The organism is Lacibacterium aquatile, from assembly GCF_042683105.1.
GTDB lineage: Bacteria > Pseudomonadota > Alphaproteobacteria > Elsterales > Elsteraceae > Lacibacterium > Lacibacterium aquatile.
Genome location: NZ_JBHUIP010000013.1, coordinates 57,672 through 113,327, shown reverse-complemented (window position 1 = coordinate 113,327; position 55,656 = coordinate 57,672). Strand labels below are relative to the sequence as shown.

General features: G+C 61.0%; 56 protein-coding genes (2 of these 56 running past the window's edge). 23 read left to right on the top strand and 33 right to left on the bottom strand.

The window, feature by feature from the left end:
- The 16 genes from ACFSM5_RS15645 to ACFSM5_RS15570 form a co-directional block, all read right to left on the bottom strand.
- A protein-coding gene (locus ACFSM5_RS15645) for a phage major capsid protein (protein WP_379877420.1) crosses the window boundary here: on the bottom strand, positions 1-1,312 show its 5' portion. 332 nt of this gene lie to the left of the window's left edge; the window shows 1,312 of its 1,644 coding nt (coding positions 1-1,312); it begins with the start codon at positions 1,310-1,312; the stop codon falls past the left edge of the window.
- 43 nt (positions 1,313-1,355) lie between these two features.
- A complete protein-coding gene (locus ACFSM5_RS15640; protein WP_379877419.1) occupies positions 1,356-2,456 on the bottom strand; it encodes a phage portal protein in 1,101 nt (366 codons plus the stop codon).
- Positions 2,457-2,828: 372 nt separating this feature from the next.
- Positions 2,829-3,122: a hypothetical protein gene (locus ACFSM5_RS15635; protein ID WP_379877418.1), complete on the bottom strand. Its 294-nt coding sequence runs from the start codon at positions 3,120-3,122 to the stop codon at positions 2,829-2,831.
- Between the two features lie 197 nt (positions 3,123-3,319).
- Complete coding sequence (locus ACFSM5_RS15630; RefSeq protein WP_379877417.1) at positions 3,320-3,874, bottom strand: hypothetical protein; 555 nt, start codon at positions 3,872-3,874, stop codon at positions 3,320-3,322.
- Positions 3,871-4,380 carry an alpha/beta hydrolase gene (locus ACFSM5_RS15625; protein ID WP_379877416.1) on the bottom strand — a complete coding sequence of 170 codons (510 nt, stop codon included), beginning with the start codon at positions 4,378-4,380 and terminating at the stop codon, positions 3,871-3,873. The genes ACFSM5_RS15630 and ACFSM5_RS15625 overlap by 4 nt, the downstream gene beginning before the upstream one ends.
- Complete coding sequence (locus tag ACFSM5_RS15620; RefSeq protein ID WP_379877415.1) at positions 4,374-4,886, bottom strand: hypothetical protein; 513 nt, start codon at positions 4,884-4,886, stop codon at positions 4,374-4,376. The genes ACFSM5_RS15625 and ACFSM5_RS15620 overlap by 7 nt, the downstream gene beginning before the upstream one ends.
- Complete coding sequence (locus ACFSM5_RS15615) at positions 4,883-5,635, bottom strand: lipase family alpha/beta hydrolase (RefSeq protein ID WP_379877414.1); 753 nt, start codon at positions 5,633-5,635, stop codon at positions 4,883-4,885. Before ACFSM5_RS15615 ends, ACFSM5_RS15620 begins: the two co-directional genes overlap by 4 nt.
- On the bottom strand, positions 5,635-6,771 hold the full coding sequence (locus ACFSM5_RS15610) for a DUF4123 domain-containing protein (protein ID WP_379877413.1): 1,137 nt from the start codon (positions 6,769-6,771) through the stop codon (positions 5,635-5,637). The genes ACFSM5_RS15615 and ACFSM5_RS15610 overlap by 1 nt, the downstream gene beginning before the upstream one ends.
- A complete protein-coding gene (locus ACFSM5_RS15605) occupies positions 6,768-7,133 on the bottom strand; it encodes a PAAR domain-containing protein (RefSeq protein ID WP_379877412.1) in 366 nt (121 codons plus the stop codon). Before ACFSM5_RS15605 ends, ACFSM5_RS15610 begins: the two co-directional genes overlap by 4 nt.
- An 11-nt stretch (positions 7,134-7,144) precedes the next feature.
- Positions 7,145-7,651 (bottom strand): phage baseplate assembly protein domain-containing protein, encoded by a 507-nt coding sequence (locus ACFSM5_RS15600; protein WP_379877410.1) that lies wholly within the window; start codon positions 7,649-7,651, stop codon positions 7,145-7,147.
- Between the two features lie 22 nt (positions 7,652-7,673).
- Positions 7,674-9,089: a hypothetical protein gene (locus tag ACFSM5_RS15595; RefSeq protein WP_379877408.1), complete on the bottom strand. Its 1,416-nt coding sequence runs from the start codon at positions 9,087-9,089 to the stop codon at positions 7,674-7,676.
- Positions 9,090-9,260: 171 nt separating this feature from the next.
- Positions 9,261-10,013, bottom strand: coding sequence for a hypothetical protein (locus ACFSM5_RS15590; protein WP_379877407.1), 753 nt, complete (start codon positions 10,011-10,013; stop codon positions 9,261-9,263).
- A gap of 34 nt (positions 10,014-10,047) precedes the next feature.
- Positions 10,048-10,797 (bottom strand): hypothetical protein, encoded by a 750-nt coding sequence (locus ACFSM5_RS15585; RefSeq protein ID WP_379877405.1) that lies wholly within the window; start codon positions 10,795-10,797, stop codon positions 10,048-10,050.
- Entirely contained in the window at positions 10,797-12,065 is a 1,269-nt protein-coding gene (locus tag ACFSM5_RS15580; protein WP_379877403.1) for a PAAR domain-containing protein, read from the bottom strand. Before ACFSM5_RS15580 ends, ACFSM5_RS15585 begins: the two co-directional genes overlap by 1 nt.
- A gap of 72 nt (positions 12,066-12,137) precedes the next feature.
- Positions 12,138-12,647, bottom strand: coding sequence for a phage baseplate assembly protein V (locus tag ACFSM5_RS15575; protein WP_379877402.1), 510 nt, complete (start codon positions 12,645-12,647; stop codon positions 12,138-12,140).
- A gap of 143 nt (positions 12,648-12,790) precedes the next feature.
- On the bottom strand, positions 12,791-13,300 hold the full coding sequence (locus tag ACFSM5_RS15570; RefSeq protein WP_379877400.1) for a DUF6456 domain-containing protein: 510 nt from the start codon (positions 13,298-13,300) through the stop codon (positions 12,791-12,793).
- A 235-nt stretch (positions 13,301-13,535) separates the two neighbouring features.
- Here ACFSM5_RS15570 and ACFSM5_RS15565 point away from each other — a divergent pair, with 235 nt between their 5' ends.
- On the top strand, positions 13,536-14,474 hold the full coding sequence (locus tag ACFSM5_RS15565) for a diguanylate cyclase domain-containing protein (RefSeq protein WP_379877398.1): 939 nt from the start codon (positions 13,536-13,538) through the stop codon (positions 14,472-14,474).
- On the opposite strand, the gene ACFSM5_RS15560 is transcribed toward ACFSM5_RS15565, so the two are convergent.
- Positions 14,471-15,319, bottom strand: coding sequence for a VOC family protein (locus tag ACFSM5_RS15560; protein WP_379877397.1), 849 nt, complete (start codon positions 15,317-15,319; stop codon positions 14,471-14,473). The genes ACFSM5_RS15565 and ACFSM5_RS15560 overlap by 4 nt on opposite strands.
- 190 nt (positions 15,320-15,509) lie before the next feature.
- Between ACFSM5_RS15560 and ACFSM5_RS15555 the strand changes: the two genes are divergently transcribed.
- The 4 genes from ACFSM5_RS15555 (at position 15,510) to ACFSM5_RS15540 (ending at position 19,725) form a co-directional block, all read left to right on the top strand.
- Positions 15,510-16,097 carry a hypothetical protein gene (locus tag ACFSM5_RS15555; RefSeq protein ID WP_379877396.1) on the top strand — a complete coding sequence of 196 codons (588 nt, stop codon included), beginning with the start codon at positions 15,510-15,512 and terminating at the stop codon, positions 16,095-16,097.
- A 93-nt stretch (positions 16,098-16,190) separates the two neighbouring features.
- Positions 16,191-17,459: a diguanylate cyclase gene (locus ACFSM5_RS15550; RefSeq protein ID WP_379877395.1), complete on the top strand. Its 1,269-nt coding sequence runs from the start codon at positions 16,191-16,193 to the stop codon at positions 17,457-17,459.
- 13 nt (positions 17,460-17,472) lie between these two features.
- On the top strand, positions 17,473-17,919 hold the full coding sequence (locus tag ACFSM5_RS15545) for a YqaA family protein (protein ID WP_379877393.1): 447 nt from the start codon (positions 17,473-17,475) through the stop codon (positions 17,917-17,919).
- A 105-nt stretch (positions 17,920-18,024) separates the two neighbouring features.
- On the top strand, positions 18,025-19,725 hold the full coding sequence (locus ACFSM5_RS15540; RefSeq protein ID WP_379877392.1) for an EAL domain-containing protein: 1,701 nt from the start codon (positions 18,025-18,027) through the stop codon (positions 19,723-19,725).
- Positions 19,726-20,137: 412 nt separating this feature from the next.
- Here the strand turns inward: ACFSM5_RS15540 and ACFSM5_RS15535 are convergent, their stop codons facing one another.
- A complete protein-coding gene (locus tag ACFSM5_RS15535) occupies positions 20,138-20,692 on the bottom strand; it encodes an SEL1-like repeat protein (protein ID WP_379877390.1) in 555 nt (184 codons plus the stop codon).
- A gap of 96 nt (positions 20,693-20,788) precedes the next feature.
- Between ACFSM5_RS15535 and ACFSM5_RS15530 the strand changes: the two genes are divergently transcribed.
- Genes ACFSM5_RS15530 through ACFSM5_RS15520 form a run of 3 tightly spaced genes read left to right on the top strand, consistent with a single transcriptional unit; the run spans position 20,789 to position 23,002 of the window.
- Positions 20,789-21,094, top strand: coding sequence for a Dabb family protein (locus tag ACFSM5_RS15530; RefSeq protein ID WP_379877388.1), 306 nt, complete (start codon positions 20,789-20,791; stop codon positions 21,092-21,094).
- Between the two features lie 10 nt (positions 21,095-21,104).
- On the top strand, positions 21,105-21,875 hold the full coding sequence (locus ACFSM5_RS15525) for an N-formylglutamate amidohydrolase (RefSeq protein WP_379877387.1): 771 nt from the start codon (positions 21,105-21,107) through the stop codon (positions 21,873-21,875).
- Positions 21,872-23,002 carry a carboxylate-amine ligase gene (locus ACFSM5_RS15520; protein ID WP_379877386.1) on the top strand — a complete coding sequence of 377 codons (1,131 nt, stop codon included), beginning with the start codon at positions 21,872-21,874 and terminating at the stop codon, positions 23,000-23,002. The genes ACFSM5_RS15525 and ACFSM5_RS15520 overlap by 4 nt, the downstream gene beginning before the upstream one ends.
- Before the next feature lie 142 nt (positions 23,003-23,144).
- Here ACFSM5_RS15520 and ACFSM5_RS15515 read toward each other — a convergent pair whose 3' ends face one another.
- The 4 genes from ACFSM5_RS15515 to ACFSM5_RS15500 form a co-directional block, all read right to left on the bottom strand.
- On the bottom strand, positions 23,145-24,503 hold the full coding sequence (locus tag ACFSM5_RS15515; protein WP_379877385.1) for an esterase-like activity of phytase family protein: 1,359 nt from the start codon (positions 24,501-24,503) through the stop codon (positions 23,145-23,147).
- A gap of 117 nt (positions 24,504-24,620) precedes the next feature.
- A complete protein-coding gene (locus tag ACFSM5_RS15510; protein WP_379877384.1) occupies positions 24,621-25,529 on the bottom strand; it encodes a DMT family transporter in 909 nt (302 codons plus the stop codon).
- Positions 25,530-25,636: 107 nt separating this feature from the next.
- Entirely contained in the window at positions 25,637-26,044 is a 408-nt protein-coding gene (locus ACFSM5_RS15505) for a VOC family protein (RefSeq protein ID WP_379877383.1), read from the bottom strand.
- Positions 26,020-26,853, bottom strand: a complete 834-nt coding sequence (locus ACFSM5_RS15500) for a TolB family protein (protein WP_379877382.1) — start codon at positions 26,851-26,853, stop codon at positions 26,020-26,022. Before ACFSM5_RS15500 ends, ACFSM5_RS15505 begins: the two co-directional genes overlap by 25 nt.
- Positions 26,854-27,079: 226 nt before the next feature.
- Between ACFSM5_RS15500 and clpB the strand changes: the two genes are divergently transcribed.
- Positions 27,080-29,650: an ATP-dependent chaperone ClpB gene (clpB, locus tag ACFSM5_RS15495; RefSeq protein WP_379877381.1), complete on the top strand. Its 2,571-nt coding sequence runs from the start codon at positions 27,080-27,082 to the stop codon at positions 29,648-29,650.
- Between the two features lie 40 nt (positions 29,651-29,690).
- Here clpB and ACFSM5_RS15490 read toward each other — a convergent pair whose 3' ends face one another.
- From ACFSM5_RS15490 to ACFSM5_RS15475, 4 genes are all read right to left on the bottom strand, one after another.
- Complete coding sequence (locus ACFSM5_RS15490; protein ID WP_379877380.1) at positions 29,691-29,963, bottom strand: hypothetical protein; 273 nt, start codon at positions 29,961-29,963, stop codon at positions 29,691-29,693.
- A 2-nt stretch (positions 29,964-29,965) separates the two neighbouring features.
- Complete coding sequence (gene chrA / locus ACFSM5_RS15485; protein WP_379877379.1) at positions 29,966-31,255, bottom strand: chromate efflux transporter; 1,290 nt, start codon at positions 31,253-31,255, stop codon at positions 29,966-29,968.
- Positions 31,252-32,076 (bottom strand): chromate resistance protein ChrB domain-containing protein, encoded by an 825-nt coding sequence (locus tag ACFSM5_RS15480; RefSeq protein ID WP_379877378.1) that lies wholly within the window; start codon positions 32,074-32,076, stop codon positions 31,252-31,254. Before ACFSM5_RS15480 ends, chrA begins: the two co-directional genes overlap by 4 nt.
- A 96-nt stretch (positions 32,077-32,172) precedes the next feature.
- Positions 32,173-32,937 (bottom strand): ArsR/SmtB family transcription factor, encoded by a 765-nt coding sequence (locus ACFSM5_RS15475; RefSeq protein ID WP_379877377.1) that lies wholly within the window; start codon positions 32,935-32,937, stop codon positions 32,173-32,175.
- A 54-nt stretch (positions 32,938-32,991) separates the two neighbouring features.
- Between ACFSM5_RS15475 and ACFSM5_RS15470 the strand changes: the two genes are divergently transcribed.
- From ACFSM5_RS15470 to ACFSM5_RS15460, 3 genes are all read left to right on the top strand, one after another.
- A complete protein-coding gene (locus ACFSM5_RS15470; RefSeq protein ID WP_379877376.1) occupies positions 32,992-33,891 on the top strand; it encodes a DMT family transporter in 900 nt (299 codons plus the stop codon).
- A gap of 95 nt (positions 33,892-33,986) precedes the next feature.
- Entirely contained in the window at positions 33,987-34,997 is a 1,011-nt protein-coding gene (locus ACFSM5_RS15465) for a YeiH family protein (protein WP_379877375.1), read from the top strand.
- A gap of 88 nt (positions 34,998-35,085) precedes the next feature.
- Positions 35,086-35,304 carry a hypothetical protein gene (locus ACFSM5_RS15460; RefSeq protein WP_379877374.1) on the top strand — a complete coding sequence of 73 codons (219 nt, stop codon included), beginning with the start codon at positions 35,086-35,088 and terminating at the stop codon, positions 35,302-35,304.
- 161 nt (positions 35,305-35,465) lie between these two features.
- On the opposite strand, the gene ACFSM5_RS15455 is transcribed toward ACFSM5_RS15460, so the two are convergent.
- Complete coding sequence (locus tag ACFSM5_RS15455; RefSeq protein ID WP_379877373.1) at positions 35,466-36,668, bottom strand: pyridoxal phosphate-dependent aminotransferase; 1,203 nt, start codon at positions 36,666-36,668, stop codon at positions 35,466-35,468.
- A gap of 116 nt (positions 36,669-36,784) precedes the next feature.
- Between ACFSM5_RS15455 and ACFSM5_RS15450 the strand changes: the two genes are divergently transcribed.
- Positions 36,785-37,264: a PAS domain-containing protein gene (locus tag ACFSM5_RS15450; protein WP_379877372.1), complete on the top strand. Its 480-nt coding sequence runs from the start codon at positions 36,785-36,787 to the stop codon at positions 37,262-37,264.
- Here the strand turns inward: ACFSM5_RS15450 and ACFSM5_RS15445 are convergent, their stop codons facing one another.
- The gene (locus tag ACFSM5_RS15445) at positions 37,265-39,298 is read right to left on the bottom strand and encodes a ComEC/Rec2 family competence protein (RefSeq protein ID WP_379877371.1); all 2,034 of its coding nucleotides are present in this window, start codon (positions 39,296-39,298) and stop codon (positions 37,265-37,267) included.
- Between the two features lie 301 nt (positions 39,299-39,599).
- Between ACFSM5_RS15445 and gltX the strand changes: the two genes are divergently transcribed.
- The 3 genes from gltX to ACFSM5_RS15430 all read left to right on the top strand — a co-directional run bounded on the left by gltX (position 39,600) and on the right by ACFSM5_RS15430 (position 42,666).
- Positions 39,600-41,003, top strand: coding sequence for a glutamate--tRNA ligase (gene gltX, locus ACFSM5_RS15440; RefSeq protein WP_379877370.1), 1,404 nt, complete (start codon positions 39,600-39,602; stop codon positions 41,001-41,003).
- 132 nt (positions 41,004-41,135) lie between these two features.
- Positions 41,136-42,449, top strand: a complete 1,314-nt coding sequence (gene gltA, locus ACFSM5_RS15435) for a citrate synthase (protein WP_379877369.1) — start codon at positions 41,136-41,138, stop codon at positions 42,447-42,449.
- Entirely contained in the window at positions 42,442-42,666 is a 225-nt protein-coding gene (locus ACFSM5_RS15430) for a hypothetical protein (RefSeq protein ID WP_379877368.1), read from the top strand. The genes gltA and ACFSM5_RS15430 overlap by 8 nt, the downstream gene beginning before the upstream one ends.
- Positions 42,667-42,905: 239 nt before the next feature.
- Here ACFSM5_RS15430 and ACFSM5_RS15425 read toward each other — a convergent pair whose 3' ends face one another.
- Positions 42,906-45,107 carry a methyl-accepting chemotaxis protein gene (locus tag ACFSM5_RS15425; RefSeq protein WP_379877367.1) on the bottom strand — a complete coding sequence of 734 codons (2,202 nt, stop codon included), beginning with the start codon at positions 45,105-45,107 and terminating at the stop codon, positions 42,906-42,908.
- Between the two features lie 258 nt (positions 45,108-45,365).
- On the opposite strand from ACFSM5_RS15425, the gene ACFSM5_RS15420 reads away from it, so the two are divergent.
- From ACFSM5_RS15420 to ACFSM5_RS15390, 7 genes are all read left to right on the top strand, one after another.
- Entirely contained in the window at positions 45,366-46,526 is a 1,161-nt protein-coding gene (locus ACFSM5_RS15420; RefSeq protein WP_379877366.1) for a phosphoserine transaminase, read from the top strand.
- A gap of 83 nt (positions 46,527-46,609) precedes the next feature.
- Positions 46,610-48,187 (top strand): phosphoglycerate dehydrogenase, encoded by a 1,578-nt coding sequence (gene serA / locus ACFSM5_RS15415; RefSeq protein ID WP_379877365.1) that lies wholly within the window; start codon positions 46,610-46,612, stop codon positions 48,185-48,187.
- Between the two features lie 312 nt (positions 48,188-48,499).
- Positions 48,500-48,664, top strand: a complete 165-nt coding sequence (locus ACFSM5_RS15410) for a DUF1328 domain-containing protein (protein WP_379877364.1) — start codon at positions 48,500-48,502, stop codon at positions 48,662-48,664.
- A gap of 58 nt (positions 48,665-48,722) precedes the next feature.
- Positions 48,723-49,970 carry an ATP phosphoribosyltransferase regulatory subunit gene (locus ACFSM5_RS15405; protein ID WP_379877363.1) on the top strand — a complete coding sequence of 416 codons (1,248 nt, stop codon included), beginning with the start codon at positions 48,723-48,725 and terminating at the stop codon, positions 49,968-49,970.
- Positions 49,971-49,988: 18 nt separating this feature from the next.
- The gene (locus tag ACFSM5_RS15400; RefSeq protein ID WP_379877361.1) at positions 49,989-51,281 is read left to right on the top strand and encodes an adenylosuccinate synthase; all 1,293 of its coding nucleotides are present in this window, start codon (positions 49,989-49,991) and stop codon (positions 51,279-51,281) included.
- Between the two features lie 12 nt (positions 51,282-51,293).
- The gene (locus ACFSM5_RS15395) at positions 51,294-51,569 is read left to right on the top strand and encodes an acylphosphatase (protein WP_379877360.1); all 276 of its coding nucleotides are present in this window, start codon (positions 51,294-51,296) and stop codon (positions 51,567-51,569) included.
- 112 nt (positions 51,570-51,681) lie between these two features.
- Complete coding sequence (locus tag ACFSM5_RS15390; RefSeq protein ID WP_379877359.1) at positions 51,682-52,944, top strand: polyhydroxyalkanoate depolymerase; 1,263 nt, start codon at positions 51,682-51,684, stop codon at positions 52,942-52,944.
- A gap of 49 nt (positions 52,945-52,993) precedes the next feature.
- On the opposite strand, the gene ACFSM5_RS15385 is transcribed toward ACFSM5_RS15390, so the two are convergent.
- The 4 genes in view from ACFSM5_RS15385 to ligA are tightly spaced (at most 20 nt apart) and all read right to left on the bottom strand, a layout consistent with a single transcriptional unit that may run on beyond the window.
- Positions 52,994-53,305, bottom strand: a complete 312-nt coding sequence (locus ACFSM5_RS15385) for a DUF6883 domain-containing protein (RefSeq protein WP_379877358.1) — start codon at positions 53,303-53,305, stop codon at positions 52,994-52,996.
- Entirely contained in the window at positions 53,305-53,562 is a 258-nt protein-coding gene (locus ACFSM5_RS15380) for a DUF4926 domain-containing protein (protein ID WP_379877357.1), read from the bottom strand. Before ACFSM5_RS15380 ends, ACFSM5_RS15385 begins: the two co-directional genes overlap by 1 nt.
- Positions 53,563-53,582: 20 nt before the next feature.
- Positions 53,583-53,915: a hypothetical protein gene (locus tag ACFSM5_RS15375; RefSeq protein WP_379877356.1), complete on the bottom strand. Its 333-nt coding sequence runs from the start codon at positions 53,913-53,915 to the stop codon at positions 53,583-53,585.
- A gap of 4 nt (positions 53,916-53,919) precedes the next feature.
- Positions 53,920-55,656, bottom strand: partial view of an NAD-dependent DNA ligase LigA gene (gene ligA / locus ACFSM5_RS15370; protein ID WP_379877355.1) — the 3' portion only. Its footprint extends 453 nt past the window's final position; 1,737 of the gene's 2,190 nt are visible here — the last part of the coding sequence; its start codon lies off the right edge, out of view; its stop codon occupies positions 53,920-53,922.

Below are 55,656 nucleotides of genomic sequence, written 5' to 3'. Positions count from 1 at the left end.
CGCGAACGTTCATCAGCGCCTGTTCGGTCTTGGGCGCCATGATCCAGGCCGGACGCAGCATTCGTGCGCCCGAGGTGCGCAAGGCCAGCACCATCTCGCCCAGATCCGAAACGATGGCATCCAGCGTGCCGCTCGGGTTGGCCGCGAATACCTGGCTGGCCCAATGGCGCAGGCCCTTGGGGCTATTGCCCGTGCCGTCGCCATAGAGGAACGCCAGATCCTGGCGCTGCGCCAGCGCGGCCACCAGATCGTCGCGCACCACCTGATCCGCCGTCGGACCGGCATAGCGGATGAGATCGTTCGACACCGGCACCAGGGCAGCCAGCTTACGGGCCGTCAGGCGCACCTGAGTAAAGTTGGGCTGGCTGGCCGAAATGGGGCTGTTCTCGCCGATATAATCGGCCTGGCTACCGCCTGCGAGCTTGGCCAGCAGCAGCGTACCATTCGGCATCGGCACCACTGTGGCGCCGAGGCGACGTACAACCGACGCCGGGCGCAGCAATTCGGCGATTTCCGCGATCTGCGGTTCGGGAACGATAAAACCACCCGCCGAGCCGGTGCCAGCTTCCAGTGCCTTGGCGGTGTAACCGTCTCCCCAGCTCTTGGTGGCGAAGGCGGCGGCGCGCTCCGGGTCACCCCGACCGGCGGCCAGCGCCCGGATCAGGCGGCCAAGACCAGGAGTATTGCCGGGTTCAAGATTGGGGCGGTTCAGCGCCGCGACGGCGCTTTTGACAGTGGCGATTTCGGTGGTGAGGGTGTTTAGGGTATCGGTCAGCGACTGGTCCATCGCGGTATCTCCGGCTCTGTCAGGGGAAAATGTCGCCGACTTCACCGCTTGGACGCGGGCCGCCGGCTGGCAGGGGAAGGTGACGGGGCTGCATTCGTGGAGTTCGGCGCAGGTGATGCGGCGGCGGCCTTCGCTATCGCGCTCGGCCTGCAGGATGGTGAAACCCAGCGACAGCCCGTCGAGGGCACCGAGCTTCAGCAGCGCAAAGGCCTCTGCCCCGCGTTGAGTGTCGAGTGCCAGGCGCCCTGTCATTTTCAGGCCACGCGCGTCTTCGACCACCTCGGTCCAGACGCCGATGGGCTGAGTTGGATCATGCTGCCATAGCAGCCTTGGCCCGCCTTGGGTCGCCAGCCGTTTAAGGCTGTCGCGGAAGGCTCCCGGCGCGATCACATCGCCGTCGAGGTCGGGGATATCGAACACGGTGCCATAGCCCGTGAATATGCCTTCCGTTTCGGCGTCGGCAGGGACAAGCCCCTCCGCCGCCACGGCGCTCAGCCGTGTCGTAGCCCGTTTCAGGGTAGTCATGCAGGTCTCCTGTTTAAAGTGCCCGCCCGGTGGCGTGGGCTAGCTAAAGCACGTCACCATTTGGCAAGGGCGGATAACCCGCCGCGGCGCGTCGCTCGTTTGTGGTCAGAAAGCTCGCCCCGCTCAGTTTCGCGAACAGCGCATGCCGCCGCTCGACCAGGGCCGGAATGGCATCCTCGTCCGGCGCGAATCGCAATCCGCGCTCGAACTGCGGCAGCAGCCAATCGCCGATGCCATCCTGGATCAGGCGCAACAGGGGCAGGATCGTGTCCTCCCAGAAGGCCAGCCGCGCCTGCTCCATATTCGCGTAGGTCTGGGCATCAGGAATGCCGATCAATTGCGCCGGTACACCGAAGGCCGTCGCGATATCCAGCGCCGCCTGTTTGCGTCCCGCCAGCCAGTCCATATCCTTGGGGTTCAGCGACAGCTCCTGCACTGTTAACCCATCATCGAGTAACATAAGCGATCCGGCTTGCTCCGCTCCACCAACCTGTGCCTTCAATTCAGCCTTCAGACGCATGAATTGTTCATCGGAAAGATGGGCAGGGCCGTCCTTGGGATCATAGACAAGCGCAAGGCTGGGGCGGGCTCCGCTCTCCAGCAGAGCCTCATTCCAGCGCAAGGCTGCATCATGGGAATCGATAGCCCGCGCCGCCGCCTGCAGGTCGCCCCGACCGCGCGGACCCTGCATCGGATCTGCACGTTTCAGGTGGCAGATTTCGCTCGACGCGAAGCTCCTGCCCCCGATCTCAATTGCCTCGCCTCGTTTCGTTACCTTGAAACCAGCTATCGACAGCAACTCAACGGGAGCACCACCTCCCACACCGTTCGGCAAAACAAAGGCTTCGCCCTCGATCACCAGCAGGCTGGCAAGGCTTTCCACCAGCCGTGCCCCTGCCCCACCGGACAGCAGCGAGAGGGCGGAATGGCGCGTAACTTCCACCTGGTCGCGATAGAGCAGCCAGGGCACAGAGGCCACAGACCGCGCGATCAGCGTCAGACAGCGATGGGCGATGGGATTCTCCAGCCGCCTGCCCCCGCCCCTGTGGGGCGCGAGCGCCGCCGTCAGCGGCAAGGCAAGCGGCATCGGCGCCGGTGCGGCCTTCTTAAGGCGCGCACCCAGCCAACGGGGCAGCAACGACATGGAAAAGGCCTCCTTCCGGCCAATAAAAAACCCGCCATAAAGGCGGGTTTTGTTAAATAGAGCGAGCTAATCTCAGGCGTTTCTGCGAGAACGACTTATTGCTCTAAAGAGAGATAGCTTCGAGCCTGATACCGAGCAGTTGAACTCCTGGCCATTCAAACGTTAAGAGGTTTCAAGACATCGCTTTAAGGGAATTTCCACGTCCATGAGTATATTAAAGCTAAGGCCACTCAACCACACCGGCTTCACTTGATCGGGATTGGTTAGATACTTATATAGTAATCCGTAGGGATAACCCCCAGAAATTACCTGCGGAATGGCATAAGAATCCAAGCACTACACAATAAAACTGCAACCCATCCTCTCTAGAGATTATTTTGTTTTATCAGAAGCCCATTCATTCATAGAAATTTCATGACCATTAACGATACTATCATCCAGTTCAATTAGTGAGCGGACCTTAATGCCGCGCCAATTTTGAATATAACATAATCTTGAAAATGATTTCCTGAGTGTACCGACATCCACATCAGACATTAACAATGGATCAGTTTTTATAGGACCATAAAATGCCTCATTGTACTCATCTTCATAAAATTCTATGTAATACAAGCGGCAACTAGATAATAAAAATCCCACGACCATTAATGACACGAAGTTCTTCATCGGATTTCTTTTATGTGAGAAATTACAATCGGTAGCATCTCGCCTACCCTGGCATGGCCATTATCTTCGTGCGATTCGGGATTGTTTGCATCGGGATGCAATGTCCTGGTGATGGCCCATTCATCATTAACGAGGTCTTAGGTTTTAAATTCACCCAAGAACTATCCCGTTTTCGCGCCACACCAATAGACGAGCAATCATTTCAGCGGCAGCCCATCCGGAAATCGTTTGCGCAGATGTTCACTATGCACCGGCTCATCTTGAGAAAGTCGAGGCTGCAGACAATCCGAAAGTTCAGTAGAGATACTAAACTCGAGCGTTCTTCCTAAGTTGGATATCTTTGACCAGTCCCAATCCACATCCACCGTCAAATAATGATAAAGCGCAGCAAAGGGATACTCTCCCCTCAAGCTGTAGGCGACCGTCGCATCAATAAGACAGCGCTCCGCAAGGTCACAAAATTTCTGCTGTCCATAGAGAGACGTTAAATAATCTATATTCCCGCCGTGGAAATGAACAAACAATCCGTCCTTGACATCCGGCAACCCCAGAGAACGGTAAGTGAATGTATCGCCCCCGCCCATTTTCGTAATACAAATCGGCCGATACAGGGCACTCAGACGCGCTTCATCGATTTCAACGCGCGTCAAAGGAGCAACCTTGAACGGCGGTTCATAGGCCATCCACGTTAAAATCGGCATGCAACCCGGCAGCAATACAATAAATGATAATAAGATTATCGATCGCCTCATTTTATCTCCTCTACCGCCGAGTACACATGGTCGAAAATTTTATTCGTCAATGCATGCCCATCATCGAAGTGGTATTCTGGCGTCGCTGAATTTTCAGGATGCGTCGTACTCGCGATCGTCCATTCACCGTCCAGGATCCCACTGGGTGTCAATTTCCTCCAAGGCTGACCGCCCATCGCGACAGTATTCGGGGATCGCCAAGACACAGGGCGAGCAGGTAGGCCTGGTGGATCCTGGACATAGACATTCAACCACGTCTTTGTGTTTGTCGGCCGCATCTGAGGCTTAGGGGGATTTCCCGGCTCCGAGCTTCCAGGAGGCCAAAAAAAGCCACTCGTTCCCACTGCATCAAGTGTAACCAACAGGTCTACGACGATCTTCTTGAGGCCCACGCGGTCCGCCACATGATAGGCTGTGTGCCCGCCCCAACTGTGACCGACAAGTGCGATCTGGTGCCCAGGATAGCGCTTCGTCCATCGAATTTCAGAAAAGCGACAATTCAACACTTAATAAAATCAGGTACAATATTTAAAGTAACGTTGCTCTCCAAACCATCAATTTGAGTTTGCCTCACCTCATCGGGACGCGTCATTAATTTATACAACAAGCCATAGGGGTATTCTCCTCTTTCGATGTATTCGATCGAGGTGTTGGTCACACATTTTTCCAGAGCGCACCCCCATCCTGGCTCGGTTTTTTTGGCCAGGCGGAGATAATTATTCTCAAACTTGCTATCCGCCCTAAACGGACCAAGCTTAATCGACATTTGACGATCTCGTGACCAGGCGCCGAGTGGAAGTTCCGCTTTGTCCGGACTTTGGAAGATTGGCGCACACATCGGGCCAAACAACTTATGCAATACCGCAACATCGATATCTTCGCGCGCCACTGGTTTCACGATGATCGGACCATACATCATTTCGTTAAACCCCTCCGGGTCGAACAAATAATCCGAGTAAAAACAAGAACTCAAAAAAAATCCAAATCCAATAATTAAGAAATTTGCCCTCATCTTATCATCGACTCGACTTCTGATTTAACTGGTGCGAACAAAATATCCATTCTCGTGTGCCCGTTATCTAAATGATGTTGTGGCTGCCCGTCCGCCGGGACCATTGTGCTGGTAATAGTCCACTCATCATCAGCCAAACCACGCGCCTTTAATTTTCCCCAAGGCCCACCACGTAAGCGGGTAACCCTATTACTGCCAGAGTTTGGATAAGGTATATCGGGGGGATCTGAAACATAAACATTCAACCATCGCTCTGTTGTGACCGGCCGCTCGAATGGTTCCGTCGGCGAGTAAAATGGGAAACCCGATTTTTGCTCAAAATTAATATTAGTTACAGGATCCAAAGTTACCAAAAGATCTAGTTTTACATTTTTCTCTGCAACTTTCAATGCAGCGCGATAACTACCGAACCCTCCAAAGCTATGGCCTACCAGCGTTATTTGATGCCCTGGATATTGCACCCGCCATTTTTCGATATAATCCGCAATATCCGAATAGCTATCGTGTGTGAAATAAGCCTTCGCCTGAGCGGAATGACCAGCAGCGCAATAACGTTCGAACAGCCTGAACATGTGCTTGTTAGCCGTATCACCGAAGCCACCAACGAATATTACCAGAGCTTTATTGCAACGTAGTATCGGATCACACCCAAGATTTGGCCTCCCTAATTTGGGAGAAAGATCGTCGACATCCGGTATGGGTGCGCCTGCCTCTACAGGGAAAACTCCCTCTCCGCTGAAAAATCCCATTAAACAGCTCCTTGACCATTATCCAAGACACTCGCCGCTAACCCTGCCATCCCGCCAGAGGCGTAAGCCTGCGCTGGCTCCTGACGTAGGGGGTCGTCGCGAAAGCCACTGCCCAGTACCAGCCGGATGAACCAGAAGCGGAGGCGGTCGATGGCAGAAGCTCCCGGATAATCGGCAAGCAGCGCGGCATCACTGGCAGTCCGCGCTGCAGCAATGGCGTCCGCTGGAAAAGCTGCGGATCTCTCACCATAGACCTGCCGCACCAACAGCTCGGCTGGCCGGGCTTCGTAGTGTGCCGCCAGGTGGTCATGAAGAAATATGGATCGCAGCAACGAGAGGCTATTGCCCCCGCTCGCGATCCGCGCATTCCCCAAAGCCAGCAACTCTCCCTCATTCCGCACCAGACGTCGGCGATCTGCCGTCAGGAACAGTTCCTCCGTCAGCGGCGCCAGCAGCGGGTCATCCAGAAAACCGCTGCCCAGCAGCGCCAGCAGTTGCGCCAGTGCCTGCCAGTCGCGGCGATCTTCCAGCCCCAGGCGTCGCGCCAGGGAGACCGTGGCTATCGCCAGCCCAGCACGCTCTTCAACCGAGAGTTTCGGCCATTTCTGCCCGATCCAGGCAGTCATCGGAGCGACGCGCTGGGCTGCCATATCGTCGCTCAGCGCTGTCAAAAGCACGTTATCGAGACTGAGTAAGGCCGCTGGCGTTACTGACGGCGCCTCCAGCCACAAGGCTCCCCCCGGTTGCGGAATTCCAAGGCGTTTCATCCCCCATAAAAGCCAGGCCTTTTGCGCGGGCATCAAGGCAGGCCAGAAAGGCAACAGCACTCGACGATCCCACCAGCGCAGCAAGACCAAAGCTCCGTCGGCATCCTGCATCATGCGCCGATCCGCCAGCAGCCCCGGCAGGGACGCCAGCGGCGTATCGCTATCGATCCACAGGCCCCAGCTCTGGTCGGTTAGGGCCTCCAGTTCAGCCGTGGCTGGGGGATTTGGGGCTGTCAGCCATGGCGTGATCCGTCCCATCTGCGGCGCCCCGTCAATCGGCAGCAGCGGCACCGCCGTCAGGCCGTGTGACATCGCCCAGCCGAGGGGTCGCTCAAACAGCGCCGAATCGATCAGAGCATATCGCGTCATGGCTGATCCTCTGTCGACACACACGATGGCACGATGGCCTGCCCTGAAGCCGCCGCATCGACCAGGCTATTGGCGGGGCCGTAAGCCTCGCTATCTCCCCCTTCATTCAGGATCACCAGCGGATCTTCCACGATGATGGTGCCGCCATGGCTGGTCGTATCGCCCTCACGTGCGGCCAGCCCCTTGCTCATCAAGCACCAGGCCGCGCCGGTTGTAATGATGGCGCCGCAACTCGTGGCGTCACCAACCCGCGCGACGCGATTGCCATTACGGCGGATCGTCGGTGCCCCTTGCGTTATGACGGTCATTCCATGTTCCGGACATAGAACCAGATCGCCAACAGCAGCCAATCGTCGTCCCATGGCACGCCTCCCTAGCCGCTCAATTTGTCGAAATCGATTTGCGACGCCGTGACCCGCACACCGCTCTCGTCCATGACAAGGCTCTGCCCACCGACCAGGATCTTCAGCGTCTTTGCCGTCAGCACCACCGTCCGGTCCTCCGTGAACTGCATCCGGTGCAAGGAGGCTTCGGCCCCGGCATTGCGGTCATCCTGGCTGGTATAGAGGCACACGTCCCCCACCGGCAGGCCCAGCGGCCGGTGGCGCTGATCCGGCGTCGCGCAGATGATCGCGCTGTCCTTCTCGCCCCCGATGCACAGCACCACGCCCCGCGCGCCGGGCAACGGCGCCGCGCTCATGCCATAGCTTTCCGCGTGAAAGACACCGTCCGATATCTCGTCCTTGATCATCTCGATCTGGACCGAGTTCGCATTGGTCGAGGTATCAACCCGTCGGATCACACCCCAGTTCACAATCTGATAAATCCGACGCCGAAACGGCGCCATCGCCTTCTCCCACGTCTCCAGGGAAAGTCCCATCTCTCATCTCCATCCGTCTAAGTTAAAGCCGCCGCACCCGCGGGCCGTTTGACGGCGGCGGCGAGACGGCAAAGGCCAGCATCACCGCGTCCGCTCGGTCCGGGCTGTCCTGGCCCCGGCGGCGCAGGCTGTCCTTGCTTTCGACCTTGATGCGGCCCCGACTGTCATAGGCGTAGCGCAGCATGGCAAGCTGGCTCAGCAGCCGTTCGTCATTCGGCAGGCAAAGCTCCCCCGTCTCCATCCGCTCGCGCAGGTTCCAGAACAGCTCGGCCCGCAGGTTGGCGAAGCGCTCGCGTTCGATGGGCGCCGTGCCGACATTGACCGGCATCACCGCTATTCCCTGCTCCCGCAGCCGATCCGTCACCCCGCCGCCCACACCCGCATCATCCACCTTGGCGATGGTGGCTCCGGTCTCGCGCATCGCCGCCACGATCCGCCCGCAGGTCGCCATCGTGTCCTCCTTGCGCCCGGCATAGAGGATTTCGACCCCATCGCCCCGGCGCAGCGCGACCACCGTTTCGTCCCGCCCAAACCGCGCCACATCGATGCCCAGTTCCAGCACGCCCGTGGTCTCCACCTCCGCCGCCACCGCTTTTTTCAGCAGGCGCGGCGGGAACAGCCCATCCGTCCCCTCTTCAGGAAACTCACCGCCGATCTTGGCGCGATAGATCGGGCTGTCCTCGCCCCAGCGCCCCTTCATCTCCTCGACCCACAGCGCGCCGACCAGCAGCGGGCGCAGCTCGTCCGGCACTTCTTCTCCGGTCAGGTTTGGCGTCTTCAACGCATCGATATGGATCTTCACGAAGCCCGACCCCGGCGTGCAGACCTTGGCGAATTCCGAGGCCGGATCGTCGGGATTACCGATGGCAAACAACCGGCTGTCGTCGTTCGTCACCAAGGTTTCCGCCGCATCCCACAGGGGCTTGGGAATGCCGCAGGCCTCGTCGAACACCACCAGCACCCGCCTGGCGTGGATGCCCTGAAAGCCGGTCATATCCATATCGGCGGGTTTGCGGCCAAAGCCGACCATTTCCTGGCCGATCCGCCATTCGGTCATGGTCACCTTGCCAGGCAGCTTGCCAGCCCGGTGCGCCCGGCCGATCTCCCGCCACAGGATCGCCCGTACCTGGGCGAAGGTGGGGGCGGAGGTCACGACGAACGCCTCCCCCGGCGGCCGCGTCGCGATCCACCAGGCGCAGAGGCGCGCAGCCAGGAAGCTCTTGCCCGCGCCATGGCAGGACGGCACCGCCACCCGGCGATTATCGCGCACCGCCGCGGCGATCTCCGCCTGTCGGCTCCAGAGATGATCGCCGAGCACCTCCCGGCAGAAGCCCACCGGATCGTCGGCATAGGCGGCAAGGTCGATGGTCCGCTTAGACGGACTCGCAGACTTCCCCCCGCCCTTGCGGCGAGGCGCGCGGGCAGAGGCTTCGGTCATCGTCACTCACAGAGGTGCGGGAAAAAGAAAGCCGCCTCACGGCGGCCTATTCATCACCAGATCATACGTTCGGCATGGCGGCACAGGCTCCCATGAAAAGCAGGAGCCAAAGAACGGCAAAGCTACGTGTCATCGCTGATTTCCTGGGAGTTCTATCCAGCCCACCTGTCGTTAGGGCGCCACAACGGCAGGCGGAGCTGGCGAACGCTGCCACTTCACCAGCGGCTTGCCGGTGTAAGGGTCAGAGATTGCGCCAGGGAACTTCGGATGGTGATCATAAAGAAGATTTTGACCCCAATAGAACATCTTCTTATTGAGCGCGAGGGTGATCAAGGAAGTGTCGTTCTGGCGCCAATATGCAAAGGCGAATGCGATATCTTCACTGGACGGTTGCGCCGGGACAGCATCGAAGAATGCCGGATTTGACAAAACGGCCGAGTCTTTGAGCAGTCGATTGAAACCGGCTTTCCAAACAGGTTCATCGATAGGTTTGAATAGGGGTTTTTCAACGCTCCCCTGAACCGCCATCCCCTCATACTTCCGGCCCAGGAAAACGCCCGTGGTTGGATCATCCGGAAAATACGGCCTATCCGGGTAATCAGACAGAATGATCTCGCCTGTGAAGGGATCTATGTAATTGACCCACATCGGTTCGGACGGATGGTAACCTACAGGCCTCTTGAAGGTAACATGGTAGGTGTAGGCAATTAGCGGATATTTCGCGTACTCAGGTTTACGAAGAAAGGTCGGCATCGACTGCCAGATCTCCAACGGAACCCTCTGACGGCTACGAACATCGCTCTCAGCCATCTGACCGATCTGCTCGATACTCAAAGGATTGGGGTTCATCGGAACGGATTTCGGCATGGCGGCACAGGCTCCCAGGAAAAGCAGGAGCCAGAGGGCGGTAAGGCTTCGTGTCATCGCTATTTCCTGGGAGGAGCGCTGGGCCAAATACTTAAGGCGTTGCAACCGGTAGCTGGCCGGGGTCGCGCTGCCACTTCACCAGCGGCTTGCCGGTAAGCGGATCGGACTTGGCGCCGGGGTATTGCGGATGATTGTCGAACAGAAGATCTATCACCCAGCGCATCATCTTTTCGTTGAGCGCAAAACTCACCAGGGCGGTATCGTTCTGCCGCCAATACGCAAAGATGAAACCCACCAACTCCGGGGAGGGATTAACAGGAAGCGCATTAAAGAACGCTGGATTGGAGAGAAACGCCGGATCTTTAAGCCAACGATCAAAACCCGCCTTCCAAAGCGGCTCATCAATCGGTTTGAAGAGCGGCTTTTCAACAGAGCCTTTCAACGACATCCCTTCGTATTTTCGCCCCAAGAAGACACCCACCGCGACATTGTCAGGGAAATACGGCCGGTCAGGGTAGCTCGACACCACGAGTTCACCCGTAAAGGGATCGATATAGTTGACCCACATCGGCTCTGACGGATGGTAACCCACCGGGCGCCTGAAGGTGACGTGATAGGTGTAGGCGATCAGCGGATAATCGGCATATTCGGGCTTGCGGATGAAGGTAGGCACCGACTGCCAGATCTCCATCGGTACTTCGTGCGATGAGGCATCGGCATAGGCAATCTGGCCCAGCCGCTCGATGCTCAAGGGCGCAGGGTTAGTCGGGACAGGTTTCGGCATAGCGGCACAGGCTCCCAGCAGGAACAAAAGCGATAGGGCAGCGAAGATTTGTTTCATTAGGGACTTCCTGATAGCTTTGCTTTGCAGGGGCCTGATTCCGTCGAGAAATAGGCCTCTTGAGCAGCGTATATTTGATTTCCGAGTGATTTTTGCTTCTTTAGAAGATCGATTTGTTCTTGAGCCAGCAGTTTTTGCCCTTCAGAAGCCGAGTCGGGATCAAATATCTTATCAATCTCCGCCAACCGCGCTTTATTCTCGACCAATTGCGCCTGCATTCCGGCAAACGGGTTGCCCTGGCGGGTTTTGATATCGCCGAACGGCGGCTTTTTCTCGGGGTCCAGGCAGCACTTGATAGCCTCCTCCCGCCCCGGCAGTTTGCCGGTGATCCAAGCCATTAGCGGTTTCGTGAACCCCGGTTCCTGCGGCCGCAGGCTCGCCTCATATTTATCGGCGGAAACCCAGGCCGGGCAGCCGGTGCCCGTATCATGAATCAGATAGGCCAGAGGTTGGTCGGGATTACCGGGGGCAGCGACGTAACCCAGGGTAGCGACAGCATGCCCCCCAGATATTTGGTCCGTCCAAAGATGTTCCGACAGATGATCGGTCTGCAGAATTTTGCCTTCTCTTAGACGCTGACGAATAGCGGCGGGGGATTGATCTTGAGTCGTCGCGCTATAACCATAGTTGGCATAAAGCCCCTTCAATACAGAGGACGACATGATCGTACCATTCTCTGGGTTGTATTTGATAGGCTCTGGACACTGCGTCAGCCGCTCGGCATTCGCCTGATGCAGCGGGAAAGGCCGATCGGCAGTACCGCCGTCGCGGATGCGCTGGAGTTGCGTCACCTGGGCCGCAGACATCACGACACAGGCATTATTGCTCTGATGCGGCAAATCGAGGCCACTCTGCTCTGGAATACTCAGCCCCCAATATTGGCCTGCTGGCGGGGCGTTTAAGCCGCCCTTATATTTGACGGAGCAGGCCGTCAATTTGGTCAGATCTTCCGGCGGCGCCTCGTCCGGTGATGGCCGGGCCGAAATACTACCTGACGGAAACAGCCCCTCCCCCTCCGCCCACTGGTCCGGGCAGCCGTCGACGATGTAGCCTCCATGGCTGATCTTGTCGCCGCGCCGGGCGATCAGGGCGCCGTCGATGAACTGATTGGGCACGCCGGTGATGATGGTGGCGCCGCAGCCGGTGCGGTCGCCAACTGTCGCGACCGGCTTGTTGTTGGAAAAGACGAAACTCGATCCAGTGACGATCTGGGTCATCCCATGCTCGCTGCACCAGACCGGATCGCCGACACGCGCGATACGGGGCATCTTCTTATTCCTTGGGCATGAAAAAGCCCGGCTCTAAGGCCGGGCTGCGGGTCGTGTATCTTTGGTCGAAGCTTATCCGCCCGAGGCACTCTTCAGATGGATCTGCGTCCCCTTCACCTCGATGCCATTTTCATCGATTGTGAAGCTCTGGCCGTTGAACAGTACCTTGAGGGTCTTGCCCGTCAGCACTACCGTCCGGTCCGCCGTGAACTGCATCCGGTGCTGCGACGCCTCCGCCCCGGCCATGCGGTCATCCTGGCTGGTATAGAGGCACACATCCCCCACCGGCAGGCCCAGCGGACGGTGGCGCTGATCGGGCGTCGCGCAGATGATCGCGCTGTCCTTCTCGCCCCCGATGCACAGGACCACGCCCCGCGCGCCGGGTAGCGGCGCCGCGCTCATGCCATAGCTTTCCGCGTGAAAGACACCGTCCGATATCTCGTCCTTGATCATCTCGATCTGGACCGAGTTTGCATTGGTCGAGGTATCAACCCGTCGGATCACACCCCAGTTCACAATCTGATAGATCCGACGCCGAAACGGCGCCATCGCCTTCTCCCACGTCTCCAGGGAAAGTCCCATAATCGTTTCCTTCAAAGGATTGAGCGGCCCAAAACGGCAGCAGCCGCCCCTGATCCAGGTGGCGGCCGCAATTCTTCAGTCTTGCCAAAAGCTTAACCTCAGCGATTCGCTGGGTCAAGAGCTAATTTTCACGTTTTGTTCTCTCACATACCCCAGTGATCGGCCAGCAGATCGAGAGCTAGGCGCAACATCTCGATGCCGCTGGCGGGATGGCGACCGGTAGCAACCGCCCAGTCACGCGCCGACATGCCTTCGCAGACCACACGGCACAGGGCATCGGACAGGCGGATGCCGACCGCCTGCACCGCCTTGGCATAGTTCCGGCGGGCCGCGACCAGCCCATCCGACATGCTTTCTGCTTCCGATCCCCGGCTACCGTTCACCCGCTCGTCCCAGCGCATGGTCAGGCCAGCTTCAAAGTGGCACCGGTACCAGAGCGCGCGCAGCCGCTTGGCCGCCTCCGCCTGCCGTCCCTTCAACTCGCCGCGCGCGAGATACCGGTCCAGAGGCTCGCCATTGACCCGTACATGGCGTACCGGCACACCCGCCGGATCTTCCTCTTCGACAATCTGTCCGGCTGCGCGCAGGCGCGGGGTGCCATAGTCGGGCTTTTCCTCGAATGACTGTAGACGAACGACAGCAGCTTTTGGCATCGGCAGCACCTTTTCTTGAAAAACAAGCCCCTCTTAATAGGGACCGGTGCGCCGGAATCGAAAAAGCGGACCTTTGCCCGCCTTGTTCTTGATATGTACTTTTTCTTTTAGTGTGTGGCAAGCAAAATCGCAAATAACTCGGCAAGCTTGTTCTGCGCCCTGTCAGGATTCCAGAGGGACATTGTCTAAATTTTGTGATAAATCCGCAAACCATGACAAATGGGGGCATTTGGAAATGGTGATCGAGTCTACGCCGGGCCGGGTACTGGTGATCGACGATCAGCCGATTACGTCGAAATTAATGGCAAGTATTCTGTCCGAAGAATTTGCCGTGACGATCGCCAATTCGGTCGAAAATATTATCGGTCAGTGCCATGCACTGAACCCCGATGCCATTCTTCTTGATGTGATGATGCCGGGACATGATGGCTATCAGATCTGCGGGATGCTGAAGGCCGATCCGATCCTGTGCGATATCCCCGTGCTGTTCGTGACCGCCCGCTCCTCCTGGGAAGACGAAGCCCAGGGTTTGCAGATGGGCGCGGCCGACTTCGTGACGAAGCCCTATAATCCTGCCTCGCTGCGCGCCCGCGTCCGCAACGTCGTGGCCTTGAAGCGTCAGCGCGATTATCTGGCCCGCCTCTCCTCGATCGACGGCCTGACCGGGATTGCCAATCGTCGCCAGTTCGACGATCTCTTCGCCCGCGAATGGCGCCGCCATCTCCGTGGCACCCAGCCGCTCGGCGTGATCCTGCTCGATATCGATCATTTCAAGCGCTACAATGACAGCTGTGGCCATGTGGCGGGCGACACATGTCTACGCGCCGTCGCCCAGGCCATTGAGGCCAGCCTGAACCGCTCGTGCGATCTCGCCGCTCGCTATGGCGGTGAGGAATTCATCTGCCTGCTGCCGGAAACCGATACGGACGGCACCAAGAAGATGGCGGAGCGGATCGGCGAAGCCATTCTCGCCCTCGCCATTCCCCACCCTGCGTCTGAAACCTCGCCCTATGTCACCATCAGCCGGGGCGCACTATCGCTAATCCCGAGCGGTAACAGCACGCCGGAAAGTATGCTGATATCCGTCGACGCCTATCTTTACGAAGCCAAGCGATCCGGCCGCAACCGCACCGCTGGCCCCGACGTCACGAGCGATCAACCTCTCGCCAGCTAAGCCCGGACGAAATCCATAACGGCGCCGACCGCATCCTCGCGGTCGACCCGGATCACCCCGCCGGGCAACCGTTCGGCGGGTATTTTATTGGCTTTCAGGGCGGCATAAGTCTGATCGAGGTCGCTGGACTTCAGCGTGATGCCGCAGATCGTCGGCAGGCCCCGCGCAGTACCATCGTCCGAATAAAGCCCCGCAGCATCGTCGGCTGTCACAAACAGGATCACCTGTTTGCCCACATGCACCGCCCAAGTGTCGTCGGTCGGTGTGACGGCGCTTATCCCCACCAGCTTTTCATAGGCGCGGGCGGTTTCTTCGGGATTTTCGACCGCGACCGTGACGCTCTGAATACCGACAGCAGCGTTGGGGTGCCTGACCCAGGTCGGGCGGCGCAACAGCTCCGGCGTCAGATGCTCGACCAGAAAGCCATTGATCGCGGGCATTTCCTCGGGTGGCAAGCGCGTCAGGGCAAAGCGCGGCTCGATGTCTCCTTCCGGCAGTTCCAGAAGGCGCGATAAGGCGTGCGGCCCATGTGGGTTCAGTCCACGGCCACGCAACTGCTCCGCCACCAAAGCGGAATCCGTGATTCCAAAAGTGATCGCCAGCAGCCCGTCGCCGCCACTTGCCAGGAATTTATCGAGCCCGTTCGATTCACCCGCCGGGTCCACCATGCCCAGAAACTCCAGGTAGTCCTGCTCGAACATCACGCAATAATTGCCAGTTCCCCAGCCTTTATGGCGCCCGCGCGGAGTAACGACAAAGCCGAGTTTCTGGGCTGCCTTGCGGGTCGCCTCCAGATCGCCTGTCCCATAGATCGCATGATCAAAATTCAAAGCTGGCAACGCCATCTTCATATCCTCGTGGATAAGATCCTCTGACATCGGTGTCGCACAGGAGACGGCCTGAAAACCAGCGTAAATACGACGGTCCTTTTAGGGGCTTGCACACCCAGAAGAAGGCCGTTAACCATGCAGGATAGGCCTCCGCCATATCAGCACTCGGGTGATGGGACAATTGTTCTAGGAAAGCGAAACGGGCATGCGGGTAGCGGCAGGCGGTGGTTCCTTTTTTTGGGATGAAGAGCTTTCTTTGACGACCCTTGACTCGGTCGTCGATCGTTCGCTCGTGGATACTTTGGCGGCTTGGCAAAACCTGCAAAAAGCCACGGGCCGCGCTGTCCCCTCGCGCAAGCAGTTTTTTCCTGAGACCGTCCCCGGCGCCCGCGGGCGGCTTTCGCTCTGGATGGTCATCGCCCCCGAGGATGGCAAGGGGTTGGATTTCGAGATGATCGTCCAATCCAGCCGGACCATGATGCTCTATCGCCTGCAGCCTGGGCGGATCACGGTCGGCAACCTGTCGAACGATGGCTATCGCGAATTGATGATGGCGCATTTTGGTCATGTCTGCGAACAGCGGGTGCCGCTGGCCACCCGTATTCACCTGGAGCGCGAGGGGCATCCAACGGTTTTTTACGACCGGTTGGCCGTTCCCTTTTCCGAAGATGGCGCGAGCATAAATTATTTGCTTACATGCGCTGATTTCTCGGTAGAGACTGCAAACGCCATCCGAGACACCGTCCCCGACTTCAACCAACAAAGTCCTGGCTGGAGTCAAAAAGGCTCCTAACGTCTACATACGAACAAATTCTTGCAAATTTCATTGAAGTGTTCTTCCTAAAACAGCCGCAAGCGAATTGGAGGACGCCCCAAAGGGGGACAGATGTCGGAAGCGTCTCGTATACTCGTCGTCGAAGATTCCCGTTTCTTCAGCCAGTTGGTTTCGAAGGGCATAACCGACCGTATGCCGCAGGCCGAGGTAACCGTGGCTGCTTCGCTTGCTGAAACTCAGGCGATTGTGGCAGCGGCAGCCCAGCCGTTCCATCTGGCCCTGGTCGATCTTGTTCTTCCAGACAGCAAGGAAGGTGAGGCGCTGGACTTCGTTCAATCTCACTCCATCCCCTGCATCGTCTTTACCTCAGTCTTTTCGGCCGACCTGCGCGAGCGCCTGTTCGCCGATCAGGTCATCGATTATGTGCTGAAAGACACCCCGTCGAGTCTCGACCATCTCCTGAGCCTTGTGGAACAGCTCCACCGGAATCGGACCACCAAGATCATGGTGGTCGATGACTCGCGGACGGCCCGCCATTACCTGCGCGATCTGCTGCGCTCATATCATTTCCAGGTCGTGGAAGCCGCTAATGGGAACGAGGCGCTCGACCGTCTCAAGACCGACACGTCGATCCGGCTCGTTCTCATGGACTATCATATGCCGGATATGGATGGGATCGAGATGACCCGCCGCATCCGCGCCCAGCATCCGCCTGATCGGCTTGCGCTCATCGGGGTTTCCTCGGTCGGCAGCCACACGCTCTCCGCCCAGTTCATCAAACACGGCGCCAATGACTTCCTGAACAAGCCCTTCCTGCGCGAGGAGTTTTTCTGCCGTGTCGTGCAGAACCTCCGCATGCTCGACCTGCTCGACCACCTACGCGAAAGCGCGAGCCGCGACTTCCTGACCGGGCTTCACAACCGCCGCTTCTTCTATGAGAGCGGGGCTTCGCTGATGGCCACGGCCAAGCGGGGCCAGATCTCCCTGACCGCTGCCATTGTCGATGTCGATTTCTTCAAACAGACCAACGACACCTACGGACATGAGGCAGGCGACCTTATTCTGCGCAAGGTCGCGGAATGCTTGACCCGGCACCTACGCGAAAGCGACATGGTCGCCCGGATCGGGGGCGAGGAATTTGCCCTGCTGACCGTCAATATGGCCCCTGACAGCGCCTCGGATTATTTCGAGGAACTGCGCCAAGCCATTTCCGAAATCCGCATTGTCCATGGCGGTAAGAGCATCGGCGCGACGGTCAGCATCGGGGTTCATATCGGCAGCGCCGATAATCTGCCCGCTCTGATCGACCTCGCCGATCAGTCGCTCTACAAAGCCAAAGCGGCGGGCCGCAATACCGTCCATCTGACCCGCGCCGACTGACCGGAGGGGCTGGATGTTCGACAGCTTCATGACGCCGGAAGTCGGCGGCATCGCGCTGTTTTTCGGCACGATGCTGGCGGCGACAATCTTCCCCGTTTCTTCCGAAGCGATGTTGGCCGCCGCCATCCACCAGAAGCTCGGCGGCACAGTCGAACTGGTTTTGATCGCAACGATCGGTAATACAGTTGGGTGCTGGCTTAATTGGCTGACCGGCCGTTTCCTGTATCAATATCGCGATCGTCGCTGGTTTCCGGTATCCGATGCTGCACTGCAGCGTGCAAGAACATGGTTTAATCGATGGGGATTAACATCGTTATTATTCTCATGGATACCAATCGTGGGCGATCCATTAACCGTAATAGCAGGAATACTAAAAGTTAACTTATATGCTTTCTTGTTTTTAACAGCGACAGGTAGAGCCCTGAGATACTGTGTTATTGCCGGTCTCCTTGCAGAATAAAGAACAGCATTGCGAGCAAAGCTATATGCAAGAGGCGTTTTTTTGCTTATTCTAGAAGTCGACAGAATGTTGCGACACCCTAGTATGCGGACCGTTCCCTAGCTCATGCCCCGTTCCCCTGCCTTGGCCGAAGCCGGCATTTCGCATGAGCATCTGATCGCCCTTGCTATGACCCGTGCGGCCGTTCTCCTTGTGATCGATGCGACCGGCACCACCATCTTTGCTTATGGCGAAACCGAACGTTTGCTCAATCAGTCGCCCCAGGGCCTGATCGGCGCGTCGCTGCCTGCCCTTTTGAACGCGCCTGCGCGCCGGGGCTTGATGCAGCTGCTGGAAGAACTGCGATCCTCTGCCGTAACGCCACCCAAGGAAATTCAGGTCGGCACCGCGTCCGACCCTATTCCTGTTCTGATTGGCGGCCGGATCGTACGGGCGGGTGGTTACGAGACCCTGTGCCTGACGCTTGAAGTGATCGTCCGCGCGCCGGTCCAGGCGGCGCCCTCGCGCGCCATTGCGCCGATCATGGAAGAGAAGCCGCAAGCCGGTTCGCCCCCCGATGCGCTCAGCCATCGGGATGCGGAGACCGCACTTCTGAACGAACATGATTTCGCCGACCGTTCGACCGCGATGATGCGGGCCGATATCAATGGCGATCTATCGCTGACGCTGGTGACGCTTCCTCAGCTTGAAGCGACTCTGGCCCCTCTGGATGCCAAGCGTCGCAGCGCCGTCATGCTGCGCCTGGGGCAGATTCTCACCGCCTCGGCCAAGAACGACAATGCTGCGCGCCTCGCGGGCAACATGTTCGCCCTGGTCCATGATTCGGCCACCACACCCGAAGCCGTGACCGAACTTATCCGCGTCCTGCTGTCCAAGGTCACGCCGCCTGGCCAGTCCCCCGCTGCCATCAACAGTGCCGAAGTGGCCCTCGACGCGGTCACCATTCCGCCCGAACAGCTGGCTCGGGCCTTTGCCTATACCATTAACCGCTATGTCTCGAACGGCGGGCGACTGACCCATACCAGCCTGTCCGGCAGCTTCCAGGAAATGCTGCAGTCCACCGTCTCGCGCATGTCGGGGATCCAGGATTTCCTGCGCTCGAACGATCTGATCCTGGCGTTCCAGCCCATTGTCTGGATGCTTGATCAGAACACTCACCATCAGGAAGCGCTGACCCGCCTCAAGAGCGGCGAATCGCCCTTCTCCATGGTGACCTTTGCCGAAGAAACCGGCTTTATCGCCGAACTGGACATTTCGGTCTGCAAGCGTGTCATCGATGTGCTGGAGAGCAATCCGGCGGCCCATGACATCGCAGTCAATCTTTCGGCGCGTTCGCTCGAAAGCGACGCCTTCCTGGCCAGCCTCGACAATCTGCTCACCAACATGCAAACCAAGCGCCAGCGTCTGTTATTTGAGCTGACGGAAAGCGCCCGTGTCGACAATGTGGAGCGGGTAGCAAACGCCCTATCGCGCCTCAAGGCCCACGGCCATCAGATCTGCATCGACGATTTCGGCGCCGGGGCCGCTGGCCTGCATTATGTGCGTCAGATGCCGGTCGATATCGTGAAGATTGACGGTGGCTATGTCCGGAATATCACCAGCGACACTCGCGACCGCGCGCTGGTGAAATCCATGGTCGACCTCTGCCGCACCATCGGCGTCGGCCTGATCGCCGAAATGGTCGAAACCCACGAGCAGGCGCAGATCCTGAACCGTCTGGGCATCACCTACGGCCAAGGCTTCCTCTACGGCCGCCCGCAGGCGACGCCGCTGAACCGCAAGTCCGGCCCCTCCTGGCGGGGGTGACGCTCGCCCAAAGTTACGGCCTGCGTCGTTGCTTACGGTGCTCGGATGCTCGCGTACAGGAAGTACGCTCCGCCCCTGTGCTCCGCGCGCCTAGCATTCCATAACTTTGGCCTTCGCTTCTAAAGCCAAACCTATCAAACAAGAACTGTCATCCCGGACCCCGCGCGCGTTGCGCGCTGGCTTTACGTTAGGCGGCAACGCCGCCGGGCCGGGATCTCGTGTGGCCGAACCGCGTAGATTCGCTTTAGAAGCGACGGCCGAAGGGGTCAGATGCTAGGCGCTTTCCAGCGCAGGCCCCGGCGGCCTTGCCGCCGATCATAGACCCAGCGGGCAACGCGCGGAGCGGACTTAGGGTCCGTGAGCACCGAGCACGGGAAGCAACGACGCAGATGGCTCCTTCGGGCTAGCGCCCTCAGGGGCAGTAGCGGCCGTAGCGGTCGGCGGGTGTCGTCGGTGCCGGTGTCCAGGCTTTGGCCACAGCGCGGATTCTATCCACCTGCGCCATCGGCAATCCGCTCTCGGCCAATTGGCGGACATTATTCACGCCCATCTGTTCGCGCAGGGCTTCGGCGAGATTGCGACCGGCGATCTCCGCCCATAGCACCGCCTTACCGGCATCGGCAGGCACGCCCTTGCCTTCCACATAGAATTTCGCAAGCCGCATCTGGCTGGTGCGCTGGCCGCGTTCGGCCCCGATACAGGCGATGCGCGCCGCCATGGACGCATCCACCGGCACGCCCTTGCCTTCCGAATAGGCCTGGACTAGCACGTCATACCCGGTGGTCTCGCCCGCCAGTGCCAGGATGATCGCTTCGTTGTAAGCCGTCTGCTCGTCGCCGCGCGCCTGGGCATCGGCGATCACCTTGACCGCCTGCTTCCAGTAGATCGGATCGTGCACCCCGGCCGCCACCGCTACGCCCGCGGCAAGAGCACACCCGGCCACCGCAACCAATCCCCAACCACGCATCACACACTCCCTCGGCAAATATAAATCAGCCGTTGCATTAGAAATAATCAGCGATGGGAGCTTGCGCAGACATCGCACCTCGGGCAAGAGGTAGGAATGACACAGATCGATCATCTTGTCTTATTTCGCTGGAAGCAGGGCGCGGACCTTGCGGCCATAGCGCGCGCGACCGAAGCCCTTGCGCAATTACCAAGCCAGATCAGCGGCATAACCGCTTATGTCGGTGGGCCGCAAGCCAGCCCCGAAGGACTGGGTCAGGGGTTCGATTTCGCCTTCCGCATGACGTTTACCGACATCGCCGCGCGGGACGCCTACCTGCCTCATCCAGCCCATAAGGCGGTGATCGAGACGTTCCTCGCCCCCATCATCGAGACCGCATTGGTCTTTGACATCCAACATTGAAGTTTCCGCCATGTCGCTCCTGCAATCCGGCGATCCGCAGCCGGTCGAATATGTCAATCTGACCGGCCCCGCCCCGATCCTTCTGCTCTGCGACCATGCCTCCAACCGCATCCCTTTGAGCCTGGGCGATCTTGGTGTCTCTGAGGCCGAACGCGGGCGTCACATCGGCTATGACATTGGGGCAGCGGCGATTACGCGTTATTTGGCGGAATGGTTGGATGCTCCGGCTTTGCTTTCCTGCTTTTCCCGCCTGGTGGTCGACCTCAATCGCCGGATCGACGACCCGACCTCCATGCCGCCCGTCAGCGATGGGACCTTTGTCCCCGGCAACCGAGACCTCAGTCCTGCCGACCGGCAGGCGCGTATCGATGCGCTCTTCACGCCCTATCACAATGCAGTTGCCGATCAACTGGCCGGATTTGCTGGGCGCGGCATCAAACCGGCCGTGCTCTCGATTCATTCCTGCACCGCCGTGATGGCAGGCTTCCACCGTCCATGGGAGATCGGCGTGCTCTGGAACCAGGACGGCCGTATCGCCGAACCGCTGATGGCGGAACTCGCCCGTCCCGGCGATATCAATGTCGGCGACAATCAGCCCTATTCCGGGCGCGACCATCACGGCCACACGCTCGATTTCCATGCCGAGCCGGCTGGCTTGCCCCATGTGTTGATCGAAGTGCGCCAGGACCTGATCGAAACACCGGGCGGCCAGCGCGCCTGGGCCGAACGCCTCTATAACGCCTTTGTGCCGGTTTTGGCTGCCTTGGGAGAGACCGCGTGAGCGAACCCGCCTTCACTCTGGGGATCGAGGAGGAATATTTCCTCGTCGACCGCAAGACCCGCGATGTTGCCGCCGAGCCCCCGCCCGAACTGTTGGAAGCCTGTAAGCAGGCCCTGCCCGATCAGGTCAGCCCGGAATTCCTGAAGGCTCAGATCGAAGTCGGCACCCGCCCGCGCGAAACCATCGCCGATGCCCGTGCCGATCTCGCCCGCCTGCGTCGGGGTATTGCCGATGTGGCGGACCGTTACGGTCTGGCGCCGATTGCTTCAGCCACCCACCCCTTCACCGACTGGGGCCGCCAGCGGCCGACGGATGCCGAGCGCTATACGATCCTGGCGCGCGATCTTCAGATGGTCGGCCGCCGCCTCGTCATCTGCGGCATGCACGTGCATGTGGGGATCGAGGACGAGCAACTGCGCATCGACCTCATGAATCAGGTCGCCTATTTCCTGCCGCATATGCTGGCGCTCTCGACCTCCTCCCCCTTCTGGCGGGGCGAGCCTTCGGGCCTGAAGAGCTTCCGCCTGTCGGTCTTCAACGGCCTGCCGCGCACCGGCCTGCCGGAAGTTTTCGACAGCTGGGGCGAATATCAGCGTCACGTCCAGGGCCTGAAGGCCGCAGGCGTGATGGAGGATGCCAGCAAGCTCTGGTGGGATATCCGCCCGTCGGCGCGCTTCCCCACCCTGGAGATGCGCATCACCGATATCTGCACGCGCCTGGATGATACCATCGCGCTCGCGACTCTTTATCGCTGCCTGCTGCGCATGCTCTGGCGCCTGCGCCGCAATAATCAGCGCTGGCGCCTCTATGCCCGTATGCTGCTCTCGGAAAACCGCTGGCGCGCCCAGCGTTATGGCATGAGCGAAGGCTTGGTCGATTTCGGCAAGGGCACCCTTGTTCCGTTCGCTGACCTCATCAACGAGATGATCGAGCTGTGCCGCCCGGATGCCGAACATTTCGGCTGCGTAACAGAACTGGAAAGCGCCCGCCTGATCCTGACGCGCGGCACCAGCGCCGACAATCAGATCCGCGTCTACGAGGAAGCTCTGGCGGCAGGCAAAAGCAAGCAGGAAGCCCTGGAAAGCGTCGTCGACCATCTGATCGCCGAGACTGTGGTCGGGGTTTAGTCTTCCAATATGGAACTTGTCATCCCGGCCCCCGAGCCGGGATCCGACCGTTCTAATTGGTCGATCTCAGGCGTTTTCGCCCAGCGACCAACTTTGGCCGGATCCCGGGTCAAGCCCGGGATGACAAGCTTATGTTTAACCCCTACTTCGCCGCCAGGAAGTCGCCCACTTCCAGCAGCACGAACTCATTATCGTCCACCTTGTCGAGGGCACGACCGGCCGAGAATGGCAGGTTGTTGTCATTGCCGACCACGATATGGGTGGCATCGACGACATCCACATCCTCGATGGTCAGGAACGGCATGGTGTAGATGCCCTTTTCCGTCCCCTGGCGCGCCTTGCCATCGGGATCGGCGACATTCATCAGATCGATATAGCCGATCTTGCGCACGGGCTTGCCGACCATGGCGTCGGTCATTTCGATCTTATAGATGCGCTTATGTTTGGCCGGCGCGGTAAAGCAGGTCGACTGGGGGTTCTTGGCATCCGCGCAAGCTTTGTCAGGCGAACCGACGCCATTGTCACGCTCAATCACCAGGGCCGTGGTGGCATCGATCATATTGAAGTCGCCAATGGCCTCGCCGCCCGCGCTCAGCGGATAGAGCCAGGAGCGGCCGGTCCATTTCTTCGCCGCCGTATCCAGTTCAACGATCCGCAGCGCAGGTTGGCCGTCGACCTTCTCCACCGACCCGTCTTCCTGATACAGCGGACCTTCCAGCAGGCCATAAGCCTTGCTGCCATCCTTCGACAACGCCAGGCCTTCGTAGCCGCCCGACCGTTTCAGATTGAAAGCCGCCATCTTCAACAAGGGATTTGCCGGGGTGACCAGCGTCGGATTATCGGGCGACAGCACAGGCTTGCCATCGATCAGGGTCGGAATGACCTCCGTCAACCGGCCTTCCAGATCCACCTTCAGCAGATAGGGGCCAAACTCATCACCGACCCAGAAGCCATCGGCAACCGGCTGGATCGATTCGATATCGAAATCAGCCCCGGTCAGATAGCGCATGGCCGTCCCTTCCAGAGTAATTGGAAAGGGCGCGACCTTGTTCGGATCCGACAGGAAGATCGTCTTCTGCCGCTCGACCTTGCCACCCTGCCAGTCGAATTTGATCTGATGCAGCATCAGCGCGCTGTCCGACGAATTGATCTTCGACCCGAAGCCATTATCCGACAGGCTCCAGAATGTGCCATCGGCCATGGTCTTGATGCCGGAGAAACCCTGCACAGCTTGCCCAGCGAAGGGAACGGCGAGGCCCGTCTCGCGATGGCCGTCCTTGCCCATCACCGTGCCCAACGCCTCGGTGCGCTTACGGTCAGCCGTCGTGAATTTACCGGACACTTTCAGATGATCCGGCGCATCGGCCGGGGCCGGAATGATCGTATTGCCCGGCAGGACCGCCTGGGAAATCAGCTTGGCTGGAAAGACTTTTTCCTGGGCACTGGCCGGGGAGGCGACCAGCGCCGCCAGGGCAACGAATGTCAGAAGAATACGGATCATGGCTGAAGCCTCCGGTGGGACGGGAACTGTCTCACCGGATAGCGGTATCCTATGACCGCCCGATAACGCTGGCGTGAACCTTGGGTGCCAGGATTGTTTCAGCGCTTATGAAAGCCGTCAGGTTCCACGCTTGAACGGCTTCACAACAAAGCCTCGCAGCGTCCGGTCCATCACCAGCAGACCTGCGAAGATCAGCAGCAGCCCCACCGCATGCTGAACGCCCAGGCGCTCGCCCAGGAAGATTGCCGACAGGAAGGCGGCCACCGGCGGCACCAGGATCGTGACCAGCGACGCTGAAATCGCCCCTGCCCGCTGGATCAATTTATAGAACAGCGCGTAGGCATAGGCGGTGCAGATCAAGGCCAGCGCCAGCACAGCCCCCACGGCATGGATCGGCGGCATCGCCATTTCCCAGGGCCGATCAAGGAACAGCGCGAAGGGCGCAATCACGACGGCGGCCCCCGCCATCTGTCCTCCAGCAACCGTCAGGCTGGGGAGGTGGCGGAATTTCTGGGCGTAGTTCCCGGCGATGCCATAGGAGCAGGCGGTCCCCAGCACCGCGAGCTGCGCCACCGGATCTGCGCCCGCACCGATCAGCGCCGACGGCCCGACCACCGACACCACCCCGGCGATCCCCAGGGCGATCCCTCCGAAGATCCGCGCCTCGGCCTTCTCCGCCCGGAAGACGAAGACCGCCAGCAGCGCGGTGAAGACCGGCGTCGTGGCATTGAGGATGGAGGAGAGACCGGCACCGATGCGCGTCTGCGCCCAGAACAGCAAGGCGAACGGCAGCGCCGACGCGATGAAGCCCAGCAGCAGAAACTTCTGCCAGTTCTCGACAAATCCCTGCAGCCCCGGCTTCCCCGCCATCCGGCAGGCGATCCAAAGGGCAAAGGCAGCGATGCTCACACGGGCCAGCACCAATGTCAGCGGCGGCACGTAACCGACGGCAACCTTGGCGAAAAGGAAGCTTGCGCCCCAGATCAGCGATTGCCCTGCCAGAAGGCCCCAATCCTGCAACCGCATTTCACATCCCCCCGCCGTCTTGTTCTTGCGACGTTCTTATAGGAGGTCATGCGTGTGCCCGCTAGCCCAATAATGCCACCCTGACAATACGGCGACGCGGGATGCCACTACTTCGGCGTCACCACGACCGATTCCGCCGTGCGGGTCGAGGGGCCGTGGAACACCGCTTCGATATTGTTGCCATCGGGATCGATCAGGAAGGCGCCATAATATCCGGGATGATACGGCCGCTCGCCCGGTGCTCCGTTATCTTTGCCCCCCGCAGCCAGCCCTGCACGATGGAACCGCTCCACCGCCACCCGGTCGGCGGCCTGGAAGGCCAGATGGACTTTGCTGGTATAGCCATCTGCCCTATCGACCCAAAGCTCGTCGATATTGAAATGATCCTCGGTCTTCAGCAGTTGCCCACCCTTGCCCAACGCCGTCAGGACCGCTGCATAGAACGTGTGGCTCGCCTCCAGATCCTTCACGCGCAGATGCACGTGATCGATCAGGCGTCCGGTGTGGAACTCCATGAGTTTCTCCCTATCCTCGATTGCCTCGCCCCTATAAACGCCGTCATCCCGGAGTTGATCCGGAATCTCGCGCGGGCAGGTCGGACGGCAAGGCCAAGACAGGCTACAGGACGCGTCGAATGGCTAATGTCGGCCACATATTTCGGCGATGTTTCTGAAGGTATCGTCCCCCAACAGCTTTCCATCCGGGGCAAAGACCTTAAGATCCTTCTCTCTGCCCCCGAGCGAAAAACGCCATACTGCGGCACTGTGACGAGGATCGTGTCGATTAACTCTTCCTCAAACGCCCCACTGCAATTTATCGGCAGGTAATAGCTGGTGGCATAGGCGAAGAAGCCGACCTGCTTTGTCTCATGGTCGACCCGGAAGACCGACCCATGATTGCCGTTGGTATAGGACCAGAAATAGAGCGACTTACCATTACGGGAAAAGGCCAAAGCACCTGAGTTTCTATCCGGCTTACCCACCGGCTGGGCTTGGCTCCCATCAAGCCGTTGGGACCAGAGCTGGCGGAAGGTGTTATATTCATCGCCACCTTCTTCATCCCGGAAGAAATAGAGCCCCTGCCCGTCCGGCCACAGGATCGGCTGATTATCGCGCGGTCCCTGCGTCAAGGCGACATCGCGGCCCTCGACCTTCACAAAGATCCGGCCGTCGCGTTCGAAGAATTCGCTGACTTCCGGCTCGTCGACGAAACACTCCCACCTTTCGTCGAATTCGAAACTGACCGGGACGATTACGCATTCCTTAGCAGCCACGCTAAAGCTCGCCAGCGCCATCCAAGCCCCGGCAATCAGCCCGATCCGCATTTTGCTTGCCACCTCAAATCCCGCTTCGGTTGCAGTAGGCGCTCGCCTATAAAATTTTGCAATCCTGCCGCTAAAACAGATCTTTACGACCCCCGTAGCCTTTCCCATATGCTGTGTCAGGAGCGTTGGCGATTGTCGCGGCGCTGAATGGCCTCATGCAGGGCAATGCCCGTTAGGCCTACGCAACCGTCGCCGGTTACCGGGGCGGATGAGACAGAGGTGACATATGGATTTCGAGCGTTACACCGAACGGGCGCGCGGTTTTCTGCAAAGCGCCCAAGGCCTCGCGGTACGGTCGGGGCATCAGCGGTGGCTTCCCGATCATATTTTGAAGGTGCTGCTGGACGATACCGAAGGTCTGGCGGCCAAGCTGATCAAATCGGCAGGCGGCGACCCCAAGCGCGCCCTGGAGCAGGTAGAAGCGGAACTCGCCCGCCAGCCCAAGGTGGAAGGCTCGGGCGCTGGCGGGTTGATGCTGACCCCGGAAACCGCCCGGCTGTTCGAACAGGCCCAGCAGATCTCCCAGAAAGCCGGCGACAGTTTCGTCACCGCCGAGCGCCTGCTGCTCGCCATCGCGCTGGCCTCCGGCACCTCGGCCGCCAAGGCCCTGGCCAATGCCGGAGCTACGCCGCAAGGTCTGAACAAGGCCATCGACGAGCTGCGTAAGGGGCGCACCGCCGACAGCGCAACCGCCGAGAATCAATATGACGCCCTCAAGAAATACGCCCGCGACCTGACCGAAGCGGCGGCGACCGGCAAGCTCGACCCCGTGATCGGCCGCGACGAGGAAATCCGCCGCGCGATCCAGGTTCTGGCCCGCCGCACCAAGAACAACCCCGTCCTGATCGGCGAACCCGGCGTCGGCAAGACCGCCATCGTCGAAGGCCTCGCCCTGCGCATCGTCAAGGGTGACGTGCCGGAAAGCCTGAAGAACAAGAAGCTGATGTCGCTCGACCTTGGCGCCCTGATCGCTGGCGCCAAGTTCCGCGGCGAGTTCGAAGAACGCCTGAAGGCCGTGCTGTCCGAAGTGCAGTCGATGGAAGGCGATGTCGTCCTGTTCATCGACGAACTGCACACCCTGGTCGGGGCGGGCAAGGCCGATGGCGCCATGGATGCCTCCAACATGCTGAAGCCCGCGTTGGCGCGCGGCGATCTTCATTGCGTTGGCGCAACGACCCTGGATGAGTATCGGAAGTATATCGAGAAGGACGCAGCGCTCGCCCGTCGCTTCCAGCCGGTCTTCGTGTCGGAACCCACCGTGGAAGACACCATTTCCATCCTGCGCGGCCTGAAGGAGAAATACGAGGTTCACCACGGCATCCGCATTACGGACGCCGCCATCGTGGCCGCCGCGACTTTGTCCAACCGCTATATCGCAGACCGCTTCCTGCCCGATAAGGCCATCGATCTGGTGGACGAGGCGGCATCGCGTCTGCGCATGGAAGTGGACAGCAAACCCGAAGAGATCGACGAGCTCGACCGCCGCATCATCCAGCTGAAGATCGAACGCGAAGCCCTGAAAAAGGAAACCGACAGCGGGTCGCGCGACCGTCTCGAAAGACTCGATGTCGAACTGGGCAGCCTGGAGGCCAAGTCGGCCGAGATGACGGCTGCCTGGGCGGCAGAGAAGGATCAGCTTGCCTCCGGTCAGAAGATCAAGGAACAGCTCGACCATGCCCGCGCCACGCTGGAACAGGCGCAGCGCGGCGGCGATTGGGCCAAAGCGGGTGAACTAACCTATGGCGTGATCCCGGAACTTGAGAAGAAGCTGGCCGAGTCCGAGAGCGGCGGCGCCAACATCGTGCGCGAGGCCGTGACGGACCAGGATATCGCCAGCGTCGTATCCCGCTGGACCGGCGTCCCTGTCGACAAGATGCTGGAAGGCGAGCGGGAGAAGCTGCTCGCGATGGAAAGCGCACTCCATGGCCGTGTGGTCGGCCAGGACGAGGCGATCAAGGCTGTCTCCCAGGCCGTGCGCCGTGCCCGTGCCGGGTTGCAGGATCAGAGCCGCCCCATAGGCTCCTTCCTCTTCCTTGGTCCGACCGGCGTCGGCAAGACCGAGCTGACCAAGGCGTTAGCGCATTTCCTCTTCGACGACGACAAGGCGCTGCTGCGCATCGATATGTCGGAATATATGGAGAAGCACGCGGTTTCCCGCCTGATCGGCGCCCCTCCGGGCTACGTCGGATACGAGGAAGGCGGCGTGATCACCGAAGCCGTGCGCCGTCGCCCCTATCAGGTGATCCTGTTCGACGAGGTGGAAAAGGCGCACCCGGACGTCTTCAACATCCTGCTCCAGGTTCTGGACGATGGCCGCCTGACCGATGGTCAGGGGCGCACGGTCGACTTCCGCAACACCCTCATCGTGCTGACCTCCAACCTCGGTTCGGAATTCCTGGCCGAGGCAGGAGAGAGCGAGGAAATTCCCGGTTTCATCCGGGACCGGGTGATGGAGGCGGTGCGCTCCGCCTTCCGTCCCGAATTCCTCAATCGACTGGACGAGATCCTGATGTTCCACCGCCTGACCCGGAACCAGATGGGCGGCATCGTTGATATTCAGCTCGGCACGCTGAAGCGTCTGCTGGCGGATCGCAAGATCACGCTGGAGGTGTCGGAGGATGCCAAACAATGGCTGGCCGATGCGGGTTACGACCCCGTCTATGGCGCGCGCCCTCTGAAGCGCGTCGTACAGCGCAGTCTGCAGAACCGGCTGGCGGAGGAACTGCTGGCCGGCAAGATCCAGGACGGCCAGACCGTCCGGGTCAACGCAGGCGACGAAGGCCTGGTGATCGCGTAAAGCAAAAGGCGGGGAGCAATCCCCGCCTTTTTGTCGCTCCCTACTCCAGGCTGAAAACCTCGCCCAGCGCCTTCATCAGATCCGGCTGATCGGGATAATCGGCTTTCAGCGCGATGAAATCGGCCTTCAGTTCGGCGCAACGCAGTTCCCGGACCGCCTTGGTGATATCGGCACGACGGGCTTCGTCGCTGGAATCTTCACCCCGCCAGCGCAGGCATTCATCCGCACGCTCGACAAAGACCTGCACGTCGACAGGCAGCTCATCCAATGGATTTGCCGATGCCCCTCCCCCCGTCAGCGCGAGAAGCGCCACCGCTAAAATCCGTTTCCCCATTGTCCCCACCCCACCGCCAGAACGGCCGACAGTGTCAACGTCAGCGGGACACCGGCCTTGAGGCGCAGCAGCATCACCGCCGCCAGCACACTAAGTCCGAGAGCCTGGGGCGAGAAACTGGCAACTTCCGGGGCCGCGAAACGGATAAGCCCCAGATCGATTTCCCCTACCTTGCCAAACAGGACATGCAGCCCGAACCAGACGGTGAGGTTCAGGATAACCCCGACCACCGCCGCCGTGATAGCCGCCAGGGCTCCTGCCAGCCTGGGATTAGCCCGGATGCGGTCGAGGTAGGGTGCGCCCAGGAAGATCCATAGGAAACAGGGTACGAAGGTCACCCAGGCCGTCAGTAGTCCGCCCGCCAAACCACTCGCGACCCCGCCTTCCCGGAAGCCCGCCAGAAAGCCGACGAAGCTCAACACCAGGATAAGCGGACCGGGCGTGGTTTCTGCCAACGCCAAACCGTCGATCATCTCGCCGGGGCTCAGCCAGCCATAAACCTCCACCGCCTGTTCGGCGACATAGGACAGGACCGCATAGGCACCGCCAAAGGTGACCACCGCCATCTTGGAGAAAAAGACACCGATATCTAGGAAGGTCGGGCTGCCCACGGCCAGGATCGCCACGAAGGGCGCAATCCAGAGCGCCCCCCAGATGAGAAGCGTGGACAGCGACTTGACCACCACCGGCTCTCCCGCTGTCGCCGTCCCCCTCGCCCGGATAAAGCCGAGAATTCCGGCGCCGATGACCACCAGCGGAAACGGAATGGCGAGCGCGAACAGCGCTGCGAAGGCGGTAGCGGCCAGCGCCCAGGCAAAGGGATCTTTCAACGCCCGCTTGGCAATACGAATCAGTGCCTCCAGAACGATGGCCAACACGGCCGCCTTCAATCCGAAGAACACCCCAGCCAGCCAGGAAGTATCGAGGAAACTGACATAGAGCACCGACAGCCCCAGCACCACGGCCAGTCCCGGCAGCACGAACAGCAGCCCCGATGCGACCCCGCCTTTCACCCCATGCAGCTTCCAGCCGACATAGGTCGCCAGCTGCATCGCCTCCGGTCCCGGCAGCAGCATGCAGAAATTGAGCGCATGCAGGAACGTCGCCTCATCGACCCATTTTTTGTCGTCGACCAACGTCTTATGCATCAGCGCGATCTGACCCGCGGGTCCTCCGAAGGACAGCAGGCCGATGCGCAGGAAGGTTTTCAGCAGGTCGGCGAAGGAAGGGGCCTTGCCGACTTGGGCGTCTTGGACAGTAGCGGCGGTCATGCTTTGGCTCCCGGCTTCTTATGCGGCCAATTATGGGTTTCATCGGTGGCATCCCGGCACCACCGGTAAAGGGCATCATAGAGCGGGAATGTTGCAGCCATCTGCTCCAGGTCATCGGCATACATGCGGGAAAACCCAAGAGAGGCCGCCAATAGGCCCGAAACCTCCGGCGCCAGATCCGGTCGGGCCGTATCGGCTCCGCGCACAATGACCGCAAGGCGAGACATCGCCTCGAAGCCCAGCCCGAAAGCCTCCACCATTACATCGAAAGTGCAGAACTCGCCCCGGTGGCTCCACCGCACGCCATCCACATCGAAAGGAACCCCTCCAAAGCGATCTGCGACGGCCTCAACTTCGGATGGGGCGACAAACAGAAATACGGCGTCCGGGTCGATGAAACGGCGAATGAGCCAGGGGCAGGCGATACGATCGATCTTGGGACGTGCGCGGGTGACCCAGACAGAGCGGCCTCGCCCGTCACGTGGGGCGATTTCGCCCAATGGGATCACCGGCAATCCAGCCTTGTGCCAAGCCTCGAAACCACCCTCGAGCACCTCGGCATCACACCCGGCCTGACGTAGCCAGGCGGCAACTCCGTGGGAGAGTTTCAGCCCCTTCTGACAAATCACCACAAAGGGACCGTCGCCGAGTTTATCGCACCAATCGGCAGCATTCTTGTGCGACCGGCGTTGGCTGGCGGGCAAAAGGCGCGGGTCGGCGGCAAAGTCTTCTTCCATCCGCACATCGATCAAGGTCGGTGCGTTCGGCAAGCCAATCAGGCGCATCAGTTTGTCAGGGGAAATCGTCCCGAAAGCAGGCATGCGTCATCCTCCAGAAGATGTGGGATGCGATGCTTCGGCAGGGCGCCTCGTGGGGTGTCGCCTACCCCATGGCCTCCAACCTATGGGTGGGCAGGATCAGGCGTCAAGCATGAACCCGAACACTTCCAGGAAACCTGCTTCTCCCGCCCCCGTGATCTTCAGTGCCCGGCTGTCGCGGGTGCGCTCGATCCAACCCAGTTCGAACGCGCGGTTGCACAGTCCGACCCCGACCTTGCCTGCCAGATGCGGGCGCCGCTCGCTCCAGTCGAGGCAGGTCTTGCAGACCGGGCGGCTCCTGGGGCCAGCACCCGGATCGACCCCGAAGGCTTGAAGAAAGCCACGCCCCTCGTCCGTCACCGTCCCAGCCCCCTCCCCAAGAACGATCAGCCCGCGTCCGGTCATGGCATCGGCGACCGCGATACCCAATCGCCCGGCCAGATGGTCGTAGCAGGTACGGGCGGTCCGCATCGCCTCGTCCTTCGGGCCGGTGGGGCGATGGCGTTTCGGACCGGAGGCAGACAGGGTCATCAGCGCTTCAAGAACTTCCGCCACCTGGGCCGAGGCAAGACGGTAATAGCGGTGCCGCCCTTGCTTCTCGACCGTCACCAGATTGGCTTCGGCCAGTTTGGCCAGATGCCCGCTGGTGGTGGGCGCGCCGACCCCGGCGTACCAGGCCAACTCCCCCGCCGTCAACGCCCGCCCATCCATGAGGGCGGAGAGGATATTGGCCCGTGCCACATCCCCGATAACGGAGGCGACTTCTGCGAGCGTGATGCCGGATACGAGATTTGTCATGGCAGCGATCTTACCCCCGACGGCACCGCCGGTCAGTGAGGAATAGTTCGGCGTGGACCGAACCATTCCTGAGCGCCTTTCCGGCTCCGTGCTGGCACTCTCCTCCAAAAGGAGACCAGTATGACCGCCGCCACCGCTACCGCCTCCCCACCCTACCGCGAGCTTACCCTGCTGCTCCTGCTCGCAACCCTTTGGGGTGCCTCCTATACATTGATTAAGTTCGGCATCGAAACGATCCCGCCAATCACCCTGATTGCCGCCCGCACCTTGATCGCGGGCCTACTCCTGCTGGCGGTTCTGCGGATGCGGGGTATCGCTCTGCCGATGGACCGCGGCACCTGGGGGAAGTTCTTCATCCAGGCCTGCCTGAACTCTGCCCTACCCTTCACCTTGATCGCCTGGGCCGAACTGTCGGTCGATGCCGGGCTGGCCGGGATCCTCAACAGCCTGACGCCCGTGATGACCGTCCTGCTGACCCTTGCCTGGAGCCGTCATGAAGCCCTGAGCGGTACCAAGCTTCTGGGCGTCGCCCTCGGCCTCGGCGGCGTCTGCCTGATCGTCGGCGTCCAGGCCCTGCAGGGTATCGGGGATCAGCTCTGGGGTCAGTTGGCGGTGGTGCTGGCAACCGCCTGTTATGCGGGGGCAGCGATCTTCGGCAAGAACTTCAAGGGGCTCGATCCTATAGCCCCCGCCGCCGGATCGCTGATCTGTGGGGCGATCATCCTCATTCCCTTGAGTCTGATCATTGACAGACCCTGGACCCTTACGCCTTCGAACCAATCGCTCACGGCCCTGCTGATCCTGGCCGTTTTCTCAACCGCCGGGGCCTTCACCCTCTATTTCCGCCTGATCCACACGCTGGGATCGGTCGGCACCACGGCGCAAGGTTACCTTCGTACCCCGATTGCCGTCGGTATCGGCGCGCTGTTCCTGGGTGAAAGCCTGACCTCCACCGCCTGGATCGGCCTTGTCTGCGTCATTCTGGGCGTCATGGCCATCACCTGGCCGCGTAAATCGTAAATCCCAGGCGAGAGCTGTTCTTTTGCCTTGCGGAGAAGCAGAAGCGGTTCCAGACTGGAGCTCTCTTACTTGTATAGACAACCCTCCAGGTTCCGATGTCCGTCGTTATCAGCGAAGTAAAGACCGCGCTTCCCGGTTTCGCCCTCGCCGTCATCATTGCGATGGCTGCCAGTTTCATCACCGATCACTACGGCGGGCCGACGGTCCTTTTTGCGCTGCTGCTGGGCATGGCCTTCCACTTCCTCTCCAGTGATAGCCGCTTTGCCCCCGGCATTGCCCGCTCTGCCCGCACGGTGCTGCGTCTGGGCGTTGCCTTGCTGGGCGCCCGCATCACCGCGGATCAGGTGGCCGCTCTTGGTTGGCAGTCGCTGGTCGGCGTCGCGCTGGCGGTGGTGGCAACGATTTTCTTCGGCGCCGCGCTGGCAAAGATGCTCGGCATGAAGCGCCGGGTCGGCATCCTGACCGGCGGTGCGGTGGCAATCTGCGGTGCGTCGGCCGCTGCAGCCGTGTCTGCCGTGCTGCCGCGCTATCCGGATCAGGAGCGCGATACGGCCTTCGCCATCGTCGCCGTGACCTCGCTGTCGACCATCGCCATGGTGCTCTATCCGATCCTCGCCAAGCTGCTGGGGTTCGATGCAGTGGCGAGCGGCATTTTCCTGGGTGGCACCATTCATGACGTCGCCCAGGTCGTCGGCGCCGGTTATGCCGTCTCTGTCGAAACCGGCGATACCGCGACGATCATCAAGCTCTGGCGCGTCGCCCTGCTGGTGCCGGTGGTGCTGACCATCGCCATCCTGGGTCGCCGTCTGGTGCCGGGGGACGAGGCCGCAGGCAAGGCCCCGCTTTTCCCGTCGTTCCTGATCGCCTTCATTCTGCTGGTCGCTGCGAACAGCCTGGGTTGGGTTCCCAAGCCCGTCGCCGCCGGTCTGTCCGATGCCTCGCGCTGGTGCATCCTGATTTCGATCAGCGCTCTTGGCATCAAGACCTCGATGCAGGATATCGCCAAGGTCGGCCCACGTGCGGCCCTGATGATGGTCGCCGAGACGATCTTCATCATGCTGGCCGTGCTGGTGCTGATCTACGCCAGCGGCCATTCGGGGTCATAGGAACGATATGCGGCTATCTCTGCACCTTGCCATCGCGGCGGTTACGGCCAGCCTATCCGTAGCCCCATCACTCGGGCAGGCGGGCGGGATGGCAGCAATCATCAGGATGGATCATAACGGCGACTTTCTCGTTCTGCTCTCCAACCATCCTGATGATGAAAAGGCACCCATAGCCCATATGAGTGTGAAGATTGCCAAAGGCGACCCACGGCATCAGAAGCTGGTGCGCACCGCTTCAGATTTATCCGCTGGACATAGCCGCTTGGCTAGCGATGCGGAGGTTGAGGTGATCCTCAACAAAAAATAGCCCCGCTCTTTCGAGCGGGGCTTTTCTTTTGTCTCAGCCGCATCCTGAAGGCTGGTGGATGATCTGCTAGCTGCCGGGGAGCACAGGACCGGAGCGTACTCCCTGTACGCGAGGATCCGAGCATTTCCGGCAGTGACGCAGATCGCCGCCAGACGAAGGACTTAGGTCAGGGAAGCGCAGAAGCGCTGAATGCGATGACACGCCTCAATGACGTTCTCCGTCGAGGTCGCATAGGACAGGCGGAAGTATGGCTCCAGCCCGAAAGCCGAGCCCTGCACAGCCGCGACGCCCTCAGATTCCAGCAAGAAGAGCACGAAGTCGCTGTCGTTATTAATGACCTTGCCGTCCTTGGTCTTCTTGCCAATCACGCCCGCGCAGGACGGATAGACATAGAAAGCGCCTTCGGGCTTCAGGCAGGTGATGCCGGGGGCCTTGTTCAGCAGATCGACGCAGAGGTCGCGGCGTTCGCGGAACTTGTCGTTGCGCTCACCCAGGAAGTCCATCGGGCCGGTCAGGGCCGCCAGGGCAGCAGCCTGGCTGATCGACGATGGGTTCGACGTCGACTGCGACTGCAGCTTGGAGATCGCCTTGATCAGATTGACCGGGCCACCGGCATAACCGATGCGCCAGCCGGTCATGGCATAGGCCTTGGATACGCCATTGACCGTCAGCACGCGGTCGATCAGATCCGGTGCCACTTCAGCGATGGTCGCGAACTTCCAGCCGTCATAGCCGAGATGTTCGTACATATCGTCGGTCATGACATAGACGTTCGGATGGCGGCGCAGCACTTCGGCCAGGGCCAGCAGTTCGTCCTTGGTATAGCCCGCGCCGGTCGGGTTCGACGGCGAGTTCAGGATCAGCCATTTGGTCTTGGCGGTGATCGCCTGTTCCAGGGCTTCCGGGCGCAGCTTGAAGCTGGCGTTTTCGCCGCAGGTGACGAAGACCGGGGTGCCCTCGGCCAGCAGCACCATGTCCGGATAGGAGACCCAGTAAGGGGCTGGGATGATGACTTCGTCCCCGACATTCAGGGTCGCCATCAGGGCGTTATAGAGCACCTGCTTGCCGCCGGTACCGACCGTGATGTTTTCGACCTTATAGTCGAGGTTATTCTCGCGCTTGAACTTCTCGCAGATCGCCTTCTTCAGCGCGACCGTGCCGTCGACGTCGGTATATTTGGTATCGCCGCCCTGGATCGCCGCAATGGCAGCGGCTTTGATGTGTTCCGGGGTGTCGAAGTCCGGCTCGCCGACAGACATCGAGATGATGTCGCGGCCTTCGGCTTTCAGGGCGCGGGCGCGGCCGGTAACGGCAATCGTCGGGGACGGCTTGATGGCATCGAGGCGGTCGGCAAGAAACGGCATCGGAGGGTTCCCAGAAGCAAGACGAAAAAGCTGCCGCGCACCTTAAAAGCGGTGGACCAAGGGCGCAATCCTACACTTGTCCTGATTTCTCAACTGGGGTCAGAGTACAATTCAACATGCGCACCTATACTCAATCCCTGGAATTTCTCGACCGCTGCCCGCCAGCCACGGCCGAGGTTTACCGCTATTGGGCTGCCAAGCGCGCAGGAAAGCTGATGCCGCGCCGCGCCGATATTGATCCGATGGCCCTCAAAACCTACCTGCCATCACTGATGCTGGTGGACGTCGTGGACCCGCCGGACGAGTTCCGCTACCGGCTTGTCGGGACCCTGCTATGTCGGGCACGCGGCTATGACCCGACCGGGAAGCCGGTCTTTGAAACATTCTTTGGCAAGGGTATTGGCCGCGAAAGGTCAGAGATCCAGACCCTTTACCGACTGGTGCGCGACACATGCCAGCCGGTTTTCGCCTGGGACAGCGTCACAGTCCCCGATCCCCGCCTGCGCGATCTGGGCGCCCTGCTGATGCCGCTGAGCCGTGACGCCGACAACAAGGTCGCGATGGTCATGGGCTATATACATTTCGAGCGGGTGTAACTACCGCACCACCCAGGGCCGCTGCCCCCGATGATCCCGGTCGCTATCGATACGCAGCCCGTCAGCCGACCGATAGATCGCAACCGCCCCCTCCCGTTCAGCGTCATAGACATCGCGCACAATCGCAGGCCCAGGACAGGGGAGTCGTAACGGAACCAGCGTTAGCAGGATATCCGCGCTCCGACAGGCCTCCGCCACGCCACGCGCCTCCCGGACCAACGCGACGGTCAGCCCGTCCGTCTTCAACAAGCAGAGCGCACCGCAATTCATCGCCCCGATATCCCGCGTTAGCACCCGCTCCCCCCAGGCCCGAGCCTGGATGCTGCCGCCCCCCAATCCCGCCACTAGTAGTCGTCCCTCGGCAGCCAATCCCACCGCGCGGCCGCCAGCACTGACCATGGCAACAGGGACTGGCGTCCAAAAAGATAGGATCAACCCCACAACTGCGGCGGCAAGGCCAATCCAGCGCAGCACGCTTGCCGACAGCACCAGCCAGATCCCGCCCAGGGCAATCAGCAGCAGCGCGCCGGTGGGCAAGGCCGGGACAAGCAGATTGGCCCCCGGCAGTTCCGCCACCCCGTCCGCAAGGCTCAGCAGCAGGTCGATCCCCCAACCCAGCAGGGCAAACCCCGGCTCCGGCCATCCCGCCGCCATTCCCAGCACGGCCAAGACAGCGGCGGGCATGATCACGATCCCCGACAAGGGAATAGCGATCATATTGGCAAGGATCCCGTAGGGCGCGGGTTGCTGAAAATGGTGCACGGCAAACGGCGTGGTCGCCAGGGTGGCCAGCAGCGAACTCGCCACCATCCCGACCAGCCAGGACGCCACCATAAACGGCCAACCTCCCGCTTCTCGTAGCGCCAATAGGCGCGGCTGCACCCGCTCCCATCCGGCGATAAGGACCAGCACAGCGGCAAAGGACATCTGGAAGCCAGGAGACAACAGGGCCTCCGGCGTTAGGATCAGCACCGCGAAGGCTGCCAGAGCGACTGACCGCAGCGACCAGGGATCCCGGTTCACCATCAGGGCCAGCAGCACGAGCGCATACATTAGAAAAGATCGCTGCACCGGAATGTCCCATCCAGCCAGCAGGGAATAGCCCAGGATCGCCAGCAAGGCCGGATACGCCGCGAGCTTGCGGGCAGGCCAGCGCAGCACCAGCGCCGGGATCGCCGACAGCACCAGTGATAGCCCGCCCAAGAAGATCCAAGCCACCAACCCGATATGAAGGCCGGAGATGGACAGCAGATGCGACAGGCCGGATACCCGCATCGCCCGTGCATCGCTGTCCGCAATCGCTCCCTGCTCTCCGACGATCAGGGCTGCGGCAATCGCGGCCTCCCGCTCCGGCAGCGCCCCATGGACCGCCTGCTGCAGCCTCGCCCGGAAACGCTCCAACCCCACTCGCCAGCCCGTTACCGGTTGCGGATCATGGGAGATCGTCCCTTCGATCCAGCCGGTGGCACCAATCCCCTGGAAATAGAGATGCCGTTGCAGGTCGTAACCGCCGGGAGCAAAGGGCGCAGCTACCGGCGACAACCTCAGCCGCGCGCTCAACCTGTCCCCCACCGTGACCACAGGGGGTACTGCTTCTATTGGTGCCGTCACCCGCGCCTGCATCCCATCGGCCAGCCGCACGACAAGGCGCGTGCCATAGGACAGCCGGTCGATCTGGACCACCTCCATGATCCGGCTTTCAGCGGCCAGCGTCCGAGACAGCATCGGCGTTGCCAGCCAATGACTGCGCCCGGCTGCCAAGGCGAACCCCAGCAGCATGAGCGCCAGCGCCGTCACTCCCATCAAGCGTCCCCGCGCAGCGAGCAGACAAAGCCCCAGACCACCGCAGACGACCGACACCCAGGGTTCCGGCTCCCATGCCAGGGCGAAATAGCCACCAATTCCCGCCGCCAGCCACAACGGCCCCAGCAGCGGCAGACGAACCGCTTCTGCCGTCAACCAATCCTGAAGGCGGCCGATCAGGCGGGGCTTGGCGGCAAAGGACCGCGGTGCGAGGCGGAAGGTTTCATGCATGAAGGAGAAATACACTCATAGATTGAGTGATCCAGCAAGAGCGCTCGCAAACCATTACTCAATAATACTGTCATCCCGGCCCCCGGAGCCGGGATCCGACCGTAGGATGTGGCCGAGGTAAAACGGCGCCGGACAGCAACATTCGGCGGCCGGATCCCGGGTCAAGCCCGGGATGACACTCTTTTGTGGGGCTTGGCGATTCCTCTCCACCTATCTCGTAACCGAACTGTGCCTTGAGTCGCCGCCCTCCCCGGGTCTATGTTCGGAGCCTCATTTTCATATCCCGTGTTTTCAGGTTCACATGAGCATCGTCACGCGCTTCGCGCCCTCGCCCACCGGCTTCCTGCATATCGGTGGCGCCCGTACGGCCCTTTTTAACTGGCTCTACAGCCGTCACATGGGCGGCAAGTTCCTGCTGCGTATCGAGGATACCGACCGCGCTCGCTCCACGCCCGAGGCGACCCAGGCGATCATCGACGGCCTGAAGTGGCTTGGGATCGATTGGGATGACGACATCACCTATCAGTTCGCCCGCGCCGCTCGCCATGCCGAGGTCGCGCACCAGATGCTGGCCGCCGGTCGCGCCTATAAGTGCTTCGCGACGACCGAAGAACTTGATGCCATGCGGGCCGAGCAGAAGGAAAAGGGTCTGCCGCAGCGCTATGATGGCCGCTGGCGCGACCGCGATCCGTCCGAAGCACCTGCCGGGGCGCCGTTTGTTGTCCGTCTGAAGGCCCCGCAGGATGGCGCCACCACGGTCAATGACCTCGTCCAGGGTGAAGTGACGGTTCAGAATTCCCAGCTCGACGATCTCGTCATGCTGCGCGCCGACGGCACCCCGACCTACATGCTGGCCGTCGTGGTCGATGATCACGACATGGGCATCACCCACGTCATCCGTGGCGACGATCACCTGACCAACACCTTCCGTCAGGTTCAGATCTTCAAGGCCAACGACTGGGCCGTGCCGACCTTCAGCCATATCCCGCTGATCCATGGTCCGGACGGCGCCAAACTCTCCAAGCGCCACGGCGCCCTAGGGGTTGAGGCCTATGAGGAGATGGGCTATCTGCCCGCCGCCATGCGCAATTATCTCGTTCGCCTGGGCTGGGCCCATGGCGACGATGAATATTTCAGCGATGCCCAGGCCCGCGAATGGTTCGACATCAAGGACGTGGGCCGTTCGCCCTCGCGCCTGGATTTCCTGAAGCTCGCCAGCGTCAATCAGCACTACATCAAGGAAAGCGCAGACGCCGACCTGGCCGCTGCGGTCCGCCCGCTGGTCGAGGCGAAACTAGCCCGTGCGCTTGCCACTGGCGAGGTCGATCTGCTCACCCGTGCGATGCCCGGCCTGAAGCCGCGTGCGAAAACACTGGTCGAAATTGCCGACGGTGTGTTGTTCTATTTCAAGTCGCGTCCGCTCAGCCTCGACGATAAGGCCAAGGCCATGGTCGAGAAGGGCAGCGCGATTCTGTCGCAGATGCAGACCCGCCTGAAGGAACTACCGTCCTGGACCGCCGCAGATCTGGAGGCCGCCGCCCGCGCCCTCTCGGAAGAAGCGGGGATCAAACTGGGCGATATCGCGCAGCCCCTGCGGGCTGCCACCACCGGCTCCACCGTCTCGCCTCCGATCTTCGAGGTGATGGAGCTACTTGGCAGGGATGAAATTTGTGGCAGGATAGGCGACCTATCTGACGCCAGCTGACAGATTTGTCAGTCGACGCATACCTTCGAACGGTTCTGCCTATCGACGACCTCGAGCTTAAGCGCCAGGGGCCGGCAACGACCGAAAAAAGGGGACCCCCCGCACTAGGCGGGCAAAAATTGGGGAGTTTCGATGACCGAGACCACAGGCACTAACCCGAATACCGTCACCGTGATCGACAATGCGACCGGCAAGCGCGTCGACCTGCCCGTACTGTCGGGCTCGATTGGCCCCAAGGTCATCGACATCCGGGCGCTGGGCAGCCAGCTCGGCTATTTCACCTATGATCCGGGCTTCATGGCCACCGGTTCGTGCGAAAGCGGCATCACCTTCATCGATGGCGATGAAGGTATTCTGCTGCATCGCGGTTACAAGATCGCCGAACTGGCCGAGCAGTCTGACTTCCTGGAAGTCTGCTATCTGCTGCTGAATGGCGAACTGCCCAACGCGGGCCAGAAGCAGGAATTCGATCAAGGCATCACGTATCATACGATGGTGCATGAGCAGATGCAGTTCTTCCTGCGCGGCTTCCGCCGTGACGCCCATCCGATGGCCGTCATGACCGGCATGGTCGGCGGCATGTCGGCCTTCTATCACGACAGCCTCGACATTCATGATCCGCATCAGCGCATGGTTTCGGCCCATCGCCTGATCGCCAAGATGCCGACCCTGGCCGCCATGGCGTACAAATATTCGATCGGTCAGCCGGTCGTGTATCCGCGCAACGAAATGTCATATTCGGAAAACTTCCTGCATATGATGTTCGGCGTCCCGTGTGAGGATTGGAAGAGCAACCCGGTCATCACCAAGGCGATGGACCGGATCCTGATCCTCCATGCCGATCACGAACAGAATGCCTCGACCTCGACCGTGCGTCTGGCCGGTTCGTCGGGTGCAAACCCGTTCGCCTGTATCGCCGCCGGTATCGCTTCGCTCTGGGGCCCAGCCCATGGCGGCGCGAACGAAGCCGTGCTGTCGATGCTGCAGCAGATCGGCCACAAGGACCGTATTCCTGAGTTCGTGAAGCGCGCCAAGGACAAGAACGACAGCTTCCGCCTCATGGGCTTTGGCCATCGCGTCTATAAGAACTACGATCCGCGCGCGACCGTGATGCAGAAGACCTGCCACGAAGTGCTCTCCCAGCTCGGCGTCAAGGATCCGCTCCTCGACCTCGCGATGGAACTGGAGCGCATCGCCCTGGAAGATCCGTACTTCGTCGAACGCAAGCTCTACCCGAACGTCGATTTCTACTCGGGCATCATCCTGCGTGCGATGGGCTTCCCGACCTCGATGTTCACCGTGCTGTTCGCCGTTGCCCGTACCGTTGGCTGGATCAGCCAGTGGAAGGAAATGATCGAGGATCCCAGCCAGAAGATCGGCCGTCCGCGTCAGCTCTATACCGGCGAAACCGAACGCCCGTTTGTCCCGCTGGCGAAGCGTGGCTAATCGGGACAAATCGCGGCTTAGCAACGGACAGGCGCGGACATCCTCCGCGCCTGTCGTCGCACGCGTCGTCACCCTGCGTCGCCTGAACCAGCCCGCCCCTGCCAATTCCAACCGGCAGTCCGCAGGCAAGTGGTTGCGGAGCAACGGCGGGCGTCTGGCCTATGTCGTCATGGCCGGCTGCATCGCCGCCCTGATGGTGGTAGCGCTCCTGTCCTAGCCGCGATTGTCCGTCGATAATACAAAAAGCCCCGGCAGCGATGCCGGGCCTTTTTGTTTTAGCCAGAACCTTCCGAAATCGTCATCCCGGGACTTGATCCCGGGATCTCCGTTGAAGGCTTACCCCCGCGAGCTCAGCCAAGATCGGACGCGCTCCCGGAGGAGATCCCGGTGTCAAGCACCGGGATGACGGAGTTCTTTTGCCGGCAACGACGCAGATGGCCCTCCCGCCGAGCGACGCTAGGCGCGGATCTGGGTCAGGAACCCGCCGACTTGGTTGTTCAACTGCGCCGCATGCTGCGACATCTCCCGCACCGCCGCCTGCACGATCCCAGCAGATTCGCCCGCTGTCACAGCCGCCTCGGCGACCGTATTGATGCGGGCCAGCGCATCGGCCGTCGAACCGGCAGCTTCAGAAACATTGCGGGCGATTTCCTGGGTCGCCGCGCCTTGTTCCTCGACCGCAGCCGCAATCACACTCGAAATCTCATCGAGTTGACCGATGCGACCGGCGATATGGCGGATAGCCCCGACCACATCGCGGCTGATCTGCTGCACCGCGCCAACCTGGGCCGAGATATCCTCGGTCGCCTTGGCCGTCTGGCTGGCAAGGTTTTTGACTTCGCCCGCGACGACAGCAAAGCCCTTACCCGCCTCGCCTGCCCGCGCCGCCTCGATGGTGGCATTCAGGGCCAGCAGGTTGGTCTGCCCGGCGATATCGGTGATAAGGCGCACGACCTCATCGATACGGGAGGCGGCGGCATTCAGGCTTTCGACCGTCGCGTTGGTATTCTCCGCATCCTGCACCGCAGCCCGAGTGACTTCGGAGGAGCGCTGAACCTGGGTGCCGATCTCGCGGAAGGACGCCAGCAGTTCCTCTGCCGCCGCCGCCACCGTCTCGACGCTATGGGTTGCCGACTGCGACATGGTCGCGGCAGCCCCGGCCTCGCGGCGGGTTTCCTCGGCATTGCGCGACACGCCATCGGCGGTATCGCTCAAAGACGCAGTGGCCATCGACACCTGATCCACCACCGACTTCACTTCACGCTCGAAGCTGTCGGCGAGATCCAGACGAACCCGGCGGCGCTCCTGCCCTTGGCGTTCTTCTTCTTCCCGCTGACGGACTTCCGCCTCACGGACCGCCTCGGCATTGGCGCGGAAGACTTCCAGCGCCTCGCCCATGGCGCCGACCTCGTCATTGCCCCGCACATCACAGGCAACGTTGAGCTGACCATCGGCCAGGGCGCGCATGGCATCCGACAGGCGTAGCATCCGCTTCACCAACCGGCCCTTCACATAGAAAAGCGCGATCCCCGCTGCGATCAGTACGCCGATCACCACGGTCACGATCAGGGCCGTTGCCGCTGCTTCCGACTCTTCGCCCGCCTGGACGCCTGCTGCGGAGACGCTGGTCCGGATACCCGACAGGAAATCGGCAACCTGTTTGCGCTGTTCCTCGGCCGCTTTCGCGGTATCGAGCAGCGCCACATCCACCTCGTTCAGAAGGTCGAGCTGGCGGGCGCGCTGACGCAAGATACCCTCTTCACCCGCGCCGATATCCAGGATTTCCTTCACGAATTTGGCGAGCGCGATCCCGTCCTCGTCCTTGGCAACCGCCGTGGTCAGCGCATTGAGTTCGGACTTGAGCGGATCGAACCGCCGCTGGATCTGGGACAGACGCCCGCCGTCGGGGGTATTGGCCGCTTCCGACAGCAGGCCGACCATGAAATTGGTCTGGGAGGTCAGGTTCATATATTGGCGATAGATCGCCATCGCCGGGGAATAGTCGCGGTCGACCACCTGGGCCACTGCCACCGGCAGATCGGAAACCTTGGCAGCATCGGCAGAGGCTTCCAGGACGGCAGCCTGCACCTTGTCCAGCACCTCGTTCGCCACGCGCAGACGGCGGGCGGTCGGGGCGGCGATCCGCTGCAGCATGGTTTCCTGGCGACGGCGGATGCCATTGACGCGGTCTTCCTGAGCTGCGCTGATCGTCAGCCGCTCGTTGACCAGCTTATTGAGGTGATCGGTCTGAGTGCGCATACCCGCGACCTGCGCCGTCAGCGGCGCCAGACGCTCTGTCCCGACCCCCAAGGCCTCCAGCTCAGTCAGGGCGCTCTTGAAGTCACCGAAGGCGGATTCCAGGGCTTTTTCAGCCGCATCGCGGGAATCATAGCTGGTGGCGCCGCCAAGGCCCGTCGCACCGGCTACTATAGCAGCCGAGCTTTCGGCCAGCCGGGCGGTCGTCAGAGCAATTGGGACCTGCTGATCGGCGAGTTCCGCCATCCGGGCACCCTGACGCTGATTAGCCCACCAGCCCACGCCAGCCGAGACAATCGTTGTCAAGATGATGACGGCAAAGGCGGTCAGCAGTTTGCCACCGATGCCAAAGCGCACCCGCACGGCGCTATCCGCGCCCTGCAGTGAATCCGATTGAGCCATGAGTCCCCCCTAGGTCGGCTTTTATCGTCGCCCGGTTGTGCCCCACCGTGCTCTGCGTCCATCTTATTCCCGCGCAGCTTTGCTGGCACGAAAATTCCACTCCATTCCGAGCGGTGCGATGATGATTGTCACGCATTCGAAAAGCGGGGGACAGCTGCGCGTCCTTGGAATTGACAAACGACCCAGTCGTCTGCACTGTCGGTTTCGACGCGAAGCAGCGGCCGGACAGCGCGTCACCGGCCAGATGGAGTAGTTACGATGACGACGACGCCCGTAGTCCGTCCAAACGTCCCCTATTTTTCCTCCGGTCCCTGCGCAAAGCGCCCTGGTTGGACTGTCGAGGCCCTCAAAGACGCAGTCCTTGGTCAATCGCATCGCGGCAAGCCCGGTAAGGCTCGCCTCGCAGAAGTCATCGACCTGACGCGCGAAGTTCTGAACGTTCCCGCCGACTATAAGATCGGCATCGTTCCCGCCTCGGATACCGGCGCGGTCGAAATGATCCTCTGGTCGGCGCTGGGCGCCCGCCCGGTCGATATGGTCGCCTGGGAAAGCTTCGGCTCCGAATGGGTGACCGATGTGGTCAAGCAGCTGAAGATCGAAGCCCGCACCCTCAAGGCCGGTTATGGCGAGATCGTCGATCTGGCCCAGGTCAATCCGGACCATGACGTCGTCTTCACCTGGAACGGCACCACCTCGGGCGTTCGCGTTCCCAATGCCGACTGGATCGCCGCCGACCGCAAGGGCCTGACGATCTGCGACGCAACCTCGGCCGCTTTCGCCATGGATCTGCCCTGGGACAAGCTCGATGTCGTCACCTTCTCCTGGCAGAAGGTGCTGGGCGGCGAAGGCGCCCACGGCATGCTGATCCTCAGCCCCCGCGCTGTTGAACGGCTTGAAACCTATACCCCGGCATGGCCGCTGCCCAAGATCTTCCGCCTGACCAAGGGCGGCAAGCTGATCGACGGCATCTTCAAGGGTGAAACCATCAATACCCCCTCGATGCTCTGCGTCGAAGACTATCGCGACAGCCTGTTGTGGGCGAAGTCGGTTGGTGGTCTGAAGGGTCTGATCGGCCGTTCGGAAGCCAACCTCGCCGCCGTCGCCAAATGGGTCGATGCCAGCGCCAATTTCGATTTCCTGGCCGTGAAGCCGGAAACCCGATCCTGCACCTCGATCTGCCTGAAGATCGTCGACCCCTGGTTCACGGCGCTCTCGCCCGAAGCCCAGGCCGATGTCGCCAAGAAGATCCCCGGCCTGCTGGAAAAGGAAAAGGTCGCCTACGATATCGGCGCCTATCGCGATGCGCCTCCGGGTCTGCGGATCTGGGGTGGCGCGACCGTCGAAACCAGCGATCTGGAAGCCCTGCTGCCCTGGATCGAATGGGCCTACGCGCAAGTCAAAGCGGCCGCTTCGGCCTAACGCTTTAGACCATTAGTCAGTTTTCCTGAAATGATGCCCCGTCAGCCTTCGAGGCGGCGGGGCCACCGCCAGAGGTCCATCCGATGCCCAAGGTTCTTATTGCCGACAGCATGTCCCCCCGCGCCGTCGAGATTTTCCGCGAACGCGGCCTCGACGTCACCGTCAAGACCGGTCTGAAGCCCGAGGAACTGGCTGAAATCGTCGGCGATTTCGACGGTCTTGCAGTCCGTTCGGCCACCAAGGTCACTGCCCCGATCATCGCCGCCGCCAAGAACCTGAGGGTCATTGGCCGTGCCGGTATCGGTGTCGATACCGTTGACGTTCCGGCCGCCACCGCGCGCGGCATCGTCGTCATGAACACCCCGTTCGGCAACTCCATCACCACGGCAGAACATGCCATCGCGATGATGTTCGCCCTCGCCCGCCAGATCCCGCAGGCCAATACCTCGACCCATGCGGGCAAGTGGGAAAAGACCAAGTTCATGGGCGTCGAGCTGACGGCCAAGACCCTGGGCATCATCGGCTGCGGCAACATCGGCTCCATCGTCGCCGAGCGTGCCGTCGGCCTGCGCATGAAGGTCGTGGCCTTCGATCCGTTCCTGTCGGTTGAACGCGCCAAGGTTCTGGGTGTTGAAAAGGTCGAACTGGACGAACTGTTCGCCCGCGCCGACTTCATCACCCTGCACACCCCGTTGACCAACGACACCCGCGACATCATCAATGCCGCCTCACTGGCCAAGATGAAGAAGGGCGTGCGGATTGTGAACTGCGCCCGTGGCGGTCTGGTCGTCGAAGCCGACCTGCGCGCCGCCCTCGACAGCGGCCATGTCGCCGGTGCCGCCTTCGACGTGTTCGTCACCGAACCCGCCAAGGAAAATGTGCTCTTCGGCCTGGAAAACGTCGTCGTGACCCCGCATCTGGGCGCCTCCACCTCGGAAGCCCAGGAAAACGTTGCCCTGCAGATCGCCGAACAGATGTCGGACTTCCTGCTGGATGGCGCCGTCACCAACGCCGTCAACATGCCGTCGGTCTCTGCCGATGAAGCCCCGCGCCTGACCCCCTACATGGAACTGGCGGGTCAGCTCGGCAGCCTGGCGGGGCAGCTGATCACCGATGGCATCACCGGCGTCACGGTCGAATTCCACGGCGAAGCGGCAACCATCAATGCCAAGCCGGTGACGGCTTCCGCGCTCTCGGGTCTGCTGGCCCATGCGCTGGAAGAGGTCAACATGGTCTCGGCCCCGGTCGTCGCCAAGGAACGCAACATCGCGATTGCCGAAGTGAAGCGTGACAGCGCCGTTGACTACCACACCCTCGTGACCCTGACCGTGACCACCGATGCAGGCACCCTGCATCTGGAAGGCACCCTGGTCGCCGGTAAGCTGCCGCGCATCACCAAGCTAGGCGGCGTGGCGCTGGAAGCGGAACTGGGCAAGCACATGCTCTATATCCGCAACCTCGACAAGCCGGGCTTCATCGGCGCGCTCGGCACCCTGCTGGGCGATGCGGGCGTCAATATCGCAACCTTCCATCTGGGCCGCACCGGCGCCCAGCAGGAAGCGATCCTTCTGACCGAAGTCGATGCGCCGATCAGCGCCGTCCTCATCGACAAGGTCCGCCGCCTGCCGCAGGTCGTCGAAGCCAAGGCTCTGCAGTTCTAACCGACACGGTCGGGGCGTGATTTGGGCCGGAGGGAAACCTCCGGCCCTTTTTGTTATTTGCTAAAAATCTCGTCATGCCCCGGCTTGTCCGGGGCATCTCCTCCGGGTGCGATTCCACACAGTACTCGGCCCGATTTGGACAAGCTCCCGGAGGAGATCCCCCGCATGAAGCGGGGGATGACGGCGGAAAGAAAGGGGAGATACTCCCTTCATCCCCCCAGCAACAAAATCGTGACTGCCTGCCACTTCCTGCCCTGCGCTGCGTTTCTCTTCCACGATTATTCAATTCAAGAGAGTTGAAGGGAGAGAATCATGCTCCGCTGGGCCCTAGTCTTTCTGCTGATCGCCATCGTGGCAGGCTTCCTCGGCTTTGGTGGCGTAGCGGCACTGGCAACCGATTTCGCCAAGGTGCTGTTCATTGTCTTCCTGGTGCTGTTCGGCGTCTCGCTCATCGGCGGGCTCGTGCGACGAGGGTAGACATATCGTCATAATAGCCCCGCAGACGGCGCTTTAGGATTGCCCTAAGGCCTCCACTGTGGTTTGGTCCTGCAACGCCGGTCGGACGAAAGTCCGCACCGGCGTTGTCGTGTTTTCAGCCCTGAAGGATCAGGCCACCGTGGCCCTACCTGCCGACACGGATTACGCCCGCCGGGCCTTGCTGCCTGCCGGTTTACGCGATGAACTGCCCCCCGAGGCAGAGCATAGGGCGCATTGCATCGACACCCTCCTGCGCTCCTTTGCGGGCGAAGGCTACGAGCGTGTCGATCCGCCCCTCGTCGAATTCGAGGATAGCCTGCTCAATGGCGCCGACGCCTCGGTCGCGGCCCAGACATTCCGCCTGATGGACCCGGTGTCTCAGCGCATGCTGGCCGTGCGCCCGGACGTTACCGTGCAGATCGCCCGCATTGCGACGACACGACTTGGCGGCCGCCCGCGCCCCTTGCGTCTGGCCTATGCCGGATCGGTGCTGCGGGTGCGCGGCGATCAGCTCAATCCTGAGCGTCAGCTGACCCAGGTCGGCGCCGAGCTGATCGGCCCGGATCTGGTCACCGCTGACGTAGAAGTCATCCGCATCGCTATCGAGGCCTTGCGCGCCCTGGGCCTCAAGGGCCTGTCGGTGGACCTCAATCTGGCGCCGCTGGTTCCGGCCGTGCTGGATCAATATGGCATCCATGGCGACGCCCGCTCCGAGCTGCGCGCTGCCTTGGATCGCAAAGATGCTGCTGCCGTTGCCGCCCTGGCCGGTCCTGCAGGTGAAACGCTGGCGGGCCTTCTGGCCGCCACCGGCCCGGCCCGTGCCGCGCTGATGCTGCTGACCAGCCTGGAACTGCCCGCCGCCGTCGCGCCTTATCGCGAGAAGCTCAAAGCCATCGTACAAGCGATCCTGGACGAGGTGCCGGACATCGGCCTGACCCTCGACCCCGTCGAGCATCGCGGCTTCGAATATTATACCGGCGTCGGCTTCTCGCTGTTCGCGACCGGTGTGCGGGGCGAGCTGGGTCGCGGCGGTCGCTATGGCGTCACCCCGATGGATGACGAGCCAGGCCAACCCGCTACGGGCGTCACGCTCTATCTTGATGCCGTCATGCAGGCCGCCCCTTCGGCAAAGCCGCGCAAGCGCCTCTATCTGCCTCTCGGCACGCCTGCGACCATTGCCCAATGGCATCGGTCGGAGGGCTGGGTGACAGTTGCAGGGCTCCAAATCGATCACGATCCGGCGGCGGAGGCAAAGCGCCTCAATTGCCGTCATGTGTGGATAAGCGACGCCATCGTCGCGCTCTAGTTAAGAAACGGATTTACCATGAGCAATGTCGTCGTTGTCGGCTCGCAGTGGGGCGATGAAGGTAAAGGCAAGATCGTCGATTGGCTGTCGGAGCGCGCGGATATCGTTGTGCGTTTCCAGGGCGGTCATAACGCGGGCCATACGCTCGTCATCGATGGTGTGACCTACAAGCTGGCCCTGCTACCCTCGGGCGTGGTGCGTCAGAACAAACTGTCCATCATCGGCAATGGCGTCGTGGTCGATCCCTGGGCTCTGCTGGCCGAAATCGAGAAGATCGCCGGTCAGGGCGTGTCCATCACCGCCGACAATCTGCAGCTCGCCGACAATGCCGCGCTGATCCTGCCGCTCCATGGCGCCATCGACCGTGCGCGTGAAGAGGCCTCGGGCGCCAATAAGATCGGCACCACCGGTCGCGGCATCGGCCCGGCCTATGAAGACAAGGTTGCCCGCCGCGCCATCCGCGTCTGCGATCTGGCCGAACCCGACACTCTGCCGGGCAAGATCGAGCGTCTGCTGGCCCACCACAATGCCCTGCTGAAGGGCCTGGGCGCCGAGTTGATCAAGGCCGAAGAAGTCATGGCCCAACTCACCGAACTGGCACCCAAGCTGCTGCCGTTTGCCAAGCCGGTCTGGCGCACCCTTGCCGAGGCCCATAAGGCTGGTAAGCGCATCCTGTTCGAAGGCGCGCAGGGCTCGATGCTGGACGTCGACCATGGCACCTATCCCTTCGTGACCTCCTCCAACACCGTCGCAGGTCAGGCTGCAGCCGGTTCGGGCATGGGGCCGGGCGCGGTCGGCTATATCCTGGGCATCACCAAGGCTTACACCACCCGTGTCGGCTCCGGCCCCTTCCCGACCGAGCTGTTCGACGAGATCGGCGAGGGCCTGGGTCGTCGCGGCAAGGAGTTCGGCGTGAACACGGGCCGCAAGCGTCGCTGCGGCTGGTTCGATGCCGTCATGGTCCGTCAGGCCATCAAGCTCTCGGGCATCGACGGCATCGCGCTGACCAAGCTCGACATTCTGGATGGCGTCGAAGAGATCAAGATCTGCACCGGCTATCGCCTTGATGGTCAGGAGATCGACTATTTCCCCGCGGGCCAGGGCGCGCAAGCGAAGGTCGAGCCGATCTATGAGACCATCGAAGGCTGGACCGACAGCACCAACGGCGCGCGCTCCTGGGCTGAACTGCCTGCCGCCGCCATCAAATACGTCAAGCGCATCGAAGAACTGATCGAAGCGCCGGTGACCCTGCTCTCCACCTCTCCGGAGCGCGACGACACCATCCTGATGCGCGATCCGTTCGCGCCGTAAGGATCCGATAAAGTGCGCACCGTCCATGTCATGATCAAAGGCCGCGTCCAAGGCGTCGGCTATCGTGACTGGACGGTGCGGACTGCCAAGCGCCACGGGCTTTCGGGCTGGGTGCGCAACCGCATGGACGGCAGCGTCGAAGCGGTCTTTTCCGGCGACGAACTCGCCGTCTCCGCCATGCTGGCCGATTGCCAGCGCGGCCCTTCCATCTCACAAGTGACAGAAATTGTCACCTCAGATGCGGAGGCCCCCTCCGCATCCGGCTTCGAGCGGCTGCCGACGGTTTAAGCACCCTCCCTGTGAAGGTTGCCAATCCCAACAATCTGTTAAGCACTTGCAGCCTAACCTGTTTCTGTGCGTTGCTTTGCAGTGCAAAAAAACGGAAGGGTTTGGAACAAGAATGGCACCGCAGTTGAAGCCCTGGGAAACCTCGATGCTCCTCTATCAGGCCTATGCCGCCGGTCAGTCGGCGCTGGAGCCGATGCGCTGGTTTGCCGATCAGGTTCGCACCGCCAAGGGCCATGATGTCTTCGGCAAGACCGCCCTTAGCGCCAATCCGATGTTCGAGACCTTCGCCGCTGCCTGCGACGTCTTCGCGGATGCAAAACCGCTGCACGATCGCCCGGACTGGAATATCCGCACAACGGTCGTCAACGGCCATCTGGTTCCAGTCGAAGAACAGATCGTCGTCGATCTGCCCTTCTGCAAACTTCTGAATTTCCAGAAGCAGGGCCAGGAGAACCAGCCAACGGTCCTGCTTGTGGCGCCGATGTCGGGTCATTACGCGACGCTGCTGCGTGGCACGGTCGAATCGCTGCTGCCCAATCACAATGTCTATATCACCGACTGGCAGAACGCCCGCGAAGTGCCCATGTGGCAGGGCGATTTCGGCCTGGATGATTTCATCGATTATCTCCAGGGTTTCCTGCGCCATCTCGGCCCCGACACCCACGCCATCGCCGTCTGTCAGCCCGCCGTGCCGCTGATGGTCGCCGTTGCCCTGATGGCGATGGACCAGGACCCGGCCCAGCCGCGCTCCATGGTTCTGATGGGCGGCCCGATCGATACCCGGATCAGCCCGACCAAGATTAACGAATTCGCCCAGCGCTATCCGCTGGAAGCCATCAAGCAGATGGTCGTGACCCGCGTGCCGCCGCCCTACAAGGGCATGATGCGCGCGGTCTATCCAGGCTTCCTGCAGCTGTCCGGCTTCGTGTCCATGAACCTGGGCCGCCATTTCCGCGCCCATATGGACATGTTCCAGAATCTGGTGAAGGGCGATGGCGAAAGCGCCAGCACCTCCAAGCGGTTCTATAAGGAATATCTGACGGTCATGGACATGCCGGCGGAATTCTATCTCGAGACGTTGCGGGCGGTGTTCGTTGAATATGATCTGCCGCTGGGCAAGTTCATGTATCGCGACCGCCTCGTCGAACCCGAAGCCATCTTCCGCACCGCCCTGATGACGGTGGAAGGGGCCGAGGACGATATCTGCGGCGCGGGGCAAACCCAGGCCGCGCACGAGCTGTGCTCCGGTGTGCCCTCGGAAAACCGCATCGATTATGTCCAGCAGGGCGTCGGCCACTACGGCGTCTTCAACGGCCGCAAGTTCCGCGAACAGATCATGCCGCGCATCGCCGAATTCATTCAGAAGAACGCTTAAGGCAGGTTTGGATCCAAAGGAAAAGGCCGGGCGTTTGCCCGGCTTTTTTTTATTCTGGCTGCGGTACTGCTGTCACCAAATGCCAATCATCGCCCCTGAACTGCCAGACTGAAAGAATGCAGGGATCGCGACCATCCGGCGTTGGCAGATTGCATCTATATGTACGCTTTTCACCGTAAGCACTCGACCCATCTATATCATCCAAGACGGCCGTACTTAGGTGCTGCTTAAGAGCTTCAGCAAACTCCTGCCATTGCTGGATATCGAAACCGAACCGCGTAAAGAAGCGGGCCTTGGCGGCGCCAACCGGATGATCTTCATTCAGCAAATAGGCGGTCAGCTTCCTCGGGTCGATAAACATCAGAACGCGACGATATCCGCTCCCCGCAGCGTGACGACCGAGAATTTAGGCTGAGAAAACTCCACCTCGAAGGCATCTTCGTTATGTTTATGGACGACCGTACCTCGAGTGCCGCGCAAATATCGCGTCCCACGATGCTCAAAATCATGGGTCAACATAACGGCTGTATACTCGGCAATTGCCGATATCGTGCCATTGCTCGTCTCATGAGTTTTCGTATAGGTGTTGCGTACAGCCATGAGGAAAAGATCGGCCATTTCGCCGATACTTTCAAGCCTCAGAAGTTCGAATAAAAGCTGTAGGGCGCATCCTCATTGCCCTCGACTGACTCGACGATGGCCGTACACATGGCATTGAACTCGGGCGGATGGTCCTCGCCGAATTTCGCCACCGCCTTTGCAAGCTGAAGGATCTCCTTCTCGTCGAGCTCCAGGCCCGGCGCACCGTCTTCTTCGAGCAGTTCGCCCAATTCATAGAACTCGACGACGTCGGAGAGCTTGTAGTCGCCCTCCTCATAGAGATGCACCAGCGCAGGCGACCCATCGGCGCCCAACAGATAGACGCCCGGATCATAGTCGCTGAGATCGATCAAACCGCCCGTTACCGCCACCGCCTCAGTTTCCTTCGATCAAAGCCAGCCATTCATCTTCGGTCAGCGTGGTGAGCCCCAGCTCCCGCGCCTTGGTCGCCTTGGATCCGGCGTCCGCACCGATGATGACATAATCGGTCTTGGAGGAAACCGAACCTGCGACTTTTGCCCCTAAGCTCTCGGCGCGGGCCTTCGCCTCACGGCGGGTCACCCGGACCAGTTCGCCGGTGAAGACCACCGTCTTGCCCGCAACCGGATTACCGGACGCAACGGGCGCAGCGACATCCTCGACAGTCACGAAGCTGCGCAGGTCGGCGATGACTTCAAGGTTATGTGCCTCGCCAAAGAAGGCCAGCAGGTCCCCCGCCACGCCGGGACCGATCTGGTCGATATTGGTAAGATCGATATAGGCGCCAGCGGTAAGGGGTTTAGCGGACTGGACGGCTTCGCTTTGGAGAGAGTCGGGCGGCAGATTGCCAAAGAGATCCGTGATGATCGCCGTCCGCTTTTGCGTTTCCGCCGCAACCTCGGCAACAGCATCCTGCAAAGCCTTCAGCAAGGTATCCAGGCTGCCATAGTGGCGCGCCAGCAGCTTGGCCGTCGCTTGGCCGACCTGCCGTATGCCCAACGCATAGATGAAGCGATCGAGCGGGATCACCCGTCGCGCTTCGATAGCCCGCTCCAGATTGCGGAAACTCAGTTCCTTCCAGCCCTGGATCTTCAGCAGATCCGACTTTCTCTCAGGCAAGCGGAATATATCGGCCGGGCTTTTCAGCCAGCCGCGTTCGAAGAACGCCACGATATGCTTCTCGCCCAGCCCTTCGATGTCGAAGGCATCACGGGAGACGAAATGCCGGAAGCGCTCCACCGCCTGGGCCGAACAGACGAGGCCGCCGGTGCAACGCAGAGCAACTTCTCCCTCGACCCGCTCCACGTGGCTGTCGCAGACGGGGCAATTGGTCGGGAATACAAAGGGCTCGGCCCGCTGGCGTCCCTCTTCTGCTACGGCGCCCACCACCTGCGGAATGACATCGCCCGCCCGCTGCACGATGACCAGATCACCGATACGCACATCTTTGCGCACCAGTTCGTCCTGATTATGCAGGGTGGCGCGCGCGACCATGACGCCGCCGACATTGACCGGCTCCAGTTCGGCAACCGGTGTCAGGGTGCCGGTGCGACCGACCTGGATGGTAATGGCCTTGAGACGGGTCCGGGCCTGTTCGGCGGGGAACTTATGGGCCGTCGCCCAGCGCGGCGCGCGCGAGACGAAACCCAGGCGCTGCTGATAGTCGAGGTTGTCGACCTTATAGACCACGCCATCGATATCGTAGGGCAGCGAGGCGCGCACATCACCGATCCCGCGATAGAAGGCCAGCACCTCATCCAGGGTGTGACAGAGCTTCGAGCGCTCGTTGACCGTAAAGCCCCAACCGCGCAGGCGATCCAGAAAACCGGAGTGTTTATCCGCAACCGGCGCCGACAGCTCACCCGGCGCATAGGCAAAGAAAGCCAGCGGGCGAGAGGCCGTGATCTTGGCATCGAGCTGACGCAGGCTGCCTGCTGCCGCATTGCGCGGATTGGCGAACAGGATCTTCGGCTTCTTGCCTGCCGCCTCCAGCTTCTCGTTTTCCTTCGCGCGCTCGGCATTGATCGCCAGGAAGGCGTCGCGGGTGAGGTAGACCTCGCCGCGCACTTCGACCACGTCCGGCGCCTCGCCCTTCAGAGCATGGGGAATGCTGGCGATAGTGCGCACATTGGC

Excerpts from the sequence above, each read along its gene's own strand:
- ACFSM5_RS15640 (WP_379877419.1), bottom strand. The coding sequence starts at position 2,456 with ATGTCGTTGCTGCCCCGTTGGCTGGGTGCGCGCCTTAAGAAGGCCGCA.
- ACFSM5_RS15635 (WP_379877418.1), bottom strand. The coding sequence starts at position 3,122 with ATGAAGAACTTCGTGTCATTAATGGTCGTGGGATTTTTATTATCTAGT.
- ACFSM5_RS15630 (WP_379877417.1), bottom strand. The coding sequence starts at position 3,874 with ATGAGGCGATCGATAATCTTATTATCATTTATTGTATTGCTGCCGGGT.
- ACFSM5_RS15620 (WP_379877415.1), bottom strand. The coding sequence starts at position 4,886 with ATGAGGGCAAATTTCTTAATTATTGGATTTGGATTTTTTTTGAGTTCT.
- ACFSM5_RS15615 (WP_379877414.1), bottom strand. The coding sequence starts at position 5,635 with ATGGGATTTTTCAGCGGAGAGGGAGTTTTCCCTGTAGAGGCAGGCGCA.
- ACFSM5_RS15610 (WP_379877413.1), bottom strand. The coding sequence starts at position 6,771 with ATGACGCGATATGCTCTGATCGATTCGGCGCTGTTTGAGCGACCCCTC.
- ACFSM5_RS15605 (WP_379877412.1), bottom strand. The coding sequence starts at position 7,133 with ATGGGACGACGATTGGCTGCTGTTGGCGATCTGGTTCTATGTCCGGAA.
- ACFSM5_RS15600 (WP_379877410.1), bottom strand. The coding sequence starts at position 7,651 with ATGGGACTTTCCCTGGAGACGTGGGAGAAGGCGATGGCGCCGTTTCGG.
- ACFSM5_RS15595 (WP_379877408.1), bottom strand. The coding sequence starts at position 9,089 with ATGACCGAAGCCTCTGCCCGCGCGCCTCGCCGCAAGGGCGGGGGGAAG.
- ACFSM5_RS15590 (WP_379877407.1), bottom strand. The coding sequence starts at position 10,013 with ATGACACGAAGCCTTACCGCCCTCTGGCTCCTGCTTTTCCTGGGAGCC.
- ACFSM5_RS15585 (WP_379877405.1), bottom strand. The coding sequence starts at position 10,797 with ATGAAACAAATCTTCGCTGCCCTATCGCTTTTGTTCCTGCTGGGAGCC.
- ACFSM5_RS15580 (WP_379877403.1), bottom strand. The coding sequence starts at position 12,065 with ATGCCCCGTATCGCGCGTGTCGGCGATCCGGTCTGGTGCAGCGAGCAT.
- ACFSM5_RS15575 (WP_379877402.1), bottom strand. The coding sequence starts at position 12,647 with ATGGGACTTTCCCTGGAGACGTGGGAGAAGGCGATGGCGCCGTTTCGG.
- ACFSM5_RS15570 (WP_379877400.1), bottom strand. The coding sequence starts at position 13,300 with ATGCCAAAAGCTGCTGTCGTTCGTCTACAGTCATTCGAGGAAAAGCCC.
- ACFSM5_RS15565 (WP_379877398.1), top strand. The coding sequence starts at position 13,536 with ATGGTGATCGAGTCTACGCCGGGCCGGGTACTGGTGATCGACGATCAG.
- ACFSM5_RS15560 (WP_379877397.1), bottom strand. The coding sequence starts at position 15,319 with ATGGCGTTGCCAGCTTTGAATTTTGATCATGCGATCTATGGGACAGGC.
- ACFSM5_RS15555 (WP_379877396.1), top strand. The coding sequence starts at position 15,510 with ATGCGGGTAGCGGCAGGCGGTGGTTCCTTTTTTTGGGATGAAGAGCTT.
- ACFSM5_RS15550 (WP_379877395.1), top strand. The coding sequence starts at position 16,191 with ATGTCGGAAGCGTCTCGTATACTCGTCGTCGAAGATTCCCGTTTCTTC.
- ACFSM5_RS15545 (WP_379877393.1), top strand. The coding sequence starts at position 17,473 with ATGTTCGACAGCTTCATGACGCCGGAAGTCGGCGGCATCGCGCTGTTT.
- ACFSM5_RS15540 (WP_379877392.1), top strand. The coding sequence starts at position 18,025 with ATGCCCCGTTCCCCTGCCTTGGCCGAAGCCGGCATTTCGCATGAGCAT.
- ACFSM5_RS15535 (WP_379877390.1), bottom strand. The coding sequence starts at position 20,692 with ATGCGTGGTTGGGGATTGGTTGCGGTGGCCGGGTGTGCTCTTGCCGCG.
- ACFSM5_RS15530 (WP_379877388.1), top strand. The coding sequence starts at position 20,789 with ATGACACAGATCGATCATCTTGTCTTATTTCGCTGGAAGCAGGGCGCG.
- ACFSM5_RS15525 (WP_379877387.1), top strand. The coding sequence starts at position 21,105 with ATGTCGCTCCTGCAATCCGGCGATCCGCAGCCGGTCGAATATGTCAAT.
- ACFSM5_RS15515 (WP_379877385.1), bottom strand. The coding sequence starts at position 24,503 with ATGATCCGTATTCTTCTGACATTCGTTGCCCTGGCGGCGCTGGTCGCC.
- ACFSM5_RS15510 (WP_379877384.1), bottom strand. The coding sequence starts at position 25,529 with ATGCGGTTGCAGGATTGGGGCCTTCTGGCAGGGCAATCGCTGATCTGG.
- ACFSM5_RS15505 (WP_379877383.1), bottom strand. The coding sequence starts at position 26,044 with ATGGAGTTCCACACCGGACGCCTGATCGATCACGTGCATCTGCGCGTG.
- ACFSM5_RS15500 (WP_379877382.1), bottom strand. The coding sequence starts at position 26,853 with ATGCGGATCGGGCTGATTGCCGGGGCTTGGATGGCGCTGGCGAGCTTT.
- clpB (WP_379877381.1), top strand. The coding sequence starts at position 27,080 with ATGGATTTCGAGCGTTACACCGAACGGGCGCGCGGTTTTCTGCAAAGC.
- chrA (WP_379877379.1), bottom strand. The coding sequence starts at position 31,255 with ATGACCGCCGCTACTGTCCAAGACGCCCAAGTCGGCAAGGCCCCTTCC.
- ACFSM5_RS15480 (WP_379877378.1), bottom strand. The coding sequence starts at position 32,076 with ATGCCTGCTTTCGGGACGATTTCCCCTGACAAACTGATGCGCCTGATT.
- ACFSM5_RS15475 (WP_379877377.1), bottom strand. The coding sequence starts at position 32,937 with ATGGTTCGGTCCACGCCGAACTATTCCTCACTGACCGGCGGTGCCGTC.
- ACFSM5_RS15470 (WP_379877376.1), top strand. The coding sequence starts at position 32,992 with ATGACCGCCGCCACCGCTACCGCCTCCCCACCCTACCGCGAGCTTACC.
- ACFSM5_RS15465 (WP_379877375.1), top strand. The coding sequence starts at position 33,987 with ATGTCCGTCGTTATCAGCGAAGTAAAGACCGCGCTTCCCGGTTTCGCC.
- ACFSM5_RS15460 (WP_379877374.1), top strand. The coding sequence starts at position 35,086 with ATGGCAGCAATCATCAGGATGGATCATAACGGCGACTTTCTCGTTCTG.
- ACFSM5_RS15455 (WP_379877373.1), bottom strand. The coding sequence starts at position 36,668 with ATGCCGTTTCTTGCCGACCGCCTCGATGCCATCAAGCCGTCCCCGACG.
- ACFSM5_RS15450 (WP_379877372.1), top strand. The coding sequence starts at position 36,785 with ATGCGCACCTATACTCAATCCCTGGAATTTCTCGACCGCTGCCCGCCA.
- ACFSM5_RS15445 (WP_379877371.1), bottom strand. The coding sequence starts at position 39,298 with ATGCATGAAACCTTCCGCCTCGCACCGCGGTCCTTTGCCGCCAAGCCC.
- gltX (WP_379877370.1), top strand. The coding sequence starts at position 39,600 with ATGAGCATCGTCACGCGCTTCGCGCCCTCGCCCACCGGCTTCCTGCAT.
- gltA (WP_379877369.1), top strand. The coding sequence starts at position 41,136 with ATGACCGAGACCACAGGCACTAACCCGAATACCGTCACCGTGATCGAC.
- ACFSM5_RS15425 (WP_379877367.1), bottom strand. The coding sequence starts at position 45,107 with ATGGCTCAATCGGATTCACTGCAGGGCGCGGATAGCGCCGTGCGGGTG.
- ACFSM5_RS15420 (WP_379877366.1), top strand. The coding sequence starts at position 45,366 with ATGACGACGACGCCCGTAGTCCGTCCAAACGTCCCCTATTTTTCCTCC.
- serA (WP_379877365.1), top strand. The coding sequence starts at position 46,610 with ATGCCCAAGGTTCTTATTGCCGACAGCATGTCCCCCCGCGCCGTCGAG.
- ACFSM5_RS15410 (WP_379877364.1), top strand. The coding sequence starts at position 48,500 with ATGCTCCGCTGGGCCCTAGTCTTTCTGCTGATCGCCATCGTGGCAGGC.
- ACFSM5_RS15400 (WP_379877361.1), top strand. The coding sequence starts at position 49,989 with ATGAGCAATGTCGTCGTTGTCGGCTCGCAGTGGGGCGATGAAGGTAAA.
- ACFSM5_RS15390 (WP_379877359.1), top strand. The coding sequence starts at position 51,682 with ATGGCACCGCAGTTGAAGCCCTGGGAAACCTCGATGCTCCTCTATCAG.
- ACFSM5_RS15385 (WP_379877358.1), bottom strand. The coding sequence starts at position 53,305 with ATGTTTATCGACCCGAGGAAGCTGACCGCCTATTTGCTGAATGAAGAT.
- ACFSM5_RS15380 (WP_379877357.1), bottom strand. The coding sequence starts at position 53,562 with ATGGCCGATCTTTTCCTCATGGCTGTACGCAACACCTATACGAAAACT.